This is a genomic window from Glutamicibacter sp. BW77 (assembly GCF_002332285.1).
Lineage (GTDB): Bacteria > Actinomycetota > Actinomycetes > Actinomycetales > Micrococcaceae > Glutamicibacter > Glutamicibacter bergerei.
The window spans coordinates 57672-100170 of sequence record NZ_NRGT01000065.1; the positions used below are offsets into that span (position 1 = coordinate 57672).

41 protein-coding genes (1 of these 41 running past the window's edge) are annotated in these 42499 nt (G+C 56.4%); 16 read left to right on the top strand and 25 right to left on the bottom strand.

Annotated elements, in window-relative coordinates:
• From ptsP to CIK74_RS11060, 4 genes are all read left to right on the top strand, one after another.
• A protein-coding gene (gene ptsP, locus CIK74_RS11045; protein ID WP_096256269.1) for a phosphoenolpyruvate--protein phosphotransferase crosses the window boundary here: on the top strand, positions 1-205 show its 3' portion. It extends 1490 nt beyond the left edge of the window; the window shows 205 of its 1695 coding nt (coding positions 1491-1695); the start codon falls outside the window, past its left edge; it ends in the stop codon at positions 203-205.
• 60 nt (positions 206-265) lie between these two features.
• Positions 266-544: an HPr family phosphocarrier protein gene (locus tag CIK74_RS11050; protein WP_096256270.1), complete on the top strand. Its 279-nt coding sequence runs from the start codon at positions 266-268 to the stop codon at positions 542-544.
• Positions 545-683: 139 nt separating this feature from the next.
• Entirely contained in the window at positions 684-1982 is a 1299-nt protein-coding gene (locus CIK74_RS11055) for an MFS transporter (protein WP_096256271.1), read from the top strand.
• A 105-nt stretch (positions 1983-2087) separates the two neighbouring features.
• The gene (locus CIK74_RS11060) at positions 2088-2828 is read left to right on the top strand and encodes a polysaccharide deacetylase family protein (protein ID WP_096256272.1); all 741 of its coding nucleotides are present in this window, start codon (positions 2088-2090) and stop codon (positions 2826-2828) included.
• Here CIK74_RS11060 and CIK74_RS11065 read toward each other — a convergent pair.
• The 3 genes from CIK74_RS11065 to CIK74_RS11075 form a co-directional block, all read right to left on the bottom strand.
• Positions 2825-3256: an SRPBCC family protein gene (locus tag CIK74_RS11065; protein ID WP_096256273.1), complete on the bottom strand. Its 432-nt coding sequence runs from the start codon at positions 3254-3256 to the stop codon at positions 2825-2827. The two genes, CIK74_RS11060 and CIK74_RS11065, sit on opposite strands and share 4 nt — an antisense overlap.
• A 137-nt stretch (positions 3257-3393) precedes the next feature.
• Positions 3394-3762: a hypothetical protein gene (locus tag CIK74_RS11070; protein ID WP_096256274.1), complete on the bottom strand. Its 369-nt coding sequence runs from the start codon at positions 3760-3762 to the stop codon at positions 3394-3396.
• A gap of 178 nt (positions 3763-3940) precedes the next feature.
• Positions 3941-5596 (bottom strand): thiamine pyrophosphate-dependent enzyme, encoded by a 1656-nt coding sequence (locus CIK74_RS11075; protein ID WP_096256275.1) that lies wholly within the window; start codon positions 5594-5596, stop codon positions 3941-3943.
• Between the two features lie 418 nt (positions 5597-6014).
• Here CIK74_RS11075 and CIK74_RS11080 point away from each other — a divergent pair, with 418 nt between their 5' ends.
• Positions 6015-7532: a sodium:solute symporter gene (locus CIK74_RS11080; protein WP_096256276.1), complete on the top strand. Its 1518-nt coding sequence runs from the start codon at positions 6015-6017 to the stop codon at positions 7530-7532.
• A 100-nt stretch (positions 7533-7632) separates the two neighbouring features.
• Here the strand turns inward: CIK74_RS11080 and CIK74_RS11085 are convergent, their stop codons facing one another.
• Together CIK74_RS11085 and CIK74_RS11090 are read right to left on the bottom strand one after the other, a co-directional pair.
• Complete coding sequence (locus tag CIK74_RS11085; protein ID WP_096256277.1) at positions 7633-8922, bottom strand: adenylosuccinate synthase; 1290 nt, start codon at positions 8920-8922, stop codon at positions 7633-7635.
• A gap of 155 nt (positions 8923-9077) precedes the next feature.
• Positions 9078-9731, bottom strand: a complete 654-nt coding sequence (locus CIK74_RS11090) for a Pr6Pr family membrane protein (RefSeq protein WP_096256278.1) — start codon at positions 9729-9731, stop codon at positions 9078-9080.
• A gap of 177 nt (positions 9732-9908) precedes the next feature.
• Between CIK74_RS11090 and CIK74_RS11095 the strand changes: the two genes are divergently transcribed.
• Positions 9909-10706, top strand: a complete 798-nt coding sequence (locus CIK74_RS11095; RefSeq protein WP_096256279.1) for a MerR family transcriptional regulator — start codon at positions 9909-9911, stop codon at positions 10704-10706.
• Here the strand turns inward: CIK74_RS11095 and CIK74_RS11100 are convergent.
• The gene (locus CIK74_RS11100; protein ID WP_096256280.1) at positions 10703-11938 is read right to left on the bottom strand and encodes an ROK family transcriptional regulator; all 1236 of its coding nucleotides are present in this window, start codon (positions 11936-11938) and stop codon (positions 10703-10705) included. The genes CIK74_RS11095 and CIK74_RS11100 overlap by 4 nt on opposite strands.
• A gap of 130 nt (positions 11939-12068) precedes the next feature.
• On the opposite strand from CIK74_RS11100, the gene xylA reads away from it, so the two are divergent.
• The 3 genes from xylA to CIK74_RS11115 are packed head-to-tail and all read left to right on the top strand — an operon-like array spanning position 12069 to position 16001.
• Entirely contained in the window at positions 12069-13256 is a 1188-nt protein-coding gene (gene xylA / locus CIK74_RS11105; protein ID WP_096256281.1) for a xylose isomerase, read from the top strand.
• A gap of 39 nt (positions 13257-13295) precedes the next feature.
• Complete coding sequence (gene xylB, locus CIK74_RS11110; RefSeq protein WP_096256282.1) at positions 13296-14723, top strand: xylulokinase; 1428 nt, start codon at positions 13296-13298, stop codon at positions 14721-14723.
• Between the two features lie 9 nt (positions 14724-14732).
• Entirely contained in the window at positions 14733-16001 is a 1269-nt protein-coding gene (locus CIK74_RS11115) for an FAD-binding protein (protein WP_096256283.1), read from the top strand.
• Positions 16002-16070: 69 nt separating this feature from the next.
• Here the strand turns inward: CIK74_RS11115 and CIK74_RS11120 are convergent, their stop codons facing one another.
• Both CIK74_RS11120 and CIK74_RS11125 read right to left on the bottom strand, forming a co-directional pair.
• On the bottom strand, positions 16071-16676 hold the full coding sequence (locus tag CIK74_RS11120) for a response regulator transcription factor (protein WP_096256284.1): 606 nt from the start codon (positions 16674-16676) through the stop codon (positions 16071-16073).
• The gene (locus CIK74_RS11125; RefSeq protein WP_240520529.1) at positions 16676-17926 is read right to left on the bottom strand and encodes a histidine kinase; all 1251 of its coding nucleotides are present in this window, start codon (positions 17924-17926) and stop codon (positions 16676-16678) included. Before CIK74_RS11125 ends, CIK74_RS11120 begins: the two co-directional genes overlap by 1 nt.
• 122 nt (positions 17927-18048) lie before the next feature.
• On the opposite strand from CIK74_RS11125, the gene CIK74_RS11130 reads away from it, so the two are divergent.
• Positions 18049-18612, top strand: a complete 564-nt coding sequence (locus tag CIK74_RS11130; RefSeq protein ID WP_096256285.1) for a small multidrug efflux protein — start codon at positions 18049-18051, stop codon at positions 18610-18612.
• Between the two features lie 61 nt (positions 18613-18673).
• Complete coding sequence (locus CIK74_RS11135) at positions 18674-19213, top strand: TetR family transcriptional regulator (RefSeq protein ID WP_096256286.1); 540 nt, start codon at positions 18674-18676, stop codon at positions 19211-19213.
• A gap of 15 nt (positions 19214-19228) precedes the next feature.
• On the opposite strand, the gene CIK74_RS11140 is transcribed toward CIK74_RS11135, so the two are convergent.
• From CIK74_RS11140 to kynU, 3 genes are all read right to left on the bottom strand, one after another.
• The gene (locus tag CIK74_RS11140; RefSeq protein WP_096256307.1) at positions 19229-19852 is read right to left on the bottom strand and encodes a thymidine kinase; all 624 of its coding nucleotides are present in this window, start codon (positions 19850-19852) and stop codon (positions 19229-19231) included.
• A gap of 111 nt (positions 19853-19963) precedes the next feature.
• Positions 19964-21343 carry an amino acid permease gene (locus CIK74_RS11145; RefSeq protein WP_096256287.1) on the bottom strand — a complete coding sequence of 460 codons (1380 nt, stop codon included), beginning with the start codon at positions 21341-21343 and terminating at the stop codon, positions 19964-19966.
• 124 nt (positions 21344-21467) lie between these two features.
• Entirely contained in the window at positions 21468-22748 is a 1281-nt protein-coding gene (gene kynU, locus CIK74_RS11150; RefSeq protein ID WP_096256288.1) for a kynureninase, read from the bottom strand.
• Positions 22749-22853: 105 nt separating this feature from the next.
• On the opposite strand from kynU, the gene CIK74_RS11155 reads away from it, so the two are divergent.
• Positions 22854-23339 (top strand): Lrp/AsnC family transcriptional regulator, encoded by a 486-nt coding sequence (locus CIK74_RS11155; RefSeq protein WP_229677147.1) that lies wholly within the window; start codon positions 22854-22856, stop codon positions 23337-23339.
• Here the strand turns inward: CIK74_RS11155 and CIK74_RS11160 are convergent.
• The 4 genes from CIK74_RS11160 to CIK74_RS11175 are packed head-to-tail and all read right to left on the bottom strand — an operon-like array spanning position 23336 to position 27280.
• The gene (locus CIK74_RS11160; RefSeq protein WP_096256290.1) at positions 23336-24433 is read right to left on the bottom strand and encodes an ABC transporter ATP-binding protein; all 1098 of its coding nucleotides are present in this window, start codon (positions 24431-24433) and stop codon (positions 23336-23338) included. The genes CIK74_RS11155 and CIK74_RS11160 overlap by 4 nt on opposite strands.
• Positions 24423-25259 (bottom strand): ABC transporter permease subunit, encoded by an 837-nt coding sequence (locus tag CIK74_RS11165; protein WP_096256291.1) that lies wholly within the window; start codon positions 25257-25259, stop codon positions 24423-24425. Before CIK74_RS11165 ends, CIK74_RS11160 begins: the two co-directional genes overlap by 11 nt.
• On the bottom strand, positions 25256-26149 hold the full coding sequence (locus tag CIK74_RS11170) for an ABC transporter permease subunit (protein ID WP_240520530.1): 894 nt from the start codon (positions 26147-26149) through the stop codon (positions 25256-25258). The genes CIK74_RS11165 and CIK74_RS11170 overlap by 4 nt, the downstream gene beginning before the upstream one ends.
• Positions 26150-26152: 3 nt before the next feature.
• A complete protein-coding gene (locus tag CIK74_RS11175) occupies positions 26153-27280 on the bottom strand; it encodes an ABC transporter substrate-binding protein (RefSeq protein ID WP_096256292.1) in 1128 nt (375 codons plus the stop codon).
• Between the two features lie 177 nt (positions 27281-27457).
• On the opposite strand from CIK74_RS11175, the gene CIK74_RS11180 reads away from it, so the two are divergent.
• The 3 genes from CIK74_RS11180 to CIK74_RS11190 are packed head-to-tail and all read left to right on the top strand — an operon-like array spanning position 27458 to position 30082.
• On the top strand, positions 27458-27985 hold the full coding sequence (locus CIK74_RS11180) for a hypothetical protein (protein WP_096256293.1): 528 nt from the start codon (positions 27458-27460) through the stop codon (positions 27983-27985).
• Complete coding sequence (locus CIK74_RS11185) at positions 27972-29417, top strand: HAMP domain-containing sensor histidine kinase (RefSeq protein ID WP_240520531.1); 1446 nt, start codon at positions 27972-27974, stop codon at positions 29415-29417. Before CIK74_RS11180 ends, CIK74_RS11185 begins: the two co-directional genes overlap by 14 nt.
• Entirely contained in the window at positions 29414-30082 is a 669-nt protein-coding gene (locus CIK74_RS11190) for a response regulator transcription factor (protein WP_096256294.1), read from the top strand. Before CIK74_RS11185 ends, CIK74_RS11190 begins: the two co-directional genes overlap by 4 nt.
• A 48-nt stretch (positions 30083-30130) precedes the next feature.
• Here CIK74_RS11190 and CIK74_RS11195 read toward each other — a convergent pair whose 3' ends face one another.
• The 6 genes from CIK74_RS11195 to CIK74_RS11220 form a co-directional block, all read right to left on the bottom strand.
• On the bottom strand, positions 30131-30967 hold the full coding sequence (locus CIK74_RS11195; protein WP_096256295.1) for a polyphosphate polymerase domain-containing protein: 837 nt from the start codon (positions 30965-30967) through the stop codon (positions 30131-30133).
• Positions 30964-31617: a DUF4956 domain-containing protein gene (locus CIK74_RS11200; protein WP_096256296.1), complete on the bottom strand. Its 654-nt coding sequence runs from the start codon at positions 31615-31617 to the stop codon at positions 30964-30966. Before CIK74_RS11200 ends, CIK74_RS11195 begins: the two co-directional genes overlap by 4 nt.
• 329 nt (positions 31618-31946) lie before the next feature.
• Positions 31947-32360, bottom strand: coding sequence for a DUF3151 domain-containing protein (locus CIK74_RS11205; RefSeq protein ID WP_096256297.1), 414 nt, complete (start codon positions 32358-32360; stop codon positions 31947-31949).
• A 2-nt stretch (positions 32361-32362) separates the two neighbouring features.
• A complete protein-coding gene (fbaA, locus tag CIK74_RS11210; protein WP_096256298.1) occupies positions 32363-33385 on the bottom strand; it encodes a class II fructose-bisphosphate aldolase in 1023 nt (340 codons plus the stop codon).
• Between the two features lie 192 nt (positions 33386-33577).
• A complete protein-coding gene (locus tag CIK74_RS11215) occupies positions 33578-34957 on the bottom strand; it encodes a M23 family metallopeptidase (RefSeq protein WP_141392933.1) in 1380 nt (459 codons plus the stop codon).
• A 116-nt stretch (positions 34958-35073) separates the two neighbouring features.
• The gene (locus tag CIK74_RS11220) at positions 35074-35706 is read right to left on the bottom strand and encodes an RNA methyltransferase (protein ID WP_096256300.1); all 633 of its coding nucleotides are present in this window, start codon (positions 35704-35706) and stop codon (positions 35074-35076) included.
• A gap of 160 nt (positions 35707-35866) precedes the next feature.
• Here CIK74_RS11220 and CIK74_RS11225 point away from each other — a divergent pair, with 160 nt between their 5' ends.
• Complete coding sequence (locus CIK74_RS11225) at positions 35867-36718, top strand: HAD-IIA family hydrolase (RefSeq protein ID WP_096256301.1); 852 nt, start codon at positions 35867-35869, stop codon at positions 36716-36718.
• Between the two features lie 904 nt (positions 36719-37622).
• Here the strand turns inward: CIK74_RS11225 and CIK74_RS11230 are convergent.
• From CIK74_RS11230 to CIK74_RS11245, 4 genes are all read right to left on the bottom strand, one after another.
• Positions 37623-39953, bottom strand: a complete 2331-nt coding sequence (locus CIK74_RS11230; RefSeq protein WP_096256302.1) for a glycoside hydrolase family 3 N-terminal domain-containing protein — start codon at positions 39951-39953, stop codon at positions 37623-37625.
• A gap of 49 nt (positions 39954-40002) precedes the next feature.
• Positions 40003-40842, bottom strand: coding sequence for a carbohydrate ABC transporter permease (locus CIK74_RS11235; protein ID WP_096256310.1), 840 nt, complete (start codon positions 40840-40842; stop codon positions 40003-40005).
• A 29-nt stretch (positions 40843-40871) separates the two neighbouring features.
• On the bottom strand, positions 40872-41912 hold the full coding sequence (locus CIK74_RS11240) for a sugar ABC transporter permease (protein WP_096256303.1): 1041 nt from the start codon (positions 41910-41912) through the stop codon (positions 40872-40874).
• A 6-nt stretch (positions 41913-41918) separates the two neighbouring features.
• A partial coding sequence (locus CIK74_RS11245; RefSeq protein WP_141392934.1) for an extracellular solute-binding protein occupies positions 41919-42499 on the bottom strand: 581 nt, incomplete at its 5' end.

The window sequence follows — 42499 nt, forward strand, 5'->3', positions numbered from 1 at the left end:
ACTCGCGGTAGTACTAGTGGGACTGGGCGTTAATACCTTGTCCATGAATAAGCGCGCGCTTTCCCCGGTCGCCGCGGTGCTACGTACCGTGGACTTGGCTACCGCTCAAAAATTGGCGCAGCTTGCCTTACGAGCCGCGTCAGCTGAGGAAGCCCGAAGCTTGGTACGTGCGCAGTTGCCCGAATTGGATCGCTTCGGACTCTAACAATTCCAAGGTCACCTGCCTTAGGATTTTGAATTACCACCTATGTTAAAAGGAGCCGTCATGGCAGAACGTACAGCAATCATTGGAAGTCGAGTTGGCCTTCACGCCCGTCCGGCTGCAATCTTCGCCGAAGCCGCCGGCGAGCTTCCGGTCGAGGTCACCATCGCATTGGAAACAGAACCTGCCGAGGACGCATTAGATGCCTCAAGCATTCTGTCGCTCATGGGCTTGGGCGCCGAATACGGCACCAAGGTTGTGTTGCGCGCTGAGGGTGAAGGAGCCGAAGAGGCTCTGGATCAGTTGGTGAAAATCTTGGAGATTGACCACGACTCGGAGTAAAACACCTTGTTCATGCAAAGTCCGCGCTTGACCTTTAACGGTGAGGCGCGGGCTTTGGTTTTAATTCCAGATTACTGATTGACAAAATTCAATCAGTGGATGGATGATTGATCCTACGCGCAAGTTGTAGGAGCTTCTCATGGGTAGGTTGCATGACTCAATGCTGCGCCTCGTTAAGCCATTCACCCACAGGGACTATGCGCTCTTAGCGAGCGCATTAATTATTTCCACCTTTGCCGCCGGCATGTGGGCGGTGGCAATGGTCTATCAGGTGCGTCGCTTAGGCGGCGGGCCCCTAGAGCTGTCCGTGGTGGCCACCTCAAACGCTGTGGGGCTACTTGCCTTAGTGCTGCTCGGCGGCATTTTGGCCGACAGATATTCCTGTCGAAAAATAGTCATCTTGGTACAGCTACTGTTGGTGCTCATCATGAGCGTGACAGCCCTATTGGCACTGACTGGTGCCATCACCCTATGGCATCTCATGCTCACCAGCTTCCTCGCCGGTGCCGGATCAGCATTCTTCTTCCCGGCATATTCCGCACTACTGCCTCGCATCTTGCCCCCGAAGGATCTACTGGCCGCCAACGGTCTTGAGGGTACGGTCCGGCCGGTAGTGCACACGGCTCTGGGACCGATGGTTGCGGGTTTTCTTGTTGCCGCGATTTCCCCGTCGCACGCAATTGCCGGAATCGCGCTGTGTCATGTGATCGCTATCTTTGTTCTGCGCCGCATAGCGCACCGCAAAGAATACGACGCCCCGGAGCCTGCCGACTCTACAGTTGTAGCGCCCAGCGTACTGCGCCAGTTACGCGAAGGCGTGGGCTATACGATGCGTACCAGCTGGTTGCGTTGGACGCTGATCTTTTCGGTGATTTCAGTATTCACCTTTATTGGACCTTTTGAGGTGCTGCTGCCATTTATCGTCAGCGATCATCTGGGCGGGGATGCAAAACTCTTTGGCTACACGCTGGCCTTCTTCGGGGCCGGTTCGGCGATCGGTTCGTTGTTGATCGCCTCGGCGAAGTTCCCACGTCGATACCTGACTCTAATGACCGCTTGCTGGTGTTTAGGCACATTGCCGCTGGCCGCGGTGGGATACGTGGATGCCGCGTGGATGTTGTTCGCGATTCTCTTACTTTTCGGCATTACCGATTCGGCCGGAATGGTCATCTGGGGAACCTTATTGCAACGCCGGGTGCCGAAACATTTATTAGGTCGTATTTCCAGCCTGGATTTCTTTGTTTCCTTGGCATTGATGCCCTTGTCCATGGCTGTGGCCGGCCCGCTAAGCCATGTGTTGAGCCTGCAAAGTATTTTTGTGATCGCAGGGACCGCCTCGCCAATCTTCGGGCTGCTCGCTTGGTGGGCTGGACGTTTTGCTCGCGATGAAATTGAGCATCCGTTGCACTCAACATCGGAAACGCAGGCAAGCTTATAGCTAGCGCCTTGACCCTCACCGCGTTCCCTATGCACTGGCTACGAAGTCACTGAGCGAAGGCGTGGCAGTTTTGCGTCGCCACCGGATGAGCGAGAAGCTGAATAGATGAGCATGTCTTCCCGCGTCACCCCTCGGCTCAGCGCACTGCTTCTTGGCATTCTCCTGCTCGCAGGTTGCGCCTCCCAGCCATCCGAACCACAGCCCGAGCCCGTTGCCACGCCACCTGCAGTGGACTGCGCAACCACCAAATGCGTCGCGCTAACCTTCGATGATGGCCCCGGAGAGTACACAAATCGCCTACTCGATGAATTGTCCGAACAGCACACGCCGGCCACATTCTTTGTACTGGGCAAGAACGTGAAGAAATACCCCAAGACGCTTAAGCGCATGGTTGACGAGGGGCACCAAATAGGCAGCCACACCTTTGACCATAAAGACATCACAAAGTTAACCGCCGAGGGCATTGAACACGAAGTGCAGTGGACCGATGAGGCAATTGAACAAGCAGCCGGCGTGAAACCGCAAATTCTTCGTCCGCCTTATGGCGCCCACGGCGCCGTCTATGACCGGCTGATCCCCTATCCACTGGTGTTGTGGGACGTTGACACGCTGGATTGGAAACACCACGACCCACAAAAGACCGTCAGAATTGCCCTCGAAGAAGCCAAGCCCGGCTCGATTATTTTGATGCATGACATCCACGAGAGCTCGGTCAAAGCGGTGCCGCAACTAGTGAGCAAACTTCACGATGCCGGATACACCCTGGTCACCGTGGACCAGCTATTTGCCGGAACTGACTTTAAGCCAGCAAAGGCCTACGACCATCGATTTAAGACGAATCCCTAAGGGGCCTGCTCGGCATAAAATCTGAGCTGATCAAGCATGTCCCCTTCGGCTTCACGGACCGACCTGGCAAGCTCTTCACACTCTTGAACGCCTAAATCCGGGTTAATTACCGCAACCTGAAGCACCACTTCGGTGTATCCGGCATCGTCTTTCAGATCAAAACGATAGGACAAGCCATCCGGGTTCTCAGAGGTATGTGCCACGAGCAAACGATTTTCGATTAGATCATGGATTTCATAACGTCGCTCGTGTCCACCCACCCGATAGATCAAATTCGTGCCAACGCGCAACTGCACGTCGTCCGAATGCATGGTGGCGATACCCGGCATCCACAAGGGAGCCGCGCTCCAATCGGTCAACAATTCCCAGACACGGTGCACCGGCAAGTGAATCACCACGGTGCTTTCAAAAACACTGAACTGGCTCATACTCGAATCGTCCCACTCCCATGCATTTAATGGAATACCACCGCTCAACTCGCTTGACCCTCGGCCCCAAAAAACAGAAAAGCCAACCGGTGCGCGGGAGCGCGCATCGATTGGCTTATGCAGTTGTTGTACTGGGTTTACCAGTCTTCTTCGTCGTCGGCCTCGGAAGTCCCCAACTCGGGTTCCTGCTCTTGGTCGAAGTTGTACCAAGCTTCGGTGAAGCCAACCATCTCATCCAGCGCTTCTTGCTGATCTTCGTCGAGGGCTTCTAGCGCCTCGGCATTGTTCAGGATCGCGCTGATTGCTAGGAATGGGTGACGTTCAAAGTAGTCCAGTGGAGTAGCTTCACGTGTGAAGGTCAGGTTTTCACTTTGCGCAAAGAGATCTATGTACTGCGCAACGGCAGTCGGCATACGGGTGAGGCTAATACCGGAAAGGGACTCGTTGTAGATTTCGGCAGTGGCATCAGCCCACTGCTCAATGAGCTCTTCGCTCATTTGTGCCATCAGATTCTCCGCCTTGGTGCGTAGGTTTAGGAATGCTCACATCTTGGGTAAGAATTCAGCTTAAACCTTCAGACCGAGCATGCCAAGACGATCTAGGTGTGATTTGTCCTTGGTCGACCTACTACCGTCGGCGAATGGCGAACCGCCACTGGCCGACGGTAGTACGTCGCGGAAAGCCTTAGTAGGCTTTCACTCCTTGCTCAACGATCAGGTGGATCAGGGCAAAGGTCTTGTCATTGTCGATTGCGGCAAGCGCCGCAGCCACGGCGGCAGGAACGTCAGCGTCGTTCTCCACGCGCACTCCGTAGCCACCGAAGGACTGTGCCATCAAAGCGAAGTCCGGGTTTTTCAGCTGGGTACCGGATACGCGATCCGGGTAATGGCGTTCCTGATGGGTGCGGATGGTGCCGTATTGCTGGTTATCCATGACAACCACCAGCGGGGTGGCACCATATTGGGCGGCGGTAGCAAGCTCTTGGCCGTTCATCATGAACTCACCATCGCCGGCAATACTGACCACGCGGCGCTGCGGGTAGGACAGTGACGCGGCCACCGCCGAAGGGATGGAGTAGCCCATCGAGCCGTTACGTGCCGAAAGCATTGAGGCGTAACCATTGGTGGGGAAATAGCGGTGCGCCCAGTTGGTGTGTTCACCGGCGCCGAAGGTGACCATGGCATCTTCGGGAAGGGCGTTAACCAGATTTGCCATCAAGGTATCCATCTTTGCCTGGCCTGAGGTTGGCGTGGAAGGCGGCAACTGGGCAAACTTTTCTTGTTCGCCGCGCATGCGTCCGGTCCATTCACGCCATGAATCTTTTACCGGCAGGTCCATCAGCAACAGGTCACGAACGAAGACATCAGGTTTAGCCACGATCTGATGAGAGACCGGACCGGAACGGCCCCTAAGTGATGGGTCGATGGTGACCAGGAAGTTCTTCTTGTCCCAGTTTTGACGGACGTTAAATCCATCGGTGATCACGTCTCCCGGTACGGTGCCAACGAAGATCAATAGGTCTGTTTCTTCCAGTAGGTCATAGGTTGGCTTGGGCCTGCCGTACCCAATTGGCCCTACATAGGACGGAGAGTTAAACGGCACGGTGCCTTCGCAACGCCATTCGGCTGCCGCCGGTAGATCATGCTCCTCGAGCCAGCGGGTGAAGTCAGCTGCACCTTCGTGGGTCCAGTCATTGCCACCGAAGATAAACAGTGGCTTATCCGCTTCCTGCAGTGCGCCGTGTAGCGCCTTCCAATCGGTGACGGTCATGCCACCGGTGGCCACCGGGATTTCCGGGTGCAGCGTGGCGGAAACCTCGCGGGTGATGATGTCTTCGGGCAGACCAACAACTACCGGACCAGGGCGGCCGGACATCGCAGCAAACATCGCTTCGGCGACGACTTCGGAGGCTCGATCTGGGTGATCCAAGACCATCACACGTTTAGCTCCGGTACCGAACCAGGCCCGCGGATCAAACTCCTGGAAGGCTTCCTTGCCGCGGTGCTCAAAAGGAATCAGGCCTACGAACAGCACCAAAGGGGTGGAGTCCTGCCATGCGGTGTGCAGTCCTACGTGGGCATTGGCGGCGCCCGGACCACGGGTGACCATCGCGATGCCCGGACGCTGGTGCATTTTTCCTTCTGCCTCGGCCATGTACGTGGCTCCGCCTTCGTGGCGGCAAACAACTGTGTCAATAGTCGAATTATGCAGACCATCAAGGACGTCTAGGTAGCTTTCCCCGGGGACAACGTAGGCACGCTCCACGCCATGGGCTACAAGGGTGTCAACAATGACATGTCCGGCCGACTTCTTTGTCGACGGCTGACCATTTTCACTCATCTTTTTGGCGTCTTTCTATCGAATAAAAGTCTTGGTTCGCAGATACGAAAAAAGGTGCCACAAGGCACCAGATGCAACGTTGCGTCGTCGTGAAACAGTACTAGAGGCCGGTGAGCAATGCACGAAGTTACGCATTTACTACGCAAATATGACATCTTGCTTAGAAGGACTGCATATCATCGGGCAAATTGTCTATAAATTTCCCACCGATAAGTCAGTGTGTTGCATCACAGCCACAATCGCGGTCTACCGCTCCGTGGCACCCTCAGGGCCATGTGGAACCAAGTCCCTTCATGAAGGCAGTAACGAGCGTGACGTGTTTGACGACACATCCATCCAGCCAATAGCCTATTGAACAACTAATGTTTCCTCTCGGTAACCCTCGACTTTCCGACCTCATAGAACACGAGCCCAATTCATGGAATACATCAACGGAGTAATCGTTGCAGCGTATCTGGCGGCAATGCTGCTGTTCGGCTGGTGGGGCAAGTCCCGCACCAAAAACAGTAGTGACTACCTCGTCGCCGGACGCCGGCTCGGCCCGTTCCTCTACACCGGCACCATGGCGGCAGTAGTATTGGGCGGCGCTTCGACAGTGGGTGGCGTAGGGCTGGGATATAAATGGGGCATCTCAGGCATGTGGCTAGTAGTTGCCATCGGGGCCGGAGTGATCTTATTGTCCCTGGCTTTTGCCCCTACCTTGCAGCGGCTCAAGGTCTTCACCGTTTCGCAAATGCTCACGCTACGCTATGGCAGCAAGTCCGCCACCAACACTTCGGGCATTGTCATGCTCGCTTACACCTTGATGCTCTGCGCGACATCAACCAGCGCGTATGCGACGATCTTTGTGGTTCTCTTCGGCTGGGAGAAGTGGCTTGCCATCGCTATTGGCGGCGCCATTGTGGTGGTCTATTCCACCATCGGCGGCATGTGGTCCATTACCCTGGCAGATCAGGTGCAGTTCGTCATTAAAACGGTAGGCATCTTCTGCCTCATGCTGCCTTTTGCATTAAACGCCGCAGGTGGCATGGACGGCATCCGTGAGCGCGTGGATGCAGAGTTCTTCAGCTTCACCGGCATCGGACTGCAATCCATCATCACGTACTTTGTCGTTTACACTCTGGGCCTGCTGATCGGTCAGGATATCTGGCAGCGCGTATTCACTGCGAAGAGCCCCAAGGTCGCCCGCTGGGGCGGAACTACCGCCGGGTTTTACTGCATCATCTATGGTGCTGCGGGAGCCGTTATCGGTATGGCCGCCAAGGTCGCACTTCCAGACATTATCGGGGCAGATATGAATAAGGACGTCGTCTACGCGGAGGTCGCCACCGAGCTGCTACCCGTAGCCGTCGGTGGCTTGGTGATGGCTGCGGCGGTGGCCGCAATGATGTCCACCGCCTCCGGAGCATTGATCGCTGCGGCCACGGTGGCTCGCACCGATGTCACTCCATTTGTTGCCAGCTGGTTTGGCAAGTCCATCAGCGTCAATTCCGATGAGAACCCAGAACATGATGTGCGGGCGAACCGCATCTGGGTACTGGTACTTGGAATCGTGACCGTATCACTGGCAATCCTTGTTGATGATGTGGTCGCCGCGCTCACGATCGCCTATGACATCTTGGTCGGTGGCCTGCTGGTGGCCATCATTGGCGGATTGCTGTGGAAGCGTGGCAATGGCATTGGCGCAGCAGCGTCAATGGCCGCCGGTACGCTCGTCACATTGGGCACCATGATCATTCTAGAGATCCAGGCCGAACAAAAGTTCGACGGCGTGTACGCCAACGAACCGATTTACTTTGGTCTCATTGCCTCCGCGGTCACCTTCATTGTCATTTCATCGCTCACCAGGCCCACCCCCACGCAGGTCATTGAACATTGGAATCAACGTGTCGCAGGTACCGCCGCAGTTGAAGGCGTGGAAGCAGGCGTCAAGTAATAACTAGTCTCGACCCGTAGGTGAGAAGACAATGCAGGCCCGGCGAAATATTCCGCCGGGCCTGCATTGTTCTTCCCAGAAATTCTCTGGGACGAAAGAGTTAGTCGTTGATCAGATCGTGGCGCACAATGGTCTGATCGCGGTCTGGACCTACGCCAATGGCGGAGATCCGGGTGCCGCTAATCTTCTCGAGAGCCAGAATGTAGTTACGTGCATTTTCTGGCAAATCTTCCATGGTCCGCGCCGCGGAGATATCCTCGGTCCAGCCCGGGAAGTACTCGAAGATCGGCTTCGCGTGGTGGAACTCGGTCTGCGTCATCGGCATCTCGTCGTGGCGCACACCGTCAACGTCGTAGGCCACGCACACTGGGATCTGCTCAATGTTGGTCAACACATCGAGCTTGGTTACGAAGTAATCGGTGAAACCGTTCACGCGCGAGGCGTGGCGGGCCAGCACCGCGTCGTACCAACCACAACGACGTGGGCGTCCGGTGTTCACACCGAATTCTCCGCCGGTGGTCTGCAGGTAGATACCCATATCGTCGAACAGTTCGGTAGGGAACGGTCCGGCACCCACACGGGTGGTGTAAGCCTTGATGATACCGATCGAACGGCTGATCCGGGTCGGGCCAATGCCAGAACCGACCGAGGCGCCACCGGCGGTAGGGTTCGAGGAAGTCACAAACGGGTAAGTGCCGTGATCAACGTCCAGGAAGGTTGCTTGGCCGCCCTCCATGAGGACCACCTTGCCCTCATCCAAGGCGTTGTTCAGTTCGAAGGTGGAATCAATCATCAACGGGCGCAACCGGTCCGCATAGGACAGGAAGTACTGCACAATGTCCTCGACGATTACGGTGCGACGGTTGTAGATCTTCACCAGTAGTTCGTTCTTCTGGCGCAGTGCACCTTCAACCTTCTGGCGCAGGATTGATTCGTCAAAGACGTCCTGTACGCGGATGCCTAGGCGTCCCACCTTGTCCATGTAGGCCGGGCCGATGCCGCGTCCGGTGGTGCCAATGGCACGCTTACCCAAGAAACGTTCGGTGACCTTGTCCATGGTCTGGTGGTACGGAGCTACCAGGTGAGCGTTAGCCGAGACGCGCAGTTTCGAGGTGTCGGCGCCGCGAGCTTCCAATCCTTCGATTTCTTCGAAGAGGGCCTCAAGGTTCACCACACAACCGTTACCGATAATCGGAATGGCGTTGGGCGACAGAATGCCGGCCGGAAGGAGCTTTAGCTCGTACTTCTCACCGCCGACAACCACGGTGTGCCCGGCGTTGTTACCGCCGTTTGGCTTGACTACATAGTCGACCTGCCCACCGAGTAGATCGGTAGCCTTGCCTTTACCTTCATCGCCCCACTGGGCTCCGACGATCACGATTGCTGGCATGGGATCCTCCCCCTTGCATAAAGCAGCGGTTGCGGCGCTCTTCACGCCGTCCCGGCACGGTGCCGGGCAAAAAATATGCCCCTGTACTTCTCACTTGGCCCAAAGGGCGCAATGTAAGAGTTAGGGGCTCTTACGACCAAAGTTTACCGAAACGATTAGTGAATCTCGAGTTGCACGTCACGGTGTCGCCCACGCAGGCCATAAGCGACAACCAGAAACGCTATTCCGGCGAAGACCACGGCAATGGAAACAACGTACAGGGCAATGACTCGGTATCCCTGATCCGGATTGAGGAACGGGTACGGAACCCATCCATCGGACGCTCCGCGAACCAGCACGACTCCGGTCCAGAGCATTGGATAAATCAGCAGCAGCGGCACCGCCCGGTAAGACAAAAAAGTACGGTCCCTGGCCAAGAGCCAATCGGCCAGAACTAGCAGTGGCCCAAAAATATGCATAACCCAGTTCGCCCATGGAAGGGGCACCCCTCCTGCAGCGCCTAAAGGGGCCAGCAAGGTGATGTAGATCAGTCCGACGACAACCATGCATACGCTCGCCAAAGCACGCAGGCCCACAACCCAGCGAGGCGTCGAAGCACCTTTGGCAAGGCCCAGCAACCCTGCGATGAGCCCGACAATGACCACCACCAGATTCGACTGGATGGTGAAGTAGCCAAAGAAATTCAGCGGTAGCACCGGGCCCCGTGAGGCAGTGTCGGCGTAGGTCGCCACGATAGCGCTTAGGGTGACCAGTGCCCACAGTATTCGAGCGAGGTTGAGATAGCGTATGGTGATTTGAGGGGTCTTCACCCTCAAAGACTATAACCAGCGGCTACCGCATCCAATGGTTTATTCGTAGCGGCCCGGAGATTCCTGAACATTGCCGGTCATCAAAAACCGCCCAGGAGAACCCTCACAATGCAATAATTGTCCCAAAATCAGCCAAGAACTTGACTCTGACACAGTGTGAGAGCGGAGAACTAAAGTATGTTATCCATCGGGGCGTTTGCACAGATCGGTCAGGTAACCCACCGCATGCTGCGGCATTGGGACACCGCCGGCCTGCTCAGACCCGCCCATGTAGACCCGTTCAGCAGCTACCGCTCCTATGACCCCTCCCAGCTTCAGCGCTTGCATCAGATTGTTGCGCTGCGTGATTTGGGATTCGGGCTCGAAGAAATTTCTTTGATCTTGGATCAGGGAGCAAGCGCAGGAAAAATAGCCGAACTTCTACACATTCGCCAGGCTCAGGTTGAGGCCGAGCACCATCTAGCCACGCAGCGCTTGGCCGATGTGCAGCGGCGTCTGCAACTGATCTCCAAGGAGAAGCTCATGTCACGCATTGAAATCATCCACAAGCCACTGCCCGCGGTGCGCTTGGCAGCAGGCCGCTTCACGGTGGCCGAGCAACCTGAAATCGCCGGTCGAGTCGGCCCGCTCTTCGACAAAATCGCGCAATCCCTTCACGGCCAAAGCCTTTCCACGCCGATTGCGCAGTACAACGGAACCGAGGATGGAGTAGAGGTCATTGCTGGATACGCCACGAGCGCTCCGAGCCTGACCGGTGTCGAGATCGTCGAGCTTCCTGCTGTGCCTGAGGCCATCTGCGGGGTGCACCTCGGAGCCATGGACAGCATCCATGAAAGCTGGCAGGCCGTGCACGAAGAAGTCTTGGCCCGCGGCTTGGTTCCGACCGGTCCGTGCCGCGAAGTCTACGTGCGTGCTGTGTCCGAAGACCAAGGCGATTGGGTGACCGAACTGCAGCAGCCGGTCAGCGTAGCTTAGCCAACCAGCTGGTGCGGTGATTCTAGTAAATCACCCACCACGCTGTGCGCGGCACCGATCAGGGCCCCGGTCTGCCCCAGCGGAGAAAATCTCAGCTTTGCTTGGCCGGCAATGCTTGGTGCATAGGTTCTGAGGCTGCTCGTCGTAGCCGGCAGTAGCCACCGCTCTAGCGCGGCGAAATGCCCGCCGAAGACCACGGTGGATACGTTGAATAGGCGCATCGCCGATGCCACGGCAACCCCCAGTGACTTACCGGCGTCTGCCACGGCAATGTTGGCCGGCTCCTGCCCGGATTCCAACGCTTGGTAGAGACGCTCAATGCGCTGCTGACGCGAGACGCCACGGGCAGCCACCCCAAGGTTTGCCGCGGTCAGGATGGCTTCCTGTCCGGCAACCGTTTCTAGGCATCCGCGGCCACCGCAGCTGCATGACTTGCCTTCTGGTTGGACCACCACGTGTCCCAGCTCGCCGGCATGGCCCTGCGGGCCGGCAAAGAGTTCGGCATCGATAATCAGACCGCCGCCAATGCCCACCTCGCCGGAGACGAAGAGGAAATCGCGTTCGGCTGGTTCCATCAGCTGTTGCTGGGCCAGCGCCGAGGCGTTGGCCTCGTTAAAGAGGCGGAAGCGGGTCTTCGTTTCGCTCAGTAGTTTTCGGACGTCCAAGGTTTGAGCTTCCCAGCCAAGGTTTGGCGCCTGGAGCACAGTGTAGCTCTTCTCATCGACCAGACCTGGCACTGCGAGCCCACCGCCAAGGATCTTCAGATCCTGGGCCTCGGCCGCCTGCTGCATTTGGCTGCTTAGCTCACTCAGTGCATCGATGACTTGTTCAGCGTTAACCGCACGGTTCAAGCGCGGAACAATCTGGTGTGTCAGCAGTTTTCCAGATAAATCTACTAGCCCGGCGGAGATGTAGTCGACGTTGATTTCCATGCCGATCACACAGCGTGCGGGGTTTAATATCAGGCCCACCGAGGGCCGTCCACGTTCTCCGTCTCGGTGCACTCCGATTTCAATGATCAATCCGCTTTCCAGCAGGTCAGCGACCAGACTGGAGACTGAGGCCTTGGTGAGTTTACTGCGCGTTGCAATGTCCGCACGAGAGAGTCGATGCTCGCTGTGGGCACCGGCAATGACCGCTAAAACCCTTGCCAGGTTCGCCTTGCGCACATCCCCCACATTTCCGGGCGCATTCGAAGGTGCAGGCTGGGCTTCAGCCGTTGTTTTGCGCATGCCTGCTCCTTAGAAAATCTTGGCCGGCTTGTTGCCGTTTCCTATTGACTCTAACTCATCGCTAACCATATAGTTCAGGATATAAACTAAATGGTGAAAGCCACACTCTCTCGATCCAAGGATGTATCTAATGACTCTCCAACCAACCGCCGCCGACCGCTTCACTTTTGGTCTGTGGACCGTGGGATGGACCGGCGCCGATCCATTCGGTGTCGCCACCCGCAAGAACCTGGATCCAATCGAAGCCGTCCACCGGCTCGCCGAATTCGGCGCCTACGGCGTCACCTTCCACGACAATGACCTGATTCCTTTTGACGCCACCGCTTCCCAGCGCGAGCAAATCTTGACCGACTTCCGTGCAGCGCTAAAGGAAACCGGCCTGAAGGTCCCCATGGTGACCACCAACCTGTTCAGCCACCCGGTATTCAAGGACGGCGGATTCACCTCGAACGACCGCTCGATCCGCCGTTTCGCGCTGGCCAAGGTGTTGCACAACATTGATCTGGCTGCAGAGATGGGCGCCGAGACCTTCGTCATGTGGGGCGGCCGTGAAGGTTCCGAGTACGACGGTTCCAAGGACCTGGCTGCGGCACTGGATCGTATGCGCGAAGGCGTAGACACCACTGCTAGCTACATCAAGGAAAAGGGCTACAACATGCGTCTCGCGTTGGAGCCAAAGCCAAACGAACCACGCGGCGACATCTTCTTGCCAACCGTCGGTCACGGCCTGGCCTTCATCGAAAAGCTGGAACACGGCGACATCGTTGGGCTTAACCCTGAGACCGGCCACGAGCAGATGGCTGGCCTGAACTTCACCCACGGCATCGCTCAGGCACTCTGGGCAGGCAAACTGTTCCACATTGACCTCAACGGCCAGCGTGGCATCAAGTACGACCAGGACCTGGTCTTCGGTCACGGCGATCTGACCAGCGCATTCTTCACCGTTGACCTGCTGGAAAATGGCTTCCCAACCGGTGGCCCGAAGTACGACGGCCCGCGCCACTTCGACTACAAGCCATCACGCACCGACGGCTACGACGGCGTGTGGGACTCGGCGAAGGCCAATATGTCCATGTACCTGATGCTCAAGGAACGTACCCAGGCCTTCCGCGCAGACCCAGAAGTCCAGGAAGCTATGAAGCTCTCCGGCGTCTTCGAGTTGGGCGAGAGCACCCTGAACGCTGGCGAAACCGCGGCGCAGCTGATGAGCGACGCAGCAAGCTTCGCTGACTTCGACGCCAATGCGGCCGCGCAGCGTAACTTCGCGTTCATCCGCCTGAACCAGCTGGCTATCGAGCACCTGCTCAACGCCCGCTAAATCACTCACCCCACCCACCGCAGAAAGCAGCCGAAAATAATGACGCTCGTTGCCGGCATCGACTCGTCCACTCAATCATGCAAGGTGGTCATTCGCGACGCCGCAACGGGCGCTCTAATCCGCTCTGGACGCGCCTCACACCCCGAGGGCACCGAAATTGACCCGGAGTTCTGGTTCAGCGCACTGCAAGAAGCGATCGCTCAGGCCGGTGGCCTGGACGACGTGGAGGCGGTCTCGGTGGGTGGGCAACAGCATGGCATGGTGGTACTCGATGAGTCTGCCACCGTGATCCGTCCTGCGCTGCTGTGGAATGATACCCGCAGCGCGCAGGCGGCTATCAACATCATTAATGACGCGGGCCAGGGCGATGTGGAAGCGGGCGCCAAATACTGGGCGCAGCGCACCGGCACCGTTCCGGTCTCCTCCATCACGCTGACCAAGTTGCGCTGGCTGAAGGATCACGAACCAGAAAATGCGGCGAAGGTCGCCGCCGTCTGTCTGCCACATGATTGGCTGTCCTGGCGTCTGGCCGGTTACGGTCCGGGTAGCGGAGCCGAAGGTCTGGCCGCCCTGCGCACCGACCGTTCGGATGCCTCGGGCACCGGTTACTACCGTGCCACCGAAAACACTTATGACCAACAAGCGCTAGAGCAGCATCTGGGCCACGCCCCAATCCTGCCTAGCGTTGTGGGACCACTAGATTCCATCGGCCGCACCGAGACAGGCACCCTTATCGGCCCGGGCGCTGGCGATAACGCCGCCGCTGGACTGGGCGTCGGCGCCAAGCTAGGAGACGTAGTCATGTCGCTGGGCACCTCCGGTACGGTGTTCGCCGTGACCGATGCTCCGTCGGCAGATGCCTCCGGGCTGGTGGCCGGCTTCGCCGATGCCACCGGAAACTACCTACCTTTGATATGCACGCTCAATGCCACCCGCATCTTCGATGCCACCGCCAACCTATTGCGGGTGACTCTGGAAGAAGTCAACGACCTCGCCCTAGCCGCCAGCCCTGGGGCGGACGGGCTAACCTTGCTGCCGTACTTTGACGGCGAGCGCACCCCCAACCTGCCAGAGGCCACAGGTTCCTTGCACGGAATTACCCGCGCCAACTACACCGCGGCCAACTTGGCCCGCAGTGCCGTGGAGGCAGTGATCTGCTCACTGGCCGACGGCCTGCATGCTTTAGAAGCCCAGGGGGTGCGCGCACAGCGCATCATCCTGATCGGTGGTGGCGCGCAGTCCCGAGCCGTGCAGCAGATCGCTTCGCAGGTCCTAGGATTGCCCATCATGGTTCCGACCCCGGGCGAATATGTGGCAGATGGCGCTGCGCGCCAGGCCGCCGGTGTACTGGCCGGAGCATTCCCGAAGTGGACTCAGGACACCGTCCAGGTAGCGGCGTTAGAACCAACACCGCAGGTACTTGAACGCTACCGCGCACTGGTTTCCAGCCAGTGGCTGAATAAGTAAGGACTAACTGTGCAGTTACGTGAGAAGGAACTGAACTGGGCAGGGAATCTTGCATACGGGGCCAAGGAACTGCTCTACCCCACCAGCATCGAACAGTTGCGGGAGCACGTGCATGTAGCAAAATCTGTGAAGGTTTTGGGCTCGCGTCATTCTTTTAATGACATCGTCGATACCGGGGAGCTGATGATTTCTCTGGCCAAGATGCCAGCAGAGATCAAAATTGATCCGCAGGCAATGTCCGTGCGAGTCAGTGCCGGCATCACCTATGGCGCGCTGGCCGACGTGTTGCAGGAAGCAGGTTTCGCCCTGCATAATCTCGCCTCACTGCCACATATCTCGGTGGCCGGCGCGGTGTCTACCGGCACCCACGGTTCCGGAGAAACCCACGGTAACCTCGCGACCGCCGTCAGCGCAGTAGAACTGGTACTGGCCGATGGTTCGCTGATGACCGTGCAGCGTGGCGACGAAGATTTCAATGGCATGGTTGTCGGATTAGGTGCGCTGGGCGTATTGACCCACCTCACCTTGGATATCCTGCCAGCCTTCGAAGTGCAACAGACCGTCTTTGAGGATTTGTCATGGGACAAGGTCCTCAACGACTTCGATGCCGTCCAGGCTTCGGCCTATAGCGTCAGCCTGTTCACCGATTGGAGCGGGGACCATGTAGGACAGACCTGGCTCAAGCGACGCGTGGGTGATGCACTGGTTGACGATATTGATCAAGGCAAATTTGATGGCCTGCCGGCAATTGCTGCAGTGCACCCGCTGCCTGGAGCCGATGGGGCGATCTGCAGCATCCAGTTGGGTGAGACAGGGCCTTGGTCGGACCGACTAGCCCATTTCCGCATGGATTTTATGCCCAGTGCCGGTGATGAACTACAGAGCGAATATTTGGTTCCGCGCGAACACGCGGTGGCAGCCATACAAACAATTCGTAAGCTCTCACCGGTCATCACGCCCCTACTGCTGATCTCCGAGGTGCGTACCATTGCCGCCGATGAGCTCTGGCTCAGTGGAAACTACGACCGTGATGGCATCGCCCTGCACTTTACCTGGAAGCCGCAACAGAAAGCTGTCGAGGCGATCCTTCCGCAGATCGAAGAAGCCCTGGCGTCGTTTGCTGCTCGACCGCACTGGGGCAAGCTCTTTGCTGCCCAAGTTTCCGAGCTCGGCAGCCTGTATCCGAAGTTTAATAACTTCATTGCGCTGGCTGACCGGCTAGATCCTGCGGGCAAGTTCCGCAACGAATACCTGCGTCGTACGGTGTTCGGAACCTAAGCGCACGCTGGTCTTGCCCGGCTCTTGAAAGTGGTCATGTGGCGCTGGGCAGGCTCACCGGTTTTTGCTTTAGATCCATCCACGTTCTTCGGCGAGCAACACCGCTTGTTGGCGGGTAGCAACGTTCAACTTGGCCAGAATTGCGGAGATGTAATTGCGTACGGTTCCGGGGGCAAGGCTCAGCGAGCGAGCGATTTGGCTTGTGGATTCACCACGTCTCCCCGCGCGCAATACGTCCAGTTCCCGCTCGGTCAGCGGGCTTCGTTCATCACTGAGCGCATCGGCGGCAATCTCGGGGTCTACGTAGCGTGCCCCCGCCATGACACGGCGGATAACCTCGGCTATCTCGTTGGCGCTTCGCGACTTTGGCAAGAACCCACTAACCCCGGAAGCCAGAGCCCTGCGCAACACTCCGGGGCGGGCATGCCTGGTCACCACAACACAGCGTGTGGCGGTCAGCGTGGTGCGCAGCCGGTCGGCCACCTGAACACCGTCAAGTTCTGGCATCTCCAAATCAAGCAGACAGATATCTGGCTTTAGTTTCTCTGCCATGACAACAGCTTGCGCACCGTCGGCGCATTCGGCAACCACCTCGATGTCGTCCTCTAAAGACAACAGGGCCGCCACCGCCGAACGAATCATTACTTCGTCATCTGCGATTAAAACTCGGATCATTATTGTTCTTCCTTAGAGTTCAAAGCTGGCACCAGCACCACGATCGAGAACTCATGTTTTCCACGGTGTACCTGAACCGAACCATTAGCCTCGGCCACACGGCGGCCGATCCCTTGTAAACCGGACCCCTCAACGTTGCCTGCAGTCTCGGCGGCCCGATCATTAGTGATCTCGTAGCGCCACTGTTCTGCCTCACGTTGTAATGACAGGTGCGCGCGTTTCCCGGCGCCGTGACGCAGTACGTTAGTTGTTGTTTCGCGAATGATCGGTCCGAGAGTGGCAGCGGGCGCCAGGTTCGCCTCGGCAGACACCGTGGCGTTAACCGAGGTGCCGGCTGCGCGGAGTAGATCAACCGCATTATCAATCTCGTCGCGCAGCGGAACACCACGGAAGCGCATGGCCAGATCTCGGGTGCCCTGCTGGGCTTCGGCGACACTGGACCTGGCCAGCCGCAGCTGCTTCAGCGCCGCTTCCGGGTCACGCGCCAGCAGCCGTTCGGAGAGTTCGAGCTGTAACGCGATCACCTGAAGGTGATGTCCTTGTAAATCATGAACATCGGTGGCAACCCGCAGCCGCTCTTGGGTGGCTCCTAACCGCGATTCCGCTGCCCTGGCGCGGTCAAGCGTGGCTAGCACGTCCCACCACCATAGCGAGCTGGCGGTCATGGCAGGCAGCAAAATGGACAGGAATCCCAGTGTCCACCAGCTTTCTGCGCTCCCCCCGTCAGCGGAAGTCACCGCGCTCAGGTCGATGAACCACAGTCCACCTAGCAGCACCAGCGCCACGATCACTAGACGCAGGCGCACCCCGCGAGGCCAGTTGAGCAGCATCAGAGATTGCACGAGAGGCACCGCGCCAACCACCCAGAGCCCGCTGAGCAGGCCCGCCGTGAGCGCAAAGGCCACGGAAATAATCAGCGGAAGAAGCATGGCGCGCCACTGCGCAGCGGCTCCGGCCGTTTCATCTCGACGCCGGTACTGCACCATCAGCGGCACGGTGGCGGCGCACCACACCACTCCTCCGATAGCCATGATTACGACGGAGGATGGGCTCTTACCCAGGTTGGCTTGCGCCCCGATCCATAGGGATACGACCATGAGCTGAAATACCAGCAAGCCTGCCACCGTGTACCACCAGGTGACGGTGATTCCCGTTCTCAGCCTGCGCGAACCAATCGATCCGGGGCCGAAGTTCTCCGTCGAATCGGCAGGTAAAGGAGCACTCATTTCTTCAGTATACGGGGATGACATTTGTCATTACCTAAACATGCAAAGCTCCCTGTCACAAGTGACATTTAGGCACTTACCGTGACGCTGAAAACGCGATGAAATTGTATTACACACACATCCAACAACTCACGACAGGAACAATAATGAACCTCATCGAATCCTTCCAGGACCTCATCTCCCAAGTCCCAGAACTCGCACAGCCACTGATCGTCGCCCTCGCCGGCGCAGTTCCCTTCATCGAAGGCGAAGGTGCGGCAACCATCGGCATTCTTGGCGGAATTAACCCGGTGGCCGCCGCCATAGCCGCCATCATCGGCAACTTCATCTGTGTGGCGTTGCTTGTGCTACTGGGTTCCGGTGCCCGCACCGCACTGGTCAACCGCAAACGAGCCAAAGAACCTATCGCAGTAAATGGTGCCAACCGCACCGAAGACGCACAGCTCCGCGGAAGTATTGCGCCGGTAGCCGCGGACAGCGAACGCAAAGCCAACCGCCGCATGAAATTCCAGCGCGCATTCGAACGCTACGGCGTGCCAGGGGTGAGCTTGCTCGGCCCACTGCTACTACCCACGCACTTCACCGCCACCATGCTCGCTGCCGCCGGCATCAACAAGGCACGCATCCTCATCTGGCAGGCAGTCGCAATCGTCGGCTGGACCGCCGTGCTGTCCATCTTTGTGGCCAGCGTCGTCAACGTCGCAGCCTAGGAAAACCCGGCAAGGTCAGCGCGCATGGGTAGTCGGTGACACTACGTCTAGACTAGAAGGCATGGCATTAACTCAGCTGACCGTCGTGGATACCGCGGTCGATATCCTGCAACAGTTTGGGTTAGCTGACCTCTCCATGCGGCGTTTAGCCAAAGAACTCGAAGTTCAGGTTGGCGCGCTGTACTGGCATGTAAAGAACAAACAAGAGCTACTGGCTGCCGTTGCCGCAAAATTATTGAACACCGAGCAGCTACGTGTCATCCCAGAAAATTTTGCAACACCCGCCGACGCTGTTTTGCAGCTATGCCGCAAGTTGTACTTGGCTCTGCTTCCCATCCAGGACAGCCCAGAGGTGATCGAAGTAGCCAGCGCATTGCAAGTTGAGCAGCTCAACCCGGTTCTGCAGCTACGCGACTTGCTTCACTCTGCAGGTTTGTCCACAGAGGATGCCCGTTTTGGTCAGCAGCTACTGCTCAACCACATTTTAGGTTCGGTGGCCTACCGTCAAAACCTTGTGCAGTTGGACGTTGATGCACCACAAAGTGACGGTTTTGATTGGGGACTGCAGCGCGCAGTTTCTGGTCTTTTCTCACGCGACTAACCCCACTAGAAGAACCTAGCTCAGTCGCCCGCCGGAGACCTCTAGGTAGCACGAGGCACACAGAGACTCGTACCAGACGTCTTCCCCGTCGATAGCCACCTGGTCGCCGTCAAAAACAACCTGGTCCCCCACCCGGCGTGTGTTAAACATTGCCTTGCGTCCGCAACGGCAAATGGTTTTTAGCTCTTCCAAGGAGTGCGCAAGCTCCATTAGTCGCGCGGAGCCCGGGAAAGCATGGGTTCTAAAGTCCGTGCGGATTCCGTAGGCAAGGACCGGAACATTGTCCAGCACGGCAATGCGCAGCAGGTCATCAACCTGCTCTCGGGTCAAGAACTGCGCCTCGTCGACTAGCAGGCAAGCGACCGGGGGTGAATCAACGTGGGTGAGAAGGGCTTCGGGGTCCTCGCCGGAAGCTATCGCAGCGAACTGCTGACGCACATCGCCTTGTGGGCTAATCACGAAGTCAACCTCGCGTTCAAGCCCTAACCGGGAAACTATCGAGGCCTCCCCCTTGGTGTCGACGCCGGGCTTGGCCAACAAGATCCGCTGGCCGCGTTCCTCATAGTTGAAGGCAGCCTGCAATAAGCTCGTTGATTTGCCCGAGTTCATTGCCCCGTATCGGAAATACAGCTTGGCCACCATTGCTCCTCGAAGGTTGCTGTGCCTGCTATCTAGCAAGCCCTTTATGATCTTAGTGCCCGCAACAGAATTCTCCAGTGAACTGGCTCCGCGGGCCACGACTTGCCCAGGCTAGGCCGAAGGTTGCTTCTTGCCGGCAAAGACCAGCTTGTAGAGCACCGACATGACGATGACGAACGGCACTCCGAAGATCAACGTGTACTTGAATTCCGGTACGACGAACGAGGTCACCAGCAGTCCTGCCAGTAATACCGCACCAAATAGTGAGGCGGCCGGGTATCCGGGGAGTTTGTATTCCAAGACAACCTGCTCTCTGTGCACCTTGCGGCGGAAAGCCACATGGGTCACCAAGATCATGAACCAGGTAGCCAAGGCACCAAAGGTAGCCAGTGACATCATGATGCCAAATCCACCCTCTGGAACCATGGCGTAGACCAGTGCAGCCACGGCAATTCCGCCAGCAGACATCCACACCGCGTGGATCGGGGCACCGTTGCTGCTGGTTTTATGGGCTAGGCGTGGTGCATGACCGGAGTCAGCCAATGAGTGCAACATGCGAGTAGCGGCGTAGAGCTGCGCGTTCATCGCCGACAGTGCGGCAATGATCAGCACGAAGTTCAGCACCGAGTCGGCAAAAGGAATTCCAACCTGGGACATCACGGTGACAAACGGAGAACCACCGGAAATGAGTTCACTGGTGGGCGCCACCGCGAGGATCAACGCCATGGTGAATACGTAGAAGAGCAGTAGGCGCAGGAAGGAAACTTTGAAGGCCTTGCGCACCGCAATTTTTGGGTTGCGGGCCTCGGCCGCGGCAATCGAGATAGCTTCGATGCCCATGTAGGAGAAGATCGCCACGATCACCGCACTCCACATACCGGAGAGCCCATTGGCGAAGAAGCCGCCCTCGGCGGTGTAGTTCTGGAAGCCGAACTGGTCATTAGAATCATGGAAGACCAACCACAGAGCAATGATGATGAAAGCGACCACGGCGAAGACCTTGATCGCGGAGAACCAGTATTCGGTGGTGCCGAAGGTTTTCACGCTGGCGAAGTTCACCGCAAGCAACACTACGGAAAAGAGGATCACCCAGAGCAGTCCGGGAATTTCGGGGAACCAGTACTGCATGTATTCACCCACGGCGCTGACCTCGGTACCCACCGCGAAGATTAGCGCGGACCAGTAAAGGTATTTCGTCAGGTACCCGGCGAACCGTCCCAGGTAGCGTTCGGCATAGACTCCGAAGGATCCAGCCACCGGCTGCTTAACCGTCATTTCGGCGAGAGCACCCATGACCAGCAGCGCTACGACTCCACCAATCAAGTAGCTGACGATCACCGATGGGCCGGCCATGGAGATGGCCAATTTGCTGCCGGCAAACAGTCCCGTGCCGATCGCGCTACCCAGGGCGATCATCGACATCTGGGCCGGTGTTAATGACTTCTTTAGACCCGACCCGGAATCAGTGACGTGTACCGGTTGCTTGCCCAACGATGCTCCCTTAGACCTATGCGAACAGCGCGACATTGATGGATGCCACGCTGTTATTAAGGGTACGCTGGCGTAAAATCGCTGGATTCTCGGGTCGCTGACCCAAAGGTCAGTGAATTTTGCGCTATGTCACGGCATTTCGTACGGTAAACTCCTCGCGCTGCCATGCCCCAGTGTGCAGAACTTCACGCAGGATCTCTACCGCATCCCAGATATCGGTGCGACTCAGGTAGAGCGGCGTAACCCCAAAACGCAAAACTGCAGGCTCTCGATAGTCACCGATGACCCCTCGGGAAATGAGCGCAGCGATAATTTCATAGCCGTTGGGATGGCTGAAACTGACGTGGCTCCCGCGGCGAGCATGATCCCGTGGGGTGATCAGTTCCAGCCCGTACCCGGCACAGCGGGTTTCAACAAGTTCGATAAATAAGTCCGTCAGTTCTAGCGAGTTCGCCCGGACCTTGTCCATTTCCGCTTCAACACTGATATCTAGACCAACCTCAATCATGGCCATTGAGGTCACCGGCTGGGTGCCGCACATGAAGCGACGCACGTCATTGGCTGGCGTGTAACTCTCCGCCATTGCGAATGGCGCCTGGTGGGACCACCAGCCGGACAGTGGCTGCCAAAAACGTTCGTGATGGCGCGCGTTGACCCAAATGAATGCCGGCGATCCGGGGCCACCGTTGAGGTATTTATAGGTGCAACCTACCGCGTAGTCAGCGTTTGCGGCGTTCAGCGCAACGGGCACTGCACCGGCAGCATGTGCCAGATCCCAAATCGCCAACCCGCCGGCCTGGTGAACCGCCTCGGTAATAGCAGCCATATCCCACATGGCGCCGGTTCGATAGTTCACGTGCGACAGGGACACGAGCGCGGTGTCGTCTCCTAAGGCTGCAAGCAGCTCGGTTTCGCTATCAATCAGTTTCACTTCGTAGCTGACGCCAGTTTCAGCGCCGACAGAGTTGAGCAGGTCTGCCAGGCCCTCTGCGATGTAAATGTCTGTGGGGAAGTTGTCGCGTTCGGTGATCAGCACCCGGCGGTCTGGGCCATCAACCTGCTGAATGCGAAGTGCCGAGGCTAAAGCCTTAAAGAGGTTAAGGCTGGTGGTATCGGTAACCACGGTTTCACCCGGATTTGCGCCGAGTAGCTGGGCCAGCTTGTCGCCTAAACGCGTAGGAAGTTCAAACCAACCGGCATCGTTCCACGAGCGGATTAGGCCGTGGCCCCATTGCTGGGTGACGACTTGCGCGGCACGCTCTGCGGCTCCATGCGGTAACGCTCCGAGAGAGTTTCCATCCAGGTAGATGACGCCTTCGGGGAGTTGAAAGCGCTCACGGAACCGGATCAGCGGATCGTTGGCATCTAGCTGCGCTAGGGAAGCTCGGCTCAGTTCAGTTTGCACGGTTTCTCAGTTCTTCTAGGAATACTTCTTATCTCTTATCGTAGAATCAGTGACGAAATACTTCGATTGATTTCGAAGAATAGCCAAGAAATGAGAAATATTTTCGTGAAAAGTTCACTTTGGTCGGTCCAGGGCGAAGCCGTACCGCATCCTATTCGCGTCGATGAGATCGATTTGGCGATTCTTTCCGAACTTCGAACCGACGCCCGCATTGCCAATAATGTGCTCGCGGCCAAGATTGGTCTGGCGCCTTCGACCTGTTTGGGTCGAGTCAAGGCGTTGCACCGCGCCGGGGTCATCCGCGGATACACCGCGCTTATCGACGAAAAGCTTCTCGGTGTCACCGTCAATGCCATGATCTCTGTGGTGGTTGCTCCGGCGGCACGTGACCGGCTACTTGCCTCAGCACGGACCCTGCAAGAGCTAACGGAAGTCAAAGATGTTTTTGTGCTCGGCGGTACACCGGATCTCTTGGTGCGAGTTGCCGCCCGCAGCATTGATGACCTGCGCACCTTCGTGGCGACGCATCTTGGCGCCAACCGAGCTTTTTCTTCCACGCAGACGGCAATCATCTTTGAGCATTTAAGCTAAGCACCCACCGCGACAGGGACCGGTAGCACGCTAACGACCACCCGATCACCGGGTAAAAACTCTTCAGAAGCTTCGTGCTGTACTGCAATTTCGGATTTTGGGGCCGTGAGGCGCACCAGGGTGCGCCGAAGGGATCCAAGGAATCCTGAAGAAATCACCACACCGTCCAATGCTGGTCCGATATTTTCACCGGCACGGAGAATTCGCAAATGTTCGGGACGTACAAAGGCGGTGACCGCTTGCCCGACCTTTGCATTCCCCATCTTGGCAACCGGAATACTCTGCCCGTGGACCAGCACGTGCTGGTCATCTTCAATTAGACCCGGAAGTTTGTTTGAAATTCCCACAAAGTCAGCCACAAAGGCGGAGACGGGGTGGCGGTAAATCTCTTGAGGGGTGTCGAATTGCTCAATTCTTCCCTGATTCATCACCGCCACACGGTCCGAGATCGCGAGTGCTTCTTCCTGATCGTGAGTCACGAATACCGTGGTGATGCCCAGATCGGTGACGATTGCGCGAATTTGTTCACGAAGTCGCACCCGCACTTTAGCGTCCAACGCGGACAGCGGTTCGTCCAGCAATAGCGCGCGAGGTCGGGTAACCAGCGCACGAGCTAGAGCCACACGCTGTTGTTGACCTCCAGAAAGCTGCGCGGCAAAGCGATCGTCAAAACCGCTCAGCCCCACAAGTTCCAGGGATTCTGCCACTCGCTGTCGGCGAACGGACGCCGAAATCTTGCGCATCCGTAAACCAAACTCCACATTCTTCTGTACTGTCATGTGCGGAAATAGAGAGTAGGCCTGAAAAACCATCCCAATATCGCGTTTGTTGACCGGAATTCCCGAAACGTCCTGCCCATCAATGAGTACACTGCCCGAAGTGACGTCTTCAAGGCCAGCCAAACAGCGCAACGCAGTGGTTTTCCCACAACCCGAAGGCCCTAGGAGACAAACTAGTTCACCGGGTTTCAAGCTCAGGTCCACCGAGTGTAGAACCGTTGCCTGCCCGTAATCCTTGCGAACTTGCAACAGCGCAATACCACTGGGAGCTGCCGGCGTGGGAGTTGGACTCGGAACAGCGAAACTATGCGACATAAGATTTTTCCTTGGCTGAAGGCGTGCGTACTTTACTGTTCCGGATTCTGGAGCCGGCTCCAGAAACTGTAGCGAGCAAAACGAACATGATGATCAATGACAACAGTGAAACGAGCACGGCGATGAACGGGTTCGTTTGAGAGATCTGGAGCAACCCCGTTTGAAAGGTCATCCGGCTAAGCAACGAAGACACCGTAAATTCGCCCATCACGATCGCAATCGTCAATAGTGAGGCCGAAAGTAGACCACGGCGTAGCCCCGGAATAAGTACTCTGGTGAACACCGCAAACCAAGTTGCTCCTAAAGACCTCGCAGCCTCGCTTAGTACCCGTGCGTCCATTCCCTGCAGATCTGCCATGATCGCCCGATAGGTGAAGGGCAACACCAAAACACCATAGGCAAGAAACAGCGTCCATTCCCCAGAACCTAAACTTTTGCCTAACAGCCGATAAATCGGCGCAAAGCCCACAACTAATGCAATCGCCGGAATGGCGATGGGTAGCACCGTGAGCAGATCAAGGATTCGTTCAAACTTTGGGAAGCGAAGATGAACCCAGATAATAGTTGGGGCAAAAACTCCAAGCACTAACACCAACGTGAGCCCACTGAGCACCGCTGAATTGCTCAGCCCGTTGGCTAGCACACGATACTGACGGCTATCGCCGATTTCTCCCAACGCAAGCCAGTGCTCAAAGCTATAGCCTCCACCCGGTGAGCGCAGCGTAAATTCGGTCATGGCAAACAGCGGAATCAAAAAGATCAGGGTGACGCCCCAGAGAATCACGCGACGCAGCCATTTCTGCGGTGGAGTTGCTACACGACTCATTGTTGCCACCTTGCCGCTCGTTTCATCAACGCGCTGTAAAGCACCATCGCAACCGCCATGACGACGATCATGCCCAAAGCCAGCACACCGGCAGAATTTGCGTTCGAGGCGCCGGTTTCACCAATCAAGGCTGCCCTGATCTGCAATGGCACAATTTGTGCACCCTGGCTGATCAGCGCTGCAGCTGTGGCATACGAGGAGAAAGAATTCGCAAACAAGAGCAACAGGGCACCCAAGAACGAGGGCGCAAGCACCGGGAAGCCGATGTGCCGCCAGTATTGGAATTTATTGGCACCCAAGGTGGCGCTCGCCTCCACCCATTGCGGACGAAGCCGTTCAATAGCTGGAAAGAAGGTAATGACCATCAAAGGAATCTGGAAGTACAGGTACGGACCAATCAGGCCCGGCAGCTGATATAACCAGACACCGTTGGCATAAATATCAAAGTTCAATGTTTCCTGCATCCACAGGCGAAGAATGCTTTGCGCACCCATGGTCGCAATGAATGCGAATGCAAGCATCACACCGCCAAACTGGGCCAGTACCGAGGAAGCGGCGTCCACCATCCGGCGTACCGCACTGTCCTGATTCACCCCGGTTAGCGCCCAGCACACCAGTGCCCCGGCCACTGCGCCAACCACAGCGGTTAGTGCGCTGAGCCCGGCCGAGGCCCCGAAGGTGTCCCAGACGGCAGGGTTTGAATACACCGAGAAGTTGGCGAGCGTAAATTTTCCTTGCCCGTCTCTAAACCCGCTACCCACCGCCAAGACCGTGGGTAACCCGAGGAACGCGAGGATGTAGACGCTGAACGGGGCCAGCCCCAGCCATGCGAATTTTCGTTTCAGTGAGAACCATTGCTCCTTGGATCCATGAATTTTTCTGTTTGGCAACGACTACTTTGTCAGCGCCGACCAGCGCTCGGTCAGCAATTTATTTGCAGCGTCGGTGTCATCCACGGTTGGGGTGATCCAATCAGCGGAAGTTGTGCCGAAGGTTGCACCATCAAGCAGAGCCTGGTCAACGGCGCCCGATTCCTTCAGCGCATCCACACGCACAGGAACCGAATTGCCCTCGAGGAACAACTGCTGGGCTTCGTCCGAGAAAATCCATTCCTGCCACAGTCGCGCAGCGGCTGGATGCGGGGCATCATTGCTGATCGCCTCGTTGTAAAAGGAGACGTAAGCAGCTCCGGGGATGATAGTGGTCTTAAAATCAGACTTCCCTGAGGCAGCTGCGATGTTGTTGAAGGACCAGTCGAAGACAACCGGGGTTTCACCCGACGCGATGGTGGCCGGGGTTGGGTCAACGGTGAGGAAGTTTCCTGCATCCTTCAACTTCTGCATCCAGTCAATACCCGCTCCAAAGTCTGCAACGCTTCCACCTGAGAGTGCCGAGATATTACCCACGGCAGCGAATGCCGCGCCAGCTTGGGTAGGGTCACCGTTCAGGGCCACGGCCCCGCGGTACATTTCGCCAAGCAGGTCATCAAGCTTCTTTGGCTCTTCGATGCGTGAGGAGTCATAGCCAACGGACATAATGCCCGTGTAGTTATTCACCCAAAGCCCTTCGGTGTCTTTATTGCCTTCAGGAATCGAGTCCCAGGTTTTGACCTTGTATGGGGCAAACTTATCGGTATTCGCCAAAGCCACAGCGGCACCCAGATCAAAAACGTCCGGGGCGGTGTCTTGACCGGCCTGGTTTTCGGCTGCCTGAATTTCCTCGGCAGAAGAAGCATTCGGGTTGGCCGAGTTGACGGTGATGTCGTATTTGTCTTCAAATCCGGTGATGATTGCCCCGTAGTTCGCCCAATCTTCAGGTAGAGCGATGACGTTGAGCTCTCCTTCTTCTTGAGCTGCGGAAACAAGGGCATCGAGCCCACCAAAGTCGGCGGCACTGGTCGCGGTGCTCGCATCAACGCCGTTGCCCGCTACAGCGGTTGCCGGTGGTTCAGCAGAGCAGGCGGCGAGCGTTGCAGATAAAGAAAGCACTACCGACGCTGAAAGCAATGAACGAAACTTCATAAGAATGGATCTCCTCAAGAGACGCACTTGTTTTAGGTGCGCGATTACTAGCAAAAGTTGGACAGATTTGCCCGGAAACCTTGATACAAGTTGACCGTAGCCATCGAACCTTGCTATTCAGAGTGCCCATGTTGAACTACCTGCTACGAGAAGGTAACGAGGAGAAAAACAATCCGAATGGATGAACCTTCAAGTTCAGCGAGGCGAGTCGCTAATGCCGAACTTGCAACGCGCGCCGGTTCTCATCTTCGTCTCATTTGCCTCGGACACAATGGTGGTATGGGTTTGGAAACGTTGCGTCGTATCGCACTTCTGGTCATTGTGATCGTGGTGGTGCTCTTGGGAATTCTCGGCATCCGGCAGGTCGTCGCGGATCCTTCGGATAAAGACTTAGGAAACGGCTTCATCATCCAGGACACGCACCCCTCTCCTTCGGGCGGTGAGCCAGGTATCCCCTCACCATCACCCACCCCCTCGACAACCCGGTCGGACAAACCCTCAAAAACTTCGATACCAACTCAAAGCCCGAAAACTAGTGCGCCTCCGGTGAAAAAATCGCCTACGGCCAAGCCGAGCAAGGCCCCTACGGTCAAACCAAAACCGAGCAAAAAACCAGTCGTCCCACTGCCACCATCGGCAAACAGCTACGATGACGATGACGATGACGATGACGATGATGACCTAGAGGGCGATGATGACGACTAAACGCTCATGGTCCATCCGTGCGCGGGTGCTCACCGGAATGCTGCTGGTTGTGGGACTGGCGTTGCTCTGCGCGGGGGCCGCCAGTTTCGCGGTTCAACGTCATGAATTGAACGAGCGAATCGATGACTCGTTATCACGCACCGTGCAGGAATTTGGGGTGCTCACCGAAACCGGGGTGGATCCTCGAACGCTGAAACGCTTTGAAAAAGCCGAAGATCTGCTCTACACCGCCATGCAACGCACGTTGCCATCCCGGCATCAAGGCATGCTGGGACTAGCCGATGGTGACGTCCGCTGGACCGCACCCGAAGTAGTGGAATTACGGCTCGAAGATGACCCTGAATTTCTCCAGTGGGCGCAACAGAGCAAAACAGATAGCCATATCCACCTAGGCACCGTCACCACCGAAATCACTACCTATCGGGCGGTGGTAGTTCCCGTGCAGCTTCCGGAAGACCCCAAATCGAGCGCCTTCGTCCTCGCCTATGATTATCACGCCGAGGCACGCGCCAATGACCGTAATATCTCGATATTTACGGCCGTAGGGTTCCTCGTCATGGCGCTGGCGGCGGGCGCCTCTTGGTTGGTCGTCAACCGGACACTGGAACCGATCCGACGACTGCAAACCACCGCACACCAGATCTCGGAAAGTGACCTGTCTCGGCGTATTGAAGTCACCGGAAACGATGAATTCGCCGAGTTGACGGTGACCATCAATGAGATGCTCGACCGTTTAGAAGACTCGCTCAAGTCACAACGACAGCTACTGGACGATGTTGGACATGAGCTACGTACACCGGTAACCATCGTCAGTGGACATCTTGAACTAATGGATGAAAATGATCCAGAAGACGTCACGCAGAGCAAAGACATTGCCTTGGACGAGATGAGTCGCATGTCCCTACTCATTAACGACTTAGTAATGCTCGCTAAATCAAACCGGGCTGACTTCATCCAGCCAGCACCCACGGAAGTGGGCGCTCTACTAGATGAGATTTTGGACAAAGCCCGTGGCTTAGGTGACCGGCACTGGCGCATAGATTACCGCTGCGAATCTACCGTCACCCTCGACCAAACGCGCATTACCCAGGCGATGTTACAGCTCTGCGCTAACGCCGTGAAGTTTTCTTCCACTGGCACTCGCATCGGTTTGGGCAACGAAGTTCTGAGAGACGGACACGGCGAGACGTTGTTGCGTTGGTGGGTCTCAGATAACGGCGTGGGAATCCAACCCGAAGATATCGAACGTATCTTTGAGCGCTTTGGGCGTGGAAAGAACTCGGTGCGCTCGGACGGTTCCGGTCTGGGGTTAAACATTGTTTCGGCCATAGCCACGACCCATGGCGGTAGCGTCTGGGTAGATGCTGAGCCTGGGAAGGGCTCCACTTTTTATATCGATATCCCACTGACAAAACGAGGTACCGAAGTATGAGTCGTATCCTGATCATTGAAGATGAGCCACGTATTAGTTCATTTGTTGCCAAGGGCCTGCGCGCAGCGGGACTGACTTCTGCTGTGGCCGGTACCGGCCGTGACGGATTTGATTTGGCCCTCGAAGGCGACTTTGAGCTGATCATCTTGGATCTTGGGCTACCTGATGAAGACGGTTTCTCGGTGCTCCGACGAATGCGTGCGGCACATATTGATTCCCCAGTCATTATTTTGACCGCGCGAGGCAGCGTGGAAGACACCGTCACCGGACTGCAAAATGGCGCCGATGACTATATGAGCAAGCCTTTCCATTTTGACGAATTACTAGCCCGCGTGAGGTTACGTCTGCGCACAGAAGATAATGCGAGCGAAACGTCGGTGCTCAGTCACGAGGATCTCGAAATGGATTTGTTGCGACGCCGGGTACTCGTGGCAGGAAAGGAAATTGAACTCTCAGCCCGCGAATTTGCGCTGGCCGAAGCCTTCCTGCGCAACCCAGGCCAGGTGCTCAGCCGCGAACAACTGCTCTCCAGAGTGTGGGGTTACGACTTTGATCCTGGCTCAAATGTGGTGGACGTGTATGTGCGCTACCTACGAAACAAACTTGGCGGGGAACGCTTCGAAACCGTTCGAGGTGTGGGCTACCGCCTAGCTAGCGCGCGTTAAACAAGCATTTCCCCGAGATATTCTCGGGGAAATGCTTGCCTAGGAGATCTAACTACGGACCATCGACCAGGGGCGCGTCGGGTGTGACACCGGGCCATGGCGCGTTCCGAAGCGTTGGGCCAAGAGTCGACTCCAGCGGTTGGCTGGGAGCTGAGGATGTAGCAATGCTATCCCGATACAGTACTTGGACATGCTGACCTCACGAATACCTAGTTCAGCAAGCGCCCGGTCGGAGACCCCACGGCCGTCTGCGGATTTGGTTTCCACCACTATCAGGTCCGGTCCTGCGATCTGTTTTTCATCGTTTGCGTAGTTCAATTCCACGTCGCAGGTGACTCGTTCACCGTCAATGGGATTCACGAATGTCGCTCGGGTGTAGGTGCTATCAAGGACCGCTGACAACGGTGGCGCTTCTTCGCCATATTCGCTGGCCAATACCTGGTCTAGGAATTCACGATTCTCTTCGCTGAGTTCACCGGCTTGCTCTGGCGCTTGTTCCACACGGTGTTTCACCGTTGCTCCACGGAGTCCTTTAGTTTTTATTTCAAACATCGACAGTCCGGTATCCGCGTATGTGCGGGAGCGGACCTTATAGCGTCGGCGACGCCCTTGGCGGTGGGCACGATACTGTTCAAAATCCTCGGTATCGAAGTACACAGACTCATAACGAAAGGTTCGTAGTCCGTCGATTTCCATGATTTTAAACTGATCCCCCAGCCGTTCAGACAATGCGGTGAACTCTTCTGGCGTCAGCAAAAATTTACGGTCCACACGAGTTTGCAATGCGGCTTCCGAGATCACCTCGGCTAGTCCGATTGGTGCTCGATCTACAACAGCATCTTCTAAAACCTCACGGGATAGCGAAGCCATCGCTTGCGCGGTCATTTCGACCACGACTCCTGTTTAGCCTCAGTTGCCGAAGTTGGCGAGGCTTTTGCTAGCTCATAGGTACCACCGGACTCCACCGGCTGCTGCTGTGGTTTCATGTGCTTATTGGTCCGGAAGCGGACATCCACAATAGTCAGGTCACGGACCATGTCCAGTTCAACAACCACGGTGCGCAGTACCTTCGCGTTGAGCAGATCTTCTAGCGCAGCCACCAGATCTGGCTTTTGCGCATAAGCTTTCTCTAAAGTCACCGTCTGGCGTTCGGTGCGCGGTGCAAAACTTGGGTGGTCTGCCACATACATTACGAGCACCAAGGCGGCGGTAGCCGACGGCGCCAACCAGGCCGGGTCCGGATGCAGTCCATTAACCAGACCAATGGCAAGAGAGATGAAGTAGTAAGCGACTTCTTCTTGCGTCAGAGTATCGGAACGTAGTCGAATAATCGACAAAATACCGAAGAGACCCAGCCCAAGCCCCATCCCCGCTCCACTGCCTGAAAGCAACATGGTGACCGCAAAAATACCCATGCTCAGCGCAACGTAAGCCAATACCAAATCACGCCTGAAATGCCTGCGAAAATACACGAAGTAAACCAAGATGGTGATGCCGACGATGTTTGAACCTAGAGCCAGCCAGAACGAAAGCACGGTGGACTCCCTTCATTGTGATGAGGTGATGATTTGTTCTCTCAAATGAACTCTAGGTAAACAATATGAAACTAAAAGTAGAACCTCATGAGAACGCCCTCATATTTCAATCATCGGCGCTAAACGGTCCGAACACTGATGTTAATGGTTCAAAGCTCAGCGAGACACAGGTTGGTCAGATGTTTATGCTCGACCCCAAGTGGGCCCTGAACGCCGAAAAGTCATGAGGATTGGAGAGTCTTCCACGCACAGCTCTATGGGTCGCGTGCTTTTGGACAAAAAATGCGGACGAAAACTTGTAAGTTTTCGTCCGCATCTTTTGTCAGTTGTTACTCGGCTTCGATAGCTGCCTTTGCGCTGGAATCCGAATCGTTGAGGAACTTCTCAATGCGATCCACTTCTTCGCTTTCACCAATCGCTGCAGCCGCACGGCCCAGCGCGTAGAGCGAACGCAGAAAGCCGCGGTTTGGCTCATGGCGCCAAGGCACTGGGCCCTGTCCGCGCCATCCAGCCTTTCGCAGCGAATCCAGGCCACGGTGATAACCCACGCGAGCGAACGCGTAAGAATCCACGGTGCGACCCTCGGCATGAGCCTCGTTGGCGAGCAGAGCCCAGACCAGCGATGACGATGGGAACTTAGCCGCCAAGTCGATAGCTTCGTCTCCGGCGTCCAGACGCGCAAGCACGTCGGTTTCCTCCGGCAATAGTGTTTCTGGAATCCCCAGTAGGTTCTCTCCGACCATGTTTACTTCAGCGACTTTCCGGCGGAGCCTAGCTGACGCGATGCTTCGACGATGCGAGCAGCCATGGACTCTTCAGCCTTGGCGCCCCAAACGCGAGGGTCATAGGTCTTCTTGTTGCCGACTTCGCCGTCAACCTTCAGCACGCCGTCGTAGTTAGCGAACATGTGGCCGGCAACTGGGCGGGTGAACGCGTACTGGGTGTCGGTATCAATGTTCATCTTGATCACGCCGTAGGAAACAGCATCTGCGATTTCCTGCTGGGAGGAGCCCGAACCACCGTGGAAGACTAGGTCAAAGGGGTTAGCCTTGCCCAGCTTCGTACCGATCTGAGCCTGAATGTCCTTCAGGATCTCTGGACGGAGCTTCACGCCGCCTGGCTTATACACGCCGTGCACGTTACCGAAGGTCAAGGCCGTGATGTAACGACCCTTTTCGCCGGTGCCCAAGGCTTCGATGGTCGCCATGGCGTCTTCAACGGTGGTGTACAGCTTTTCGTTGATTTCGTTCTCTACGCCATCTTCTTCGCCACCTACGGTGCCGATTTCAACTTCGAGGATCTGCTTGGCAGCAGCGGTGCGTGGTAGCAATTCTGCTGCGATACGTAGGTTTTCTTCTAGAGTCTCTGCCGAGCCGTCCCACATGTGGGAGTTGAAGAAAGGATCTCGGCCAGCGGCGACCTCTGCTTCAGACGCAGCAAGCAGTGGCAGGACAAAGCTGTCCAGCTTGTCCGCTGGGCAGTGGTCGGTGTGTAGCGCAATATTCACGCCGTAGCTCTTAGCTACCTGACGTGCAAAGGCGGCAAAGCCGAGCGAGCCGGTGACCATGTCCTTGACGGAGGCACCGGACCAGTAGGCTGCGCCACCGGTGGAAACCTGGATGATGCCATCTGACTCAGCTTCTGCGAAGCCGCGGATTGCGGCATTCAGGGTCTGCGAGCTGGTGACGTTGACCGCCGGGAAGGCGTAACCGCCAGCCTTGGCGGCATCGATCATTGCATTGTACTTATCGGGGGTTGCGATAGGCATGCTTCACTCCTTGTGATTAGCGAGGGTGGACGCGTCGCCGTTGACGGCGTTTCTCACCCCATCCTATCGGCAGCAGGCCCTGACGTGGCATAGATCTCTGAACGTGACACGAGTTGCCACCGATTTAACGAACAAACCGCGGATGTTACCCGGACCAGAAGCCGGCTAACACCCGCGGTATACGTTCACTTGCTACTTACTTTCAGACTCCGAGGTCTGAACATTGTTGCTTGCAGATCCAGACTGCTTTGGAGCCACAGGGCTCTGAGACCCACCGGAATTCGAGTCTGAAGGCGGCTGCGGAGTATTGGACTCAGGCTTCTCCGGCTGAGGTGCCGAAGGTTTTGGCTTTGGCGAAGTTGGAGGTGCTTCCGTCTCCGGTACCGAAGGCTTCGGCGACGGTGTGTCCTTACCGTCCGTTGGAGACTCCGAGCCTTCCGGCGGCGAAGGATCCTTAGTGCCATCGGTCGGTGACGGAGTTTTTGTGTCCGTCGGCGATGGCGACTTGGTATCGGTCGGTGAAGGAGTGTTCGAATCGCTCGGTGACGGAGATTTGGACTCAGTAGGCGACGGCGAGTTTGAATCACTCGGGCTTGGCTTAGGTTTTGGTTTAGGTTTCGGCACCACTGGGGTGTCGTTCTCCGGTACCACCACGTCAGGGTTCGCGCCCTGGTCACGGTTTGGAGCCTGAGACTGTGGACCGTTTGATCCGTTGCCCTTAGGCGCACTGTTCGAGTTGACCGTCAGACGGGTCGAATCGATCATTGCGTTTGGCTGTCCAGAAATATTTGGAAGGTAGTTACGTGGATCGTGCCAACGGCCATCAACAATGACCTCGAAGTGCACGTGGCAGCCGGTCGAGTTCCCGGTAGTACCGGCGAGCGCGATCAGTTCACCCTGCTTGACCTCTTGGCCAATCTTGGCGACTAGCTTTGAGTTGTGACTGTAGCCGGTCTGCACGTTGTTTCCGTGATCAATGGTCACGCGCATACCCGAGTGCCCGTGCCAACCGGAGACAATAACCCGTCCGGCTTCACTGGCGTAAACAGGGGAACCGCAAGAAATTGGGTAGTCCTGACCGATGTGGATCTGATTTCCAGCACCGGTAGGGTTGCTGCGCCAGCCGTAAGGGCTGGAGATACGGCGGGTTGGGACCGGATGCATGAGTTGCAAGCCACCGGGTAGCTGACCAATGGCGCCTACGGCTCCGGCCAACAATGCCGTCTCAGTTTCGGATTCTGCTTCTTCGGAAGATTCCGCCGCTCCCTCAACCATGCCTAGCGGGCGACCATCAATGGCAAGCGCATGTCCCGATCCGCCGAAAGCGTTCAAAGGTGCATCTTGACTGACATAAACCGAATTGCTGAAATTTGCCTGTTCGGCGTTTGCTTCGATTGCAATGGGCATATTGCCCTGACGGTTATCTGCTGTCTGCGCAACGATAGGAATTGCGAGCGCTCCGGTGAGTCCTATAGCGGCCACCACAGAGGTAGCCCATACGACCAGACGTTTCCTTTTTCGGGGTAATCCGATAAGTAGTAGGTCGTGGTTTACCTGATGTCGCCGTTTCACTACAAGCCGCTCCCAGATCACGAATGCATAACCAAGGCCTAGCCTAAGCTGAATTCGGCAACTAATCCAGATGCTCGAGTAAACTTCTGCTTAAAAATCAGATGTTTAGACTTTTGTTAACTTATACGTTGCCCAAAGACGTGCCGGCGAACCCACGCGTGCATAGCTATCCCAGCTGCTGAGGCAGCATTTATCGAACGAGTTGAACCGAACTGCTCTATTGAAAGTGTGTCTTTTGCTGCCGCGTGCACCTCGGGGCTAAGCCCTGGACCTTCTTGACCGAAGACCAGAACGCAGTTTCGCGGCAGATCATAGGTTTCTAGCGGGACAGAGTCGGGGAAGATGTCAATCCCGATAATTGTCAGCCCTTCTCCCTCGGCCCAGGTTACAAATTCATCCACGGTGGCATGGTGGCGTACGTGTTGGTAACGATCGGTGACCATCGCTCCGCGGCGGTTCCAGCGTCGACGGCCAATAATATGTACTTCCTTGGCGAGGAACGCATTAGCCGAGCGCACCACGGTGCCAATGTTCATATCGTGTTGCCAGTTTTCGATAGCGATATGAAAATCGTGGCGGCGTTCGTCAAGATCTGCAATGATCGCGTCCATTGACCAGTACCGGTACTTGTCGGCAACGTTGCGCTTATCGCCCTCCGCCAATAGCTCGGGGTCGTAGTGCGTTTCGGTGGGTAGCTCTCCTTCCCAGGGGCCGACACCAATGATGTGTGCAGCTGCTGGGTCTACCATGGGTTCAACAGATTCTTCGTTCACCCTTTAAGGGTAGTTGTTCTGCGAGGTGTCCACGTTCACGGCGTTCTTGTTGTTTGCTGTGTAGGCTTTAAACATCAGGGAAGTTGATCGATGACGATACGTCCCACCATCACTGCCCAAGGAGGAATAACACCTCGTGACGACCGTAACTCGTGCCGCACGCACTATTCACGACATCAAAACCTGGCTGACCGACATGGACGGCGTATTAGTCCACGAAAATCAGGCCATCAAGGGTGCCGCCGAGCTCATGAAGTACTGGCGCGATAATGACTTGCGCTTCTTGGTGCTGACAAACAACTCCATCTACACCCCACGTGACCTGCGTGCTCGCCTACTGGCCTCCGGACTAGACGTTCCGGAGCAGAACATCTGGACCTCGGCATTAGCAACGGCAGAATTCCTTGCTCGCCAGCGTCCCGGTGGACGCGCGTTCGTTATCGGTGAAGCCGGACTGACCACCGCCTTGCACGACGCCGGGTTCATCATGACGGACCAGAAGCCGGACTACGTGGTTCTTGGTGAAACTCGCACCTACTCCTTCGAGGCCATCACCAAAGCAATTCGGTTAATCGAAGGTGGAGCGCGCTTTATCGCCACCAACCCGGATGCGACTGGCCCCTCGGCTGAGGGCCTCTTACCAGCAACAGGTGCCGTGGCCGCACTAATCACCCGCGCAACCAACCGCGAGCCATATGTGGTGGGCAAGCCAAACCCTATGATGTTCCGTTCGGCGTTGAACCGAATCGACGCACATTCGGAAACCACTGCGATGATCGGTGACCGTATGGATACCGACATTATCGCGGGCATGGAAGCAGGCCTGTTGACCGCACTGGTTCACACCGGCATTACCTCGGCCAGTGACGTTGATACCTTCCCATTCCGTCCAGACCTCCAGTTCTCATCGGTGGCGAACATTCACGCTGAACTGGTTGCCGACGGAGGCAATGGCTCAACGAAGGACGCGAAGCCTTCCAAGGACTAAGCACAAAATCTAAGCCGTATTAGAAACTGAGAATTTGGCCCTCTGTATCGAGATACCCCGATACAGAGGGTCGTCTTCTCCAGTTGACCTTGCAGAATTCGAGTCTGCGCCCTGATACAGGCCTGTCGCCGCTTCAAGGGGTGCGCCGTTTTAGTTATCTCTGCCTCGATGAAGAGCAGCAATAATCACGTCATCGATATTTTCTAACGGAATCAGACGCTCGGCCGGTGACCGTCAAATCACTTCTTATGAAGTTCAAAATCTAAGACTCCACCAGTACGACCGCGCACGGAGCTCGGCTACGGGCTACGCCGATATATACGGTCAAGATTTACTGACATTTTCTTTATACCGGCGAAAAGTTGAATTCATTTGAGACGAATTGAGCTGTCGGCAATACTCTCTTTCACCTCTGATATGGTTCCAACTTTCAAGAGAAGTCGCTACCAAATCAGACTTTGTAGTCAAAACCGTCGAACGCACCTGCGCTTCAAACGGTGCAACAGCGGGCTCAAAACATCACGCTACCTGTTATTGATCACGTTTTTCGCATCGTTCCAGACATGTTCAAGCGGGTTTTGGTCCGATGCGTACGCCACAAAACTGATCAAATAAATATCTTGCAAGGTTGGTTCTTGCGCCATCTCTGCACGAATCAGCTTGTATCTATGTCATGAAATGTAGTCCCAGACAATCTCGATCATCTTTCCCTGACTCATGCCCACCTAAGCCTGTACCGCATCCAAAATGGTGGTGCAGTTTCCTCGAACATCTCGCTGACATGCATTCCCAAGTGTCCCGGTTTAGAAAGCCGATAAATACTAGCAAGGCCACGTTCCACCCAACGCAGAGACACTGGGTGGGACGTGGCCTTCACATATGAATGGACACAGCGGAAGTACTCTTATTTAACCCTGACCGGGGTATCCATTACTCGACCTTCGGGGACCTCGCGCAATGGCCCAGTAATTCGGAATTCTGCTGCCAACGGCAGGTCCTCACTGCTGGAACCGACGCGCACGCCGAACACTCCTGGTTCCACCACACGCTGCCCGGATACTCCGGTAAAGGATGTACGTTCCGCGTGTAGTTCAAATTCCACCCGCTTCGATTCCCCGGCAGCCACTCGGACCTTGGCGAAGCCTGCGAGCCAGAGCCGTGGGCGAACTACTTGTGACACCTTGTCATCAAGATAAAGTTGCACTACTTCGGCACCATCGCGATCACCAATGTTGGAGACTGTTGCGCTGATGAGTACTGCGGCATCCGAGGAAATTTCGGTGGTTGATAATTCCAGATCTTTGAGCTCAAAGTTCGTATATGAACTTCCATGTCCAAACGGGTAGAGCGGCCGCGGATCAAGGTTCGATACGCCGTCGTTATTCCAGCCGAGCTGTCCGGTGAGATATGTTCCGGGCTGGCCACCGAGGTGGTCCGGTATCTGCACAGGCAGCTTCCCCGACGGGTTAACCGCGCCGCTGAGTACAGATGCGAGAGCCGGGCCGCCTTCAACACCAGGCATAAATGCCTGCACGACGGCCTTAACCCGAGACTCGAACTGCCCTAAGGAATAGGGACGGCCAGTGACCAGCACCAGTACCGTCGGTGTTCCGGTGGCAAGTACCGCTTCGACTAGCTCGACTTGTTTGCCGGGCAGAGCTAGATCCACCACGTCGCAACCTTCGCCGGAAGTTCCCCGGCCAAAGAGTCCAGCCAGATCTCCCACCGTCACTACCGCAATGTCTGCAGCGCGGGCTGCTTCTACCGCAGCGTCGATGCCGCTAACATCTGGATGCGTAAAATCGACGCCACGCTCATAGTTGAAGCGACTATCGCTGAGAGCCGGTTCGTCGCGGAGCGCTTCGAGGATAGATTGCATCGCAATTCCATGATCATCATCTGCGGCATACCGTGAGTGCACATGATTCGTAAAGGAGTAACAGCCTAGATGAGTTCGCGGTTGGCTGGCCGATGGCCCAATGACGGCTACCGATGCGTGGTTTTTCAAGGGAAGAACTCCCTCGTTTTTCAGCAGCACGATGGACTCTTCGGCCATTTTTCGTGCGTGGGCTCGATTCTCTGATGAGTCCAAGTCAACGTCGGACCCAGCCCACTGTGCTTCGGGGGACCACTCGGAGTCCAACAGTCCCAGCTGAGCTTTCTGCGTGAGTACTCGACGTACGGCTTCATCGAGGATGCTGGGCTCTAGTTTTCCTTCGGCAACTGCGCGGCCCAGATTACGGAAGGCGTTGGTTTCGGGAAGTTCCACATCCATCCCGGCAGATAGCGAAATGATTCCGGCATCATTCAAGGTTTCGGCAACCTGATGCATTCCCTGCAAGAAGCTGATCGACCAGTAATCGGAAACTACAGTACCTTCAAAACCCCACCGTTCGCGCAGGATCTGCGTCAATAAGCGATGACTCGCTGCCGGCGCTTCGCCATCAAGATCCGAGTAGGAGTTCATTACCGAATGAACTTTTCCTTCTCGGATGGCTCGTTCGAAGGGTGGAAAGACAACGTCTTCCTGTTCACGCACTCCCATGGAAACCGGTGCGTGATTGCGACCGGCTTTGGATGCTGCGTATCCGGCAAAATGTTTCAGCGTCGCATGGACGCCGCCAGACTGTAGCCCCCGCACATAGGCAGTTCCCAACTCGGCGACCAGGTGTGGGTCCTCCCCCATGGTTTCCTCCACACGGCCCCATCGGTAGTCCCTGACCACGTCTAAGACCGGAGACAGACCGAGATGAACACCCATTTTTTTCATATCTTGGCCAATAAGATGCGCCATCTTATTCACTAGAGCCGGGTCAAAGCTTGCACCCCAAGCGATCGACGCTGGGTAGCAGGTTGCCGCCATGGTGGTGAACCCGGTCAGGCATTCTTCATGCGCTAAAGCTGGAATACCGAAGCGGTTGGCTGCGGTCACCTCGCGCTGCATCTGTGCCAGCTTGTCGCGTCCTTCAGCCGGGGTCACTGGAAACGATCCGAAGGCCCTAGTGATCTGTCCCAGACCATCCTGAATTTCTTCGGTGAAACTCACCCCATCAACGAAGGTGTCTTCCATGGGTGCAACGTTTCCCTCGCCAGAGTCGTTGTCTTCTTGGGGGCGAATCCAATAGGAACCAAGTTGGCTCACTTTTTCTTCGATGGTCATTTCGCCCATCAGCGCGTCGACTCGTTCTGCGATGGACAGTGCAGCGTTACGCCACGTGCTTTCTGCGATGTTCATTTTGGTCCTTAGTACTGGGCATTAGCCCGAAAAGTGTTTCCGCGAGGCCTTAGCCTTTGACTGCTCCTTGCAGGCCGCTGACAATGCGGCGCTGCATGGCGAGGAAGAAAATCAGCGCGGGGATCATGGCCAAGGTGGTGAAGGCAAAGACTCCTGCGGTATCTGCAGAGTGCTCGGTCGAGAAGTCTGCGACGCCCAACGGGAGGGTGCGCATCTCACCTTGGAGTAGCAACAGCGGTAGCAGGTAGGCATTCCACGAGCCCACGAAGGCGAGTACGCCTACGGTGACCATGCCCGGGCCAGATAGCGGCAATAAGATGCGCCAGAAAAAACCGATGCGACTGGTTCCATCCAGCTGGGCCGCTTCTTCTAGTTCTTGAGGCAACGCGATCAAGAAGGGGCGCAGGATGACTACCGTCATCGGTAGTGCGAACGCTGCCTGCGGCAAGGCGACGCCCCACCAGGTATTGCCTAGGTTCAAATCTCGGGAGATCAGGATAAATAACGGAACGATTGCCACCGTGGCGGGAAAGAGCAGGCCCAGCACGAAGACCATGAAGATCGGTTCGCGAAGCCTGAACTGGTACCGCGCCAATGGGTAGGCCGCCATGATTCCAAAAACCACCACAATCACCGTGGTGAGCACCGCGATCATCGTAGAGTTCAGGGCATAACGCCAGAATTCTGGGTTGTTTAGTACCCCGGTGTAATTGCTCAGTACCCATGGTTCCGGTAGTGCCGCGGGCGCTTGGGCTAGCTGCGCATTGGTACGAAACCCACCAAGTACCCCATAAAGCACCGGCCCTAGGGTCAGTGCTACCACTGCTAGGGAAAGCGCGTACACAAGTACGTTTCCACCATATTTACCCTGAGATTTTTTGGTCTTCATAGCGGGTTTTATTGAGGTTGTTGCAGTGCTCATCGACGCACCTTCTTTCGCTTACGCGAAGTATCGGGCTGAGTATCGCGTTTGAGGATGAACTGCTGATAAGAGACGGCGAGAATCAGCGCAACGATAAACAAGATCACCGATGCAGCCGAAGCGACGCCGAAGTTCTGTCGTTTGGTTCCCTCAGATACGAGGAATGTGGCCATCGTTGTCGTGGAATTTGCTGGCCCGCCGCCGGTAAGAATCCAGACCATGTCAAAGAGCTGCAAGGAACCGACCATCGAGAGGAAACCCCAGGTGCGCAGGGTTGGCCCCAGCAATGGGATGGTGATTTTGCGTTGGATTTGCCACCATGAGGCTCCATCAATTTGCGCAGCCTCATAGAGTTCATCCGGCACCCCTTGCAGTCCAGCAAGGAACAGAATCACCGCGAGACCTAGATATTTCCAGGTCAACACGATGAGCACAGTCCACAGCGCCAGGTCTGGCGTACCTAGCCAACCTTGCGCAGGACCCTGAATGCCGAGTTTAGCCAATACGGTATCGATCAACCCGTACTGTGGCTGCAAGAGCTGGAACCATACGACGCCGGCGATTACTTCGGACAATACGTAAGGTACGAAGATGATGGTGCGCAGCAACCCTTGAATCTTCATCTTGCGGTTGAGCAACAACGCGATCGCCAACCCCAGCGGCAGCTGGATGATGATCGATCCGGCAATGATGACCAGGTTATGCACTAAAGCGTCGGTGAAGACCTCGTTTTGTAGCACCCTGACGTAGTTCTGCAGGCCGACGAAGTCTACAAGCGGTCCGAATCCTTTCCAGTTATAGACGGAGAACCGCACCGCTTGAATGATCGGCACCAACATAAACATCGCGATGAGCAACAACGCTGGAGTGACGAAGAACAGGATCTCCAGGTTTTTTCGCTTATCCGCCGGCGCGCGTAGTTTTCGTTTTGGCGATCGGCTCCCACGCTCGGCCGCGGTGTTCCGCGGCCGAGCTTCGGCAGCCGTGCTCTGCCTGGCCGGTACGGTGGCAGAAACGACTTTGACCCCTTCTGTCACCGAGAATCACTTCTCCATATTTGCGGCGTCTTGGCTCTTAGCGACGATGTCTGCTGGTGAGGACTGTCCGGCAAAGAGCAACGCGATTTCGTCATTCATCGTTCCACCAACGGAGGCGCCGAAAGCGGTGTCGAAGTACAGCTGAACGTAAGGGGATTCATCGCGGGCCTTGAGCAGCGAGGCGAGGGCCGGGTCTGCCACTGAGTCATTGGCCGCCGGGTTAGTAGGCAGTCCCATATCTAGCTTCGCGAAGCCTTGCTGCACGCTATCGGAGAGCAGGTACTTGACGAAGTCGACTGCTTCGTCCGGAGCGTCTTGCGAAACACCCCATGCGTCGCCGCCGCCGAGCTGTGCATCCTGCGCTCCGGCACCGCCGTCAATTGTTGGGAATGGGAACCATCCGGTGTCATCACCCAGACCTTTACCGTCTTCGGTGAGTCCCTGCATAATGCCCGGTTCCCAGTGGCCCGCCAATTCCATGGCTACTCGTTCGGTGGCTAGCAGGCCTGAGGCTGAGGTTGGGCCGGACTGTGCCGGAGTGGAAAGGAATCCGGGATTAAATGGCTCTTGTTTTCTATCGGGACATC

Bases quoted from the DNA above. Each gene is read 5' to 3' on its own strand.
- CIK74_RS11100 (WP_096256280.1), bottom strand. From the start codon at position 11,938: ATGCGCAAAACAACGGCTGAAGCCCAGCCTGCACCTTCGAATGCGCCC.
- CIK74_RS11050 (WP_096256270.1), top strand. From the start codon at position 266: ATGGCAGAACGTACAGCAATCATTGGAAGTCGAGTTGGCCTTCACGCC.
- CIK74_RS11080 (WP_096256276.1), top strand. From the start codon at position 6,015: ATGGAATACATCAACGGAGTAATCGTTGCAGCGTATCTGGCGGCAATG.
- CIK74_RS11185 (WP_240520531.1), top strand. From the start codon at position 27,972: ATGATGACGACTAAACGCTCATGGTCCATCCGTGCGCGGGTGCTCACC.
- CIK74_RS11195 (WP_096256295.1), bottom strand. From the start codon at position 30,967: ATGACCGCGCAAGCGATGGCTTCGCTATCCCGTGAGGTTTTAGAAGAT.
- CIK74_RS11125 (WP_240520529.1), bottom strand. From the start codon at position 17,926: ATGTCATCCCCGTATACTGAAGAAATGAGTGCTCCTTTACCTGCCGAT.
- CIK74_RS11075 (WP_096256275.1), bottom strand. From the start codon at position 5,596: ATGAGTGAAAATGGTCAGCCGTCGACAAAGAAGTCGGCCGGACATGTC.
- CIK74_RS11205 (WP_096256297.1), bottom strand. From the start codon at position 32,360: ATGGTCGGAGAGAACCTACTGGGGATTCCAGAAACACTATTGCCGGAG.
- xylB (WP_096256282.1), top strand. From the start codon at position 13,296: ATGACGCTCGTTGCCGGCATCGACTCGTCCACTCAATCATGCAAGGTG.
- CIK74_RS11065 (WP_096256273.1), bottom strand. From the start codon at position 3,256: ATGAGCCAGTTCAGTGTTTTTGAAAGCACCGTGGTGATTCACTTGCCG.
- CIK74_RS11190 (WP_096256294.1), top strand. From the start codon at position 29,414: ATGAGTCGTATCCTGATCATTGAAGATGAGCCACGTATTAGTTCATTT.
- CIK74_RS11165 (WP_096256291.1), bottom strand. From the start codon at position 25,259: ATGAGTCGTGTAGCAACTCCACCGCAGAAATGGCTGCGTCGCGTGATT.
- CIK74_RS11180 (WP_096256293.1), top strand. From the start codon at position 27,458: ATGGATGAACCTTCAAGTTCAGCGAGGCGAGTCGCTAATGCCGAACTT.
- fbaA (WP_096256298.1), bottom strand. From the start codon at position 33,385: ATGCCTATCGCAACCCCCGATAAGTACAATGCAATGATCGATGCCGCC.
- CIK74_RS11070 (WP_096256274.1), bottom strand. From the start codon at position 3,762: ATGGCACAAATGAGCGAAGAGCTCATTGAGCAGTGGGCTGATGCCACT.
- CIK74_RS11130 (WP_096256285.1), top strand. From the start codon at position 18,049: ATGAACCTCATCGAATCCTTCCAGGACCTCATCTCCCAAGTCCCAGAA.
- CIK74_RS11235 (WP_096256310.1), bottom strand. From the start codon at position 40,842: ATGAAGACCAAAAAATCTCAGGGTAAATATGGTGGAAACGTACTTGTG.
- CIK74_RS11120 (WP_096256284.1), bottom strand. From the start codon at position 16,676: ATGATCCGAGTTTTAATCGCAGATGACGAAGTAATGATTCGTTCGGCG.
- CIK74_RS11175 (WP_096256292.1), bottom strand. From the start codon at position 27,280: ATGAAGTTTCGTTCATTGCTTTCAGCGTCGGTAGTGCTTTCTTTATCT.
- CIK74_RS11060 (WP_096256272.1), top strand. From the start codon at position 2,088: ATGAGCATGTCTTCCCGCGTCACCCCTCGGCTCAGCGCACTGCTTCTT.
- CIK74_RS11085 (WP_096256277.1), bottom strand. From the start codon at position 8,922: ATGCCAGCAATCGTGATCGTCGGAGCCCAGTGGGGCGATGAAGGTAAA.
- CIK74_RS11220 (WP_096256300.1), bottom strand. From the start codon at position 35,706: ATGGTAGACCCAGCAGCTGCACACATCATTGGTGTCGGCCCCTGGGAA.
- xylA (WP_096256281.1), top strand. From the start codon at position 12,069: ATGACTCTCCAACCAACCGCCGCCGACCGCTTCACTTTTGGTCTGTGG.
- CIK74_RS11095 (WP_096256279.1), top strand. From the start codon at position 9,909: ATGTTATCCATCGGGGCGTTTGCACAGATCGGTCAGGTAACCCACCGC.
- CIK74_RS11135 (WP_096256286.1), top strand. From the start codon at position 18,674: ATGGCATTAACTCAGCTGACCGTCGTGGATACCGCGGTCGATATCCTG.
- CIK74_RS11160 (WP_096256290.1), bottom strand. From the start codon at position 24,433: ATGTCGCATAGTTTCGCTGTTCCGAGTCCAACTCCCACGCCGGCAGCT.
- CIK74_RS11055 (WP_096256271.1), top strand. From the start codon at position 684: ATGGGTAGGTTGCATGACTCAATGCTGCGCCTCGTTAAGCCATTCACC.
- CIK74_RS11230 (WP_096256302.1), bottom strand. From the start codon at position 39,953: ATGAACATCGCAGAAAGCACGTGGCGTAACGCTGCACTGTCCATCGCA.